General features: G+C 63.6%; 62 protein-coding genes, 1 pseudogene and 1 riboswitch (1 of these 64 cut by a window edge). Of the genes and pseudogenes, 20 read left to right on the plus strand and 43 right to left on the minus strand.

Annotation, left to right across the window (positions count from 1 at the left end; translation table 11 throughout):
* Positions 1 to 72 carry the beginning of a response regulator gene (locus Q0C42_RS13920; RefSeq protein ID WP_295076949.1) on the minus strand. It extends 630 nt beyond the left edge of the window, so 72 of the gene's 702 nt are visible here — the first part of the coding sequence; it begins with the start codon at positions 70 to 72; its stop codon lies beyond the left edge, outside the window.
* Between the two features lie 186 nt (positions 73 to 258).
* On the opposite strand from Q0C42_RS13920, the gene Q0C42_RS13925 reads away from it, so the two are divergent.
* From Q0C42_RS13925 to Q0C42_RS13935, 3 genes are all read left to right on the plus strand, one after another.
* Complete coding sequence (locus Q0C42_RS13925) at positions 259 to 1200, plus strand: ABC transporter substrate-binding protein (RefSeq protein WP_295076951.1); 942 nt, start codon at positions 259 to 261, stop codon at positions 1198 to 1200.
* An 84-nt stretch (positions 1201 to 1284) separates the two neighbouring features.
* Entirely contained in the window at positions 1285 to 2307 is a 1023-nt protein-coding gene (locus Q0C42_RS13930; protein ID WP_295076954.1) for a glycine betaine/L-proline ABC transporter ATP-binding protein, read from the plus strand.
* Positions 2307 to 4265 carry a proline/glycine betaine ABC transporter permease gene (locus Q0C42_RS13935; protein ID WP_295076957.1) on the plus strand — a complete coding sequence of 653 codons (1959 nt, stop codon included), beginning with the start codon at positions 2307 to 2309 and terminating at the stop codon, positions 4263 to 4265. The genes Q0C42_RS13930 and Q0C42_RS13935 overlap by 1 nt, the downstream gene beginning before the upstream one ends.
* A gap of 135 nt (positions 4266 to 4400) precedes the next feature.
* Here the strand turns inward: Q0C42_RS13935 and Q0C42_RS13940 are convergent, their stop codons facing one another.
* Positions 4401 to 5519, minus strand: a complete 1119-nt coding sequence (locus Q0C42_RS13940) for a 2-oxoglutarate and iron-dependent oxygenase domain-containing protein (protein WP_295076959.1) — start codon at positions 5517 to 5519, stop codon at positions 4401 to 4403.
* Positions 5520 to 5790: 271 nt separating this feature from the next.
* Between Q0C42_RS13940 and Q0C42_RS13945 the strand changes: the two genes are divergently transcribed.
* The 14 genes from Q0C42_RS13945 (at position 5791) to atzF (ending at position 21691) form a co-directional block, all read left to right on the plus strand.
* Entirely contained in the window at positions 5791 to 6876 is a 1086-nt protein-coding gene (locus Q0C42_RS13945) for an extracellular solute-binding protein (protein ID WP_295076962.1), read from the plus strand.
* An 8-nt stretch (positions 6877 to 6884) separates the two neighbouring features.
* The gene (locus Q0C42_RS13950; protein ID WP_295076965.1) at positions 6885 to 7964 is read left to right on the plus strand and encodes an ABC transporter ATP-binding protein; all 1080 of its coding nucleotides are present in this window, start codon (positions 6885 to 6887) and stop codon (positions 7962 to 7964) included.
* Positions 7961 to 8962, plus strand: a complete 1002-nt coding sequence (locus Q0C42_RS13955; protein ID WP_295076968.1) for an ABC transporter permease — start codon at positions 7961 to 7963, stop codon at positions 8960 to 8962. The genes Q0C42_RS13950 and Q0C42_RS13955 overlap by 4 nt, the downstream gene beginning before the upstream one ends.
* The gene (locus Q0C42_RS13960; protein WP_295076971.1) at positions 8929 to 9762 is read left to right on the plus strand and encodes an ABC transporter permease; all 834 of its coding nucleotides are present in this window, start codon (positions 8929 to 8931) and stop codon (positions 9760 to 9762) included. Before Q0C42_RS13955 ends, Q0C42_RS13960 begins: the two co-directional genes overlap by 34 nt.
* Positions 9763 to 9778: 16 nt before the next feature.
* A complete protein-coding gene (locus tag Q0C42_RS13965; protein WP_295076973.1) occupies positions 9779 to 10393 on the plus strand; it encodes a cysteine hydrolase in 615 nt (204 codons plus the stop codon).
* Between the two features lie 164 nt (positions 10394 to 10557).
* Positions 10558 to 11127 carry a hypothetical protein gene (locus Q0C42_RS13970; protein WP_295076976.1) on the plus strand — a complete coding sequence of 190 codons (570 nt, stop codon included), beginning with the start codon at positions 10558 to 10560 and terminating at the stop codon, positions 11125 to 11127.
* Between the two features lie 9 nt (positions 11128 to 11136).
* On the plus strand, positions 11137 to 11949 hold the full coding sequence (locus tag Q0C42_RS13975) for an MBL fold metallo-hydrolase (protein WP_295076978.1): 813 nt from the start codon (positions 11137 to 11139) through the stop codon (positions 11947 to 11949).
* Between the two features lie 152 nt (positions 11950 to 12101).
* A riboswitch (guanidine-I (ykkC/yxkD leader) is annotated at positions 12102 to 12210 on the plus strand.
* Positions 12211 to 12278: 68 nt separating this feature from the next.
* Positions 12279 to 13346, plus strand: coding sequence for a putative urea ABC transporter substrate-binding protein (locus Q0C42_RS13980; protein WP_295076980.1), 1068 nt, complete (start codon positions 12279 to 12281; stop codon positions 13344 to 13346).
* A gap of 9 nt (positions 13347 to 13355) precedes the next feature.
* Positions 13356 to 14174, plus strand: a complete 819-nt coding sequence (locus tag Q0C42_RS13985) for an ABC transporter permease (RefSeq protein ID WP_295076983.1) — start codon at positions 13356 to 13358, stop codon at positions 14172 to 14174.
* A complete protein-coding gene (locus tag Q0C42_RS13990) occupies positions 14171 to 15007 on the plus strand; it encodes an ABC transporter ATP-binding protein (protein WP_295076986.1) in 837 nt (278 codons plus the stop codon). The genes Q0C42_RS13985 and Q0C42_RS13990 overlap by 4 nt, the downstream gene beginning before the upstream one ends.
* Positions 15007 to 15801 (plus strand): urea amidolyase associated protein UAAP1, encoded by a 795-nt coding sequence (locus tag Q0C42_RS13995; RefSeq protein ID WP_295076988.1) that lies wholly within the window; start codon positions 15007 to 15009, stop codon positions 15799 to 15801. Before Q0C42_RS13990 ends, Q0C42_RS13995 begins: the two co-directional genes overlap by 1 nt.
* 4 nt (positions 15802 to 15805) lie before the next feature.
* On the plus strand, positions 15806 to 16399 hold the full coding sequence (locus tag Q0C42_RS14000; protein ID WP_295076991.1) for an urea amidolyase associated protein UAAP2: 594 nt from the start codon (positions 15806 to 15808) through the stop codon (positions 16397 to 16399).
* A 4-nt stretch (positions 16400 to 16403) separates the two neighbouring features.
* Positions 16404 to 19907 (plus strand): 5-oxoprolinase/urea amidolyase family protein, encoded by a 3504-nt coding sequence (locus tag Q0C42_RS14005; protein WP_295076994.1) that lies wholly within the window; start codon positions 16404 to 16406, stop codon positions 19905 to 19907.
* The gene (gene atzF, locus Q0C42_RS14010) at positions 19904 to 21691 is read left to right on the plus strand and encodes an allophanate hydrolase (RefSeq protein WP_295076998.1); all 1788 of its coding nucleotides are present in this window, start codon (positions 19904 to 19906) and stop codon (positions 21689 to 21691) included. Before Q0C42_RS14005 ends, atzF begins: the two co-directional genes overlap by 4 nt.
* 39 nt (positions 21692 to 21730) lie before the next feature.
* Here the strand turns inward: atzF and Q0C42_RS14015 are convergent, their stop codons facing one another.
* The 22 genes from Q0C42_RS14015 to Q0C42_RS14120 form a co-directional block, all read right to left on the minus strand.
* The gene (locus Q0C42_RS14015) at positions 21731 to 23008 is read right to left on the minus strand and encodes a hypothetical protein (protein WP_295077000.1); all 1278 of its coding nucleotides are present in this window, start codon (positions 23006 to 23008) and stop codon (positions 21731 to 21733) included.
* 350 nt (positions 23009 to 23358) lie between these two features.
* Positions 23359 to 24126, minus strand: a complete 768-nt coding sequence (locus Q0C42_RS14020) for an amino acid ABC transporter ATP-binding protein (RefSeq protein ID WP_295077003.1) — start codon at positions 24124 to 24126, stop codon at positions 23359 to 23361.
* 10 nt (positions 24127 to 24136) lie between these two features.
* Positions 24137 to 25576, minus strand: a complete 1440-nt coding sequence (locus Q0C42_RS14025; RefSeq protein ID WP_295077005.1) for an amino acid ABC transporter permease — start codon at positions 25574 to 25576, stop codon at positions 24137 to 24139.
* A 1-nt stretch (position 25577) separates the two neighbouring features.
* Positions 25578 to 26855: an ABC transporter permease subunit gene (locus Q0C42_RS14030; RefSeq protein WP_295077007.1), complete on the minus strand. Its 1278-nt coding sequence runs from the start codon at positions 26853 to 26855 to the stop codon at positions 25578 to 25580.
* Positions 26856 to 26993: 138 nt separating this feature from the next.
* On the minus strand, positions 26994 to 28010 hold the full coding sequence (locus tag Q0C42_RS14035) for an amino acid ABC transporter substrate-binding protein (protein WP_295077010.1): 1017 nt from the start codon (positions 28008 to 28010) through the stop codon (positions 26994 to 26996).
* A gap of 234 nt (positions 28011 to 28244) precedes the next feature.
* A complete protein-coding gene (locus tag Q0C42_RS14040; RefSeq protein WP_295077013.1) occupies positions 28245 to 28952 on the minus strand; it encodes an ATP12 family chaperone protein in 708 nt (235 codons plus the stop codon).
* The gene (locus Q0C42_RS14045) at positions 28949 to 29995 is read right to left on the minus strand and encodes an RluA family pseudouridine synthase (protein ID WP_295077016.1); all 1047 of its coding nucleotides are present in this window, start codon (positions 29993 to 29995) and stop codon (positions 28949 to 28951) included. The genes Q0C42_RS14040 and Q0C42_RS14045 overlap by 4 nt, the downstream gene beginning before the upstream one ends.
* The gene (crcB, locus tag Q0C42_RS14050) at positions 29992 to 30339 is read right to left on the minus strand and encodes a fluoride efflux transporter CrcB (RefSeq protein ID WP_295077018.1); all 348 of its coding nucleotides are present in this window, start codon (positions 30337 to 30339) and stop codon (positions 29992 to 29994) included. The genes Q0C42_RS14045 and crcB overlap by 4 nt, the downstream gene beginning before the upstream one ends.
* 262 nt (positions 30340 to 30601) lie before the next feature.
* Positions 30602 to 31909 (minus strand): replication-associated recombination protein A, encoded by a 1308-nt coding sequence (locus Q0C42_RS14055; RefSeq protein ID WP_295077020.1) that lies wholly within the window; start codon positions 31907 to 31909, stop codon positions 30602 to 30604.
* A gap of 30 nt (positions 31910 to 31939) precedes the next feature.
* Positions 31940 to 33313: a trypsin-like peptidase domain-containing protein gene (locus Q0C42_RS14060; protein WP_295077023.1), complete on the minus strand. Its 1374-nt coding sequence runs from the start codon at positions 33311 to 33313 to the stop codon at positions 31940 to 31942.
* Positions 33314 to 33405: 92 nt separating this feature from the next.
* Entirely contained in the window at positions 33406 to 33996 is a 591-nt protein-coding gene (locus tag Q0C42_RS14065) for an acyl-homoserine-lactone synthase (RefSeq protein ID WP_295077025.1), read from the minus strand.
* A 49-nt stretch (positions 33997 to 34045) separates the two neighbouring features.
* Positions 34046 to 34657: an autoinducer binding domain-containing protein gene (locus Q0C42_RS14070; RefSeq protein WP_295077028.1), complete on the minus strand. Its 612-nt coding sequence runs from the start codon at positions 34655 to 34657 to the stop codon at positions 34046 to 34048.
* A 107-nt stretch (positions 34658 to 34764) separates the two neighbouring features.
* Entirely contained in the window at positions 34765 to 35352 is a 588-nt protein-coding gene (locus Q0C42_RS14075; RefSeq protein WP_295077031.1) for an acyl-homoserine-lactone synthase, read from the minus strand.
* Between the two features lie 52 nt (positions 35353 to 35404).
* Positions 35405 to 36016, minus strand: coding sequence for an autoinducer binding domain-containing protein (locus tag Q0C42_RS14080; protein ID WP_295077034.1), 612 nt, complete (start codon positions 36014 to 36016; stop codon positions 35405 to 35407).
* A gap of 170 nt (positions 36017 to 36186) precedes the next feature.
* Positions 36187 to 36597: a 50S ribosomal protein L17 gene (rplQ, locus tag Q0C42_RS14085; RefSeq protein ID WP_295077036.1), complete on the minus strand. Its 411-nt coding sequence runs from the start codon at positions 36595 to 36597 to the stop codon at positions 36187 to 36189.
* Between the two features lie 137 nt (positions 36598 to 36734).
* Positions 36735 to 37751, minus strand: a complete 1017-nt coding sequence (locus tag Q0C42_RS14090; RefSeq protein WP_295077039.1) for a DNA-directed RNA polymerase subunit alpha — start codon at positions 37749 to 37751, stop codon at positions 36735 to 36737.
* Between the two features lie 121 nt (positions 37752 to 37872).
* The gene (rpsK, locus tag Q0C42_RS14095; RefSeq protein WP_295077042.1) at positions 37873 to 38268 is read right to left on the minus strand and encodes a 30S ribosomal protein S11; all 396 of its coding nucleotides are present in this window, start codon (positions 38266 to 38268) and stop codon (positions 37873 to 37875) included.
* Between the two features lie 13 nt (positions 38269 to 38281).
* A complete protein-coding gene (gene rpsM, locus Q0C42_RS14100; RefSeq protein ID WP_295077046.1) occupies positions 38282 to 38650 on the minus strand; it encodes a 30S ribosomal protein S13 in 369 nt (122 codons plus the stop codon).
* Between the two features lie 180 nt (positions 38651 to 38830).
* Complete coding sequence (locus Q0C42_RS14105; RefSeq protein ID WP_295077049.1) at positions 38831 to 39481, minus strand: adenylate kinase; 651 nt, start codon at positions 39479 to 39481, stop codon at positions 38831 to 38833.
* A gap of 5 nt (positions 39482 to 39486) precedes the next feature.
* A complete protein-coding gene (gene secY / locus Q0C42_RS14110; protein WP_295077051.1) occupies positions 39487 to 40848 on the minus strand; it encodes a preprotein translocase subunit SecY in 1362 nt (453 codons plus the stop codon).
* Positions 40849 to 40977: 129 nt separating this feature from the next.
* Positions 40978 to 41457 carry a 50S ribosomal protein L15 gene (gene rplO / locus Q0C42_RS14115; protein ID WP_295077054.1) on the minus strand — a complete coding sequence of 160 codons (480 nt, stop codon included), beginning with the start codon at positions 41455 to 41457 and terminating at the stop codon, positions 40978 to 40980.
* Between the two features lie 231 nt (positions 41458 to 41688).
* Positions 41689 to 42129, minus strand: coding sequence for a GFA family protein (locus tag Q0C42_RS14120; protein ID WP_295077056.1), 441 nt, complete (start codon positions 42127 to 42129; stop codon positions 41689 to 41691).
* A gap of 237 nt (positions 42130 to 42366) precedes the next feature.
* On the opposite strand from Q0C42_RS14120, the pseudogene Q0C42_RS14125 reads away from it, so the two are divergent.
* Together Q0C42_RS14125 and Q0C42_RS14130 are read left to right on the plus strand one after the other, a co-directional pair.
* A pseudogene (locus Q0C42_RS14125) lies at positions 42367 to 42722 on the plus strand (MAPEG family protein).
* 142 nt (positions 42723 to 42864) lie between these two features.
* Positions 42865 to 43188, plus strand: a complete 324-nt coding sequence (locus tag Q0C42_RS14130; protein WP_295077059.1) for a hypothetical protein — start codon at positions 42865 to 42867, stop codon at positions 43186 to 43188.
* Between the two features lie 98 nt (positions 43189 to 43286).
* On the opposite strand, the gene rpmD is transcribed toward Q0C42_RS14130, so the two are convergent.
* The 17 genes from rpmD to rplB form a co-directional block, all read right to left on the minus strand.
* The gene (gene rpmD / locus Q0C42_RS14135) at positions 43287 to 43484 is read right to left on the minus strand and encodes a 50S ribosomal protein L30 (protein WP_295077061.1); all 198 of its coding nucleotides are present in this window, start codon (positions 43482 to 43484) and stop codon (positions 43287 to 43289) included.
* A gap of 2 nt (positions 43485 to 43486) precedes the next feature.
* A complete protein-coding gene (gene rpsE / locus Q0C42_RS14140; protein WP_295077064.1) occupies positions 43487 to 44080 on the minus strand; it encodes a 30S ribosomal protein S5 in 594 nt (197 codons plus the stop codon).
* Between the two features lie 110 nt (positions 44081 to 44190).
* Positions 44191 to 44550 carry a 50S ribosomal protein L18 gene (gene rplR, locus Q0C42_RS14145; RefSeq protein WP_295077067.1) on the minus strand — a complete coding sequence of 120 codons (360 nt, stop codon included), beginning with the start codon at positions 44548 to 44550 and terminating at the stop codon, positions 44191 to 44193.
* A gap of 10 nt (positions 44551 to 44560) precedes the next feature.
* Positions 44561 to 45094 (minus strand): 50S ribosomal protein L6, encoded by a 534-nt coding sequence (gene rplF / locus Q0C42_RS14150; RefSeq protein ID WP_295077069.1) that lies wholly within the window; start codon positions 45092 to 45094, stop codon positions 44561 to 44563.
* A 10-nt stretch (positions 45095 to 45104) separates the two neighbouring features.
* Positions 45105 to 45503, minus strand: a complete 399-nt coding sequence (gene rpsH, locus Q0C42_RS14155) for a 30S ribosomal protein S8 (RefSeq protein WP_295077072.1) — start codon at positions 45501 to 45503, stop codon at positions 45105 to 45107.
* Between the two features lie 13 nt (positions 45504 to 45516).
* Positions 45517 to 45822 carry a 30S ribosomal protein S14 gene (gene rpsN, locus Q0C42_RS14160; RefSeq protein ID WP_295077076.1) on the minus strand — a complete coding sequence of 102 codons (306 nt, stop codon included), beginning with the start codon at positions 45820 to 45822 and terminating at the stop codon, positions 45517 to 45519.
* 16 nt (positions 45823 to 45838) lie between these two features.
* A complete protein-coding gene (gene rplE / locus Q0C42_RS14165; protein ID WP_295077079.1) occupies positions 45839 to 46399 on the minus strand; it encodes a 50S ribosomal protein L5 in 561 nt (186 codons plus the stop codon).
* On the minus strand, positions 46399 to 46704 hold the full coding sequence (rplX, locus tag Q0C42_RS14170; RefSeq protein WP_295077082.1) for a 50S ribosomal protein L24: 306 nt from the start codon (positions 46702 to 46704) through the stop codon (positions 46399 to 46401). The genes rplE and rplX overlap by 1 nt, the downstream gene beginning before the upstream one ends.
* Entirely contained in the window at positions 46704 to 47072 is a 369-nt protein-coding gene (rplN, locus tag Q0C42_RS14175; RefSeq protein ID WP_091302592.1) for a 50S ribosomal protein L14, read from the minus strand. The genes rplX and rplN overlap by 1 nt, the downstream gene beginning before the upstream one ends.
* Before the next feature lie 57 nt (positions 47073 to 47129).
* Positions 47130 to 47369, minus strand: coding sequence for a 30S ribosomal protein S17 (rpsQ, locus tag Q0C42_RS14180; protein ID WP_125324990.1), 240 nt, complete (start codon positions 47367 to 47369; stop codon positions 47130 to 47132).
* A gap of 11 nt (positions 47370 to 47380) precedes the next feature.
* The gene (rpmC, locus tag Q0C42_RS14185) at positions 47381 to 47581 is read right to left on the minus strand and encodes a 50S ribosomal protein L29 (protein ID WP_295077085.1); all 201 of its coding nucleotides are present in this window, start codon (positions 47579 to 47581) and stop codon (positions 47381 to 47383) included.
* Between the two features lie 679 nt (positions 47582 to 48260).
* Entirely contained in the window at positions 48261 to 48884 is a 624-nt protein-coding gene (locus tag Q0C42_RS14190; RefSeq protein ID WP_295077088.1) for a TIGR02466 family protein, read from the minus strand.
* 77 nt (positions 48885 to 48961) lie between these two features.
* Positions 48962 to 49375, minus strand: a complete 414-nt coding sequence (rplP, locus tag Q0C42_RS14195; protein WP_295077092.1) for a 50S ribosomal protein L16 — start codon at positions 49373 to 49375, stop codon at positions 48962 to 48964.
* Positions 49376 to 49388: 13 nt separating this feature from the next.
* A complete protein-coding gene (gene rpsC, locus Q0C42_RS14200; RefSeq protein ID WP_295077095.1) occupies positions 49389 to 50105 on the minus strand; it encodes a 30S ribosomal protein S3 in 717 nt (238 codons plus the stop codon).
* Complete coding sequence (rplV, locus tag Q0C42_RS14205) at positions 50105 to 50485, minus strand: 50S ribosomal protein L22 (RefSeq protein WP_295077098.1); 381 nt, start codon at positions 50483 to 50485, stop codon at positions 50105 to 50107. The genes rpsC and rplV overlap by 1 nt, the downstream gene beginning before the upstream one ends.
* Positions 50486 to 50488: 3 nt before the next feature.
* The gene (gene rpsS / locus Q0C42_RS14210; protein ID WP_295077101.1) at positions 50489 to 50767 is read right to left on the minus strand and encodes a 30S ribosomal protein S19; all 279 of its coding nucleotides are present in this window, start codon (positions 50765 to 50767) and stop codon (positions 50489 to 50491) included.
* Between the two features lie 3 nt (positions 50768 to 50770).
* Complete coding sequence (gene rplB / locus Q0C42_RS14215) at positions 50771 to 51610, minus strand: 50S ribosomal protein L2 (protein ID WP_295077104.1); 840 nt, start codon at positions 51608 to 51610, stop codon at positions 50771 to 50773.
* Between the two features lie 311 nt (positions 51611 to 51921).
* Between rplB and Q0C42_RS14220 the strand changes: the two genes are divergently transcribed.
* A complete protein-coding gene (locus tag Q0C42_RS14220; protein WP_295077105.1) occupies positions 51922 to 52290 on the plus strand; it encodes a hypothetical protein in 369 nt (122 codons plus the stop codon).
* A gap of 69 nt (positions 52291 to 52359) precedes the next feature.
* Here the strand turns inward: Q0C42_RS14220 and Q0C42_RS14225 are convergent, their stop codons facing one another.
* Both Q0C42_RS14225 and rplD read right to left on the minus strand, forming a co-directional pair.
* Positions 52360 to 52680: a 50S ribosomal protein L23 gene (locus Q0C42_RS14225; RefSeq protein ID WP_103259191.1), complete on the minus strand. Its 321-nt coding sequence runs from the start codon at positions 52678 to 52680 to the stop codon at positions 52360 to 52362.
* Positions 52677 to 53192: 50S ribosomal protein L4 (rplD, locus tag Q0C42_RS14230; RefSeq protein ID WP_295077108.1), on the minus strand; the 516-nt coding region annotated here is incomplete at its 5' end. The genes rplD and Q0C42_RS14225, both read right to left, overlap by 4 nt.

The raw sequence follows: 53192 nt of genomic DNA on the forward strand, positions 1-53192 counted from the left end.
CAGATAGGCCCCCAGCGCCGTGCGGGTCACCGGGTCGTCCTCGATCACGACGATATGGGCGGCAGAGGTCATGGGTAAGAAGTCCCGGGTGCGGCACCCGTCCTGTTAACATTTTGTAACAACATTCTCCAGCCCGTTCATCACTAGGGTCTGACGTGTTCACATACGGTGCATAACCTTGCCTCTCAGGAAAGCGTTCGACTTTCCGGGGAAACGTCGCCGCCGCAACGGGTGCGACCTGAACAGGGATCGAAACATATGCAGAAACTGACCTCACTGCTTCTTGGCGCGGCGGTTATCGCGCTTTCCGCCCCGGTCTGGGCGGAAGATTCGTCCGACCCGATCGTCATCCCGACTCACAACTGGTCCAGCCAGATCGTGATGTCGAATGTCGTCGGCCAGATGTTCGAAGGCATGGGCAATTCGGTCGAGTACGTCTCGACTGACAGCCAGGCGGTCTATGAGGCCGTGCGTCTGGGCGATGCGACGCTGGAGCTGGAAGTCTGGGAAGGCGCCTTCGGCAAGTCGTTCCGGGCCGCGGTGGAGAAGGGCGGCATTCATGACGTCACCACCCATGCCGCGATCACCCGCGAGGATTGGTGGTATCCGATGTGGACCAAGGAAGCCTGCCCCGGCCTGCCGGACTACAAGGCTCTGAACGAGTGCGCGGCCATGTTCGTGACCCCGGAAACCGGCGACAAGGGCCGATTCCTCGGCGGGCCGGTGGACTGGTTGAAGCACGACCAGGAAAAGGTCGATGCGCTGGGGATGAACTTCGTCGTGGTGAACGCAGGATCGGCCGCGGCGCTTTGGGCCGAGATTGCTGCAGCCGAGAAGGACAAGACGCCCATCGTCCTGTTCAACTGGACGCCGAACTTCGCGGAAGCCGTCTGGCCGGGCGAATTCGTCGAATTCCCGACCTGGGAAGAAGGCTGCGATGTCGATCCTGCCAAGGGTCCGCTACCCGACAAGGTCTTCGACTGCGGGAACCCGGCCAACGGCTATCTGAAAATCGCGGCCTGGGACGGGATGAAGGACAAGTGGCCCACCGCCTATACGACGCTGCAGAAGGTGAACTTCACCAACGCCCAGATCGCCGAGATGGCCAAGCTGGTGGACGTTGACGGGATGGAACCCGAAGACGCCGCCACCGCCTGGCTGGAAGCGAACGAGGCGGTCTGGAAGCCCTGGACCGAATGATCTCCGGCGTCACCTTCGGGTGACCCACCTTGCCACCCGGGATCATTCCCCCCGGGTGGCGCTTTTTTCACCGGAGGCGACCCGATGACCACAAACGACGTGGTGATTTCCTGCAAGCACGTGTGGAAGGTCTTCGGCGACCGTCCGGAACGGCTGAACCTGACGCCCGCGACGACGCTGGACGACTTGCGCGCAACCAACCACATCGCCGCCGTCCGTGACGTGTCGCTGGAGATCCTCCGGGGTGAGATGCTGGTGGTGATGGGGCTTTCGGGGTCGGGCAAGTCAACGCTGGTCCGCTGCCTCGCCCGCCTCCTGGACGTAACCTCGGGAGCCGTGGAGGTCGAAGGTCGCGACATCGGCAAGCTGTCGGAGCCCGAACTGATCGAGCTGCGGCGTAAGAAGATGGGCATGGTGTTCCAGAGCTTCGGCCTTCTGCCGCACCGCACCGCGCTGGAGAACGTGGCCTTCCCGCTGGAGATGCGGGGGCAGGACCGCGCCTCGCGCATTGCCAGGGCACGCGACATGCTGGCACTGGTGGGACTGAAAGGTCGCGAAGGCTATTTCCCGCGCGAATTGTCGGGCGGCCAGCAGCAACGCGTCGGCATCGCGCGCAGCTTGGCGGTCGAGCCGGACATCTGGTTCCTGGACGAACCCTTCAGCGCGCTCGACCCGCTGATCCGGCGCGAGATGCAGGACGAATTCCTTCGGCTGAAGGGGATGCTGGCCAAGACCGTCGTCTTCATCACCCACGACTTCGACGAGGCTTTGCGCCTAGCCGACCGCATCGCGATCATGAAGGACGGCGCAGTCGAACAGATCGACACGCCCGAACGCATCGTCATGGCCCCGGCAACCCCCTACGTCGCCAAGTTCACCGAAGCCATCGACCGCACCCGCGTTGTCCATGCCCTGGCCCTGGCCCAGCCGGTCGAGGGGCGCGTCATCGAGGGCGAGCCGCTCCCCGCAAACGAGACCCTGCACGCGCTGGCCCGGCGCATCGTCGGCGACAGCCGGCCGCTGATCCCGCTGGTGCACAAGGGCCAGATCGCGGGTCTCCTGGACCGCAAGGCCGCGCTGGATCTCTTGCTGGGGCCAGTGGCATGATGACTGCGGCGCTTGGAAAACCGCCGTTTCAGCTGGACCAGAGGCGGGTGGCCCAGGCAATCCTGCTGGCAGCGCTGGTGCTGGTTGCCTTCCGTGGGGCCCTGCCCGCCGGTCTGGTCCGCCTGCCCGAAGCGATGGTCGTGCCCTTTGCGGACTGGATCAACGCCGCTTTCGCCTTTGCTCAGGACGACCTCGGGTTGATGAGCCTGACACGCGCCTTCTCGGATGCGGTCGAGCTTTGCCTGGATGTCACGGCGAACCTTCTGTACGGCAAGTCGCGCTGGCCGAACGTCGGCCCAATCCCCTGGGTGGTCATAGCCGCGACGGCCGGGATGGCGGGTTATGCGTTGGGCGGCCTACGTCTGGCCCTGCTGGCCGCCGGCACCTTCGTCTGGATCGCCGTCATGGGCCAGTGGAAATGGGCGATGGAGACCCTGTCTGTCATCGTCGTGTCCGTGCCCTTCTCGGTCATCTTCGGCCTCTTGATGGGCGTCCTTGCATGGCGCTACCGCCTTGCCGAGCGCATCCTGAACCCGATCCTGAACATTGCGCAGTCGCTGCCGCATTTCGCCTACATGATCCCCGTCGTGGTTTTCATCGGCGTCGGTCCAAAGGCAGGGGCCATCGTCACCATCATCTTCTCGGTCCCGCCCATGATCCGCATGTCGCTTCTCGGCCTGCGCGCGGTGTCGCCCGAGATCATCGAAAGCGGCAAGATGAGCGGGACGACCCGCTGGCAGCTGATGACCCGCGTCCGCCTGCCCGCCGCCCGGACCGAGATCCTGATCGGCGTCAACCAGGTCATCATGCAAAGCCTGGCGATGGTGGTGCTGGCCAGCTTCATCGGCATGCCGGGGCTGGGGCAGAAGCTGCTGCAACTTCTCCAGGCGCTCAAGATCGGGCTATCGGTCGAGATTGGCATCACCATCGTCCTTCTTGCCATCGTCCTGGACCGGATGTCGAAAGCCTGGGCGATGAAACAGCCCGAGCATGTCGAGGGCGAAACCTGGGTACAGCGCCACCGTCTGCTGACGATTTGGCTGGGCCTGGTTGCGCTGGGCTTCCTGGCGGCCTGGGCACATCCTTACTTCGCCGAAGTGGAGCGGAAGCAGGCGCTCAGCATGGCCGGCCCGATTGACGTGGTGGTCGGCGGCTTCATCGACCTCGTCGATCCGGTGACCGACTGGCTGCGATGGTTCCTGATCACCTGGGTGCTTATTCCACTCCGCGACGCCTTCCTGTGGCTGCCGACATCGGCCGTCGTCCTGGCTCTGGCCGGGATCGGCTGGCGGATCGGCGGCTGGCGCTCGGCGCTGGTCTGTCTGGCGTTCGTCCTGCCCATCGCGCTGTCGGGCTGGTGGGATCGGGCAATGATCACCGCCTACACCGTCTTCGTCTCGGTCACCCTGGCCCTGCTGATCGGGGTACCGCTGGGCCTGATGGGAGCCGCGAACGAGACCCGCGCGCGGCGGTTCCTGCTCGTGTGCGATACGGCGCAGACCTTCCCAAGCTTCATCTACCTGATCCCGGTGATCATGCTGTTCGGCGTGAACGACGTTGCCGTCGTCGCAGCCGTGACGGTCTTTGCGACGGTGCCCATCGTCCGCTACACCATCGAGGGTCTGCGCAACATTCCGCCCGAGATCGTGGAATCTGCACAGATGTCGGGGGCAAGCCCCGGTCAGCTTCTGCGCCACGTAAAGTTGCCTCTGGCCGTCCCGACGTTGGTCGTCGGTGCCAACCAGTCGATCATGTTCGCGCTGTTCATGGTGATCATCGCGGCGTTCATCGGCACGCAGGACCTGGGACAGGAGATGCAGCGGGCGCTATCCTCGACCGATGTCGGCAAGGGCCTGGTCCTGGGCTTTGCGGTGGCGTTCATGGGACTCCTTGCGGATCATCTGCTTCTCAGATGGGCGCGCAGCAGAAATGCCTCGCTCGGCTCGAGCCAGTCCTGAAGGAGAACGCCGCTTCTGCGCGCTACCACAACGACTGCATCACGACCGGAATAGATTGTTCTGAGCGCCCGTTGTGCGACCGCGCCGACACAGGCGTGGACCGCTAGACGTCACCCCCGGACAAGCGGGAAAAGGTCATTGCGGGCCAACAGCTTGCGACACGTCACCATCCGCCGCAGACACCCCGTGCACCCGGGCCTCACGCTTGAACGGGTTTTCGTCGGGTACCGCATAATCGGGCACCAATGCTCCCTTGTCCCGCGCGTCGGCCATATAGCGAAACGCATTGACCGTCATCCGCATCAGATGCTCGCCCGCCTTCATCGGCGGATACATCGCTTCCGTTTCCGGGGTCCGGAACTTCTCCAGCGGCTCGACGATGGCGTGGTAGTCCAGCCCGAAGAACAGAGGAAAAGAGAACCGTTCCCGACCGATATTCACCACGCGGTGCTGGGTCGACCTGAACTGCCCGCCCGACCAGGTTTCGAAGATGTCGCCGATGTTGACGATGAAGCAGCCGGGGATGGGTGGTGCCTCGATCCAGTCATCCTCGGCATTCATCACCTGCAGGCCCGGACCGCCCTGCAGCAGGATCGTGAAGCATTCGAAATCGGAATGGGCGGCGATGCCGACGATATCCTTGGTGGCAGGCAGGTCGTTCGGCACATAGCGCAGCAGGCGCAGTTGCGAGGTCGGATAGCTGATCTGGCGGGTCAGCTCTTCCGGGTCCACCCCAAGCTCCAGCGCCAGGGCGTCCAGAAGCCTCAGGCCAATGCCGAAGACCGCATCGTAGTAGCTTGCGACCGTGTCCTTCCAGCCGGGCAGATCAGGCCAGATGTTCGGCCCCGTCATCCGCCATTGGGCAAGGTGATCCGGGTGGTCTGCCGGAGCCTCGTAGGACATGTCCCAGGATTCGTTCATGTTGATCGACTTGGGGAAGTTCGCGCCATTTTCCTCGAACGGAACATAGCCACGATGGTGGGTGGTGAACCCCGACCACCAGCGCATCTTGTAGGATCGCGGCATGCCGTGGAACTGGCGCGAGGCCGCCGTCACTTTGTCGACCAGTGTCTGCGGGACCCCGTGGCCGGTGATGTAGAAGAAACCGGACGTACGGGCCGCCCGGCCCAGTTCGGTTGCTATGCGGGCCTTGTCCGCCGGATCGCCCGTGAACAGGCCGCCGATGTTGATGACGGGTAGGGTCGCATCGTCGACGGTAAGGGCTTTCTGGTCGTCGGATACATCACTGCGCATGTCGGCCTCCGGACAATCTGATGGGATGACTGTCCGGCCCCGGGCGTCGCTTGCACGCAAATAGTCTACAATTGCGATCTATCCCCCCGCCCTTGCCTGCTTTTCCAGCATCTGCGTGCAGCGATGGCTCAAACAGTCGCGAGTTCTTTCTGCACGGGCATTTTGGCTGGCCAACTTGGACTCAAGGCAGGCGCCGGTCTGATTCGGTGTCTTTTTCCCGCAAAAGCCGCTGCCCCGGCAGCGCGCTTTCGCGTCAACCTGGAGGGATGAAATGATCCGACTGAACCGCCGCAATCTCTTGAAGCAAGGCAGCGCCGCAGTGGGGCTGGCCGCAGCCTCGTCCGTGATCGGCACGCCGCTCATCGCGCAGACCCGCACCTTGCGGGTGGGGTCGTACGGCGGCTATTTCGAGAACAGCTTCAAGGAGCATGTCTTCCCCGCCTTCACCGCCGCCACGGGCATCACGGTGGAAAGCGTGACGCAGCCGAACTCCACCGATTGGCTGGTGACGATGCAGCAGGCGACGGCGGCAGGGTCGGTTCCGACGGACATATCGCTTTACGCGCGTGACACGATGATCAAGGCCAGCCGACTGGGCGGATTGATCAAGACGCTTGATCTGTCCAAGATCCCGGCGTCAGCGAACCTTGACCCCTACTTCGTCTTTGATGCCGGTGAAGGCCCGCTTGGTGTCGGAGCGATGTCCTGGTTCACGGCAATGGTGATCAACCCGACCGAGGTCACAGAGCCCCCGGCAAGCTGGGCCGAGTTCTGGGACACCTCGAAGTACGAAGCAAGCCTCGGGCTGTCGAAGAACTACAACGCCCAGTTCATGGACATCACCGCCGCCACCTTCTTCGACGGCGAGGCGACCTTTGCCACCGAGGAGGGCATTCTGGCGATCATCGCCAAGGTGGCCGAGTTGAAGCCGAACGTGGCGCTGTGGTGGTCGGCCGAAAGCCAGATGGAACAGGCGATGAAGAACGGTGACGTGATCGGCGGGCAGTACTACCTCGACGTGTCGAACCTGATGGCGTCGGAAGGCTTCCCGATCAAGCCGATCTTCCCGAAGGAGGGCAATCCGCAGGACTACGGCTCTTGGTGCCTGGCGGCGCTGTCCGACAAGGATGCCGAAGCGGCGGAGTTCATGAATTTCTCGTCGGACCCCGCCACTCAGGCCCTGATGTCGCGCAAGATCGGGACCGCGCCGCTGGTGGCCAAGGACAAGACCGACCTGACCGACGACGAGTTCGGCTTCGTCTCCGGAACGCCCGCGATCAAGCCCGCCTACGAGGCCTATCTCGACAAGGAAACCTTCATGAAGGAAGCCTGGGACAAGATGGTGGCTGGGGTGTAAGTCCCGCCATGTGTGCCCTTGCCCTGAAGGACATCCGCAAGGCCTATGGCGACGCGCGCGCGGTCGATGATGTGTCGATCGACTTTCCGCAAGGAGAGTTGACGGCTCTGCTGGGGCCGTCCGGCTGCGGCAAGACCACGCTTCTGCGCATGATCGCGGGGCTGGAGGTTCCGACAGCGGGCACGATCACTCTGGGGGGCCGCGACATCACGCGGCTTCCCGCCCACAGTCGCAAGTTCGGCATGGTGTTCCAAAGTTTTGCGCTGTTTCCGCATCTGTCGGTGCGCGAAAACGTGGGCTACGCGCTGACCATCGCAGGCACGCCGCGCGCCGAGGTCATGGCGCGGGCCGACAAGCTTCTGGACCTTGTGCAACTGCAGGGCTTCGCGGATCGGCGGATCGGCCAATTGTCGGGCGGGCAACGTCAGCGCGTGGCGATCGCGCGGGCCTTGGCGCAGGAGCCGGAGGTGTTCCTGCTTGACGAGCCGATGTCGGCGCTGGACGCCAAACTGCGCGAGGAGATGCAGGTGGAATTGCGCCTCCTGCAGCAGCGGCTGGGGATCACGACCATCGTCGTCACGCATGACCAGCGCGAGGCGATGACGATGGCCGACCGCATTGTCGTGATGTCGAAAGGCAAGGTCGAGCAGTCCGGCAGCCCGCAGCAGATCTATCAGTGGCCAGCCACCGGATTTGTCGCGGGCTTCATCGGACGCGCCAACTTCATGGAGGGTCTGGCCGAGAACGGAAAGATCCGGGTCGGCGATGTGCTCCTGACCCTGCCAAAACCCGCCAACTTCCTGAACGGCGCCCCTGTCCAGCTTGCCTGCCGCCCGGAAGCGATCAGGTTGGGCACGTCGGAGGCCGCCAATACCGTGAAGGGGACCATCACCTTTGTGCGTGATCTGGGTCCGGTGCGGGACTTTCACCTCGATACCCCGCTTGGCAAGCTGGTGGCCGAACAGGGCGCGGACCAGGGCCGCAATCTGAAGCTGGGTGACACGGTTCCCTTGTCTTTGCCACCCGAGGCACTCCGGATCTACCCGCGCGGCATTGCCGAGAGTCCGATGGGGATGGCGGCCGAATGACTGCGACCGACGACACAGCCGCATGGCCCCGCGAGACAGCGGCCGCGGCACCCGGAACCAAGGGGCCGCGGGCCGGGCGCTCCGCTCTGGCTGTGCAGGTGGTGCTTTGGGCGACCGTGCTGGTCTTCTGCCTCGTGCCGCTGTTTCTGGTGTTGGTCATCTCTTTTGGCCACAAGATCGAAGGTGCGGGCTGGGAATGGGCGCTGACGCTTGAGAACTATCAACGCTTCTTCGTAGGGGCGAACTGGCCTGCCGAGAGCACCTCGCTGTATCTGGGCCAGCTCTACTGGTCGATGCGCTATGCGGTGGTGGCGGCGCTGCTGGCGGTGGTGACCGCCTTGCCCTTCACTTACCTCATGACCCGCCAATCACGCCGGGCGCAGGCAGTCTGGCTGGTGTTCCTGCTGGCCACCCTGTCCCTCTCGGAAGTCTTCATCGTCATGGGCTGGGATATCATCCTGTCCAACAATTCAGGCCTTCCGATGCTGTTCGCCGCCACCGGCCTGACCGACTGGCTGAAGGACACCGGCTGGTTCGACGTCCTGCGCGACTGGGGGCTGGCCAACCCGCGCAACGTCAAGTTCAAGCCCTCCGAAGTGGCGACGGTACTGACGCTGTCCTATCTCGTCTGGCCCTACGCGGTGATCCTGCTCTACCCGGCCCTGTCCCGGCTTGACCCGTCACTGGCCGAGGCAGCGCGCACGATGGGGGCCCGGCCCTGGACCGTCGCGCGCACCGTCATCCTCCCATCGGTGCGCTTGCCGCTGATCGGGACCACGCTGTTGCTCTTCGTGTTCCTGCTGGGTGCCTACGTCGCAATCACTGTCTTCGCCGACCCCTCGCAGCACACCACGGCTGTATCCGTCTATGAACATGTGCGCGGCAGCACCCTGAACGCCCCCTTCGGTGCAGCGCAATCGGTGATCCTTCTGGTCACGGCAACCGCGTTCCTGGTGCTGGGCCAATGGCTGACCCGCAAGTCGCCGAGGGCCGCGTGATGCTGCGGGCCCTGGGCGCGATCTTCATGTCCCTGGCCGCGCTCGTGGTCGCCCTGCCGATCCTGATCGTCTGTTCCGCCGCGCTGAACGGCGGCCGCACGATGTTCTTTCCGCCGCAGGACCCAACGCTGGCCCGTTTTGGCGAATTCTTCGTCTCCGAGCCGGTCTGGACGCGTGCCCTGACGAATTCGGTGATCGTGGCGGTGGGGGCGGCCACGCTTTCGGTGCTGCTGGCTTGGCCGATTGCCTATCGCCTGTGGAAGACAGGATCCCGCGCATCCACCATGCTTGCGACCCTGGGCTCGATCCCCTTTGCGGTGCCGCCGATCGTGTTTGGCGTGGGGCTTGGCTTCTTCTGGGCCTTTCTGGGTGGCCTTGGCACGATCTGGGCCGGGATCATCAGTCACGCTGTCCTGTTCCTGGCCCTTCCCCTTGTGACAATCTCCATCGGCCTGCAGGCCATCGACCGCGCGCATCTGGATGCCGCCGCGACCATGGGGGCCACCGAGTCCGTGACTTTCCGCACCATCGTGATGCCGCAGACGCTGCCCTACACCGTCTCGGGCTTCTTCTTTGCGCTTGTCCTGTCGTTCAACGAATTCATCGTGATGTTCTTCGTCTCGGCCTCGTCCTTCGCGACCGTCACGCTGCAGATCTTCAATTCGCTGAGGAACGGCTACACCCCCACAATGGCCGTGGCCGCCGTGGCCTTCATCGCCGTCTCCATCGCCGTCTTTTCCGCCGTCGCCCGCTGGGGTGACCTGCCACGCCTGATGGGCGCAGACCAATCCCGCAACTGACCTGAAAGGATCCCCCATGCCGCGCCAGCCAACCCTTGTCGGAAACCCCGTTCTGATCGTCGTCGACATCCAGAAGGGCGCATTCATGGATCACGTGGCGGGCATCCCCGTCATGCCCGCCCACCGCGAAAACATGGAGCGTGCACGCTCGGTCGTCGATGCCGCGCATGGCGCGGGAATCCCGGTGGTCTTCATCCAGGAGATCCACCGCCGCGACATGGTGGATTATGGCCGCGAGCTGGACGGGACCGAGGATGTCCATTGCCACGAGGATGATCCCGGCACCCCGGTCGCTTTCGAGGAGATGGGCCGCAGGCCCACGGACTACTTCATCCACAAGCGCCGCTATTCGGCCTTCTATGGTACGGAACTGGAAATCCTGCTCAAGGGTCTCAAGGCCCAGACCCTGATCCTGATCGGCGGGCTGACCGACGTCTGCGTCCACTACACCTTCGCCGACGGCCATCAGGGCGACTATTACTGCCGCGTCATCAAGGATTGCGTGGGCGGCTCGACGACCGCGGCGCATGAAGCCTCGCTGAACGCGATGGAGTATCTGCAGGAAGGCGCGGTCCTGTCGGCAGACCAGATCATAACCGCGCTCGGTGCCCGACGCGCGGCGGCGGCGTGATCCCGGAAGCAGCCCTGCAAGGCCATTGGCGGCGCAACTGGCTGCGGGCTCCGGGGGTCCAAGACAGCACCACCCGTGTGCATTGGGTACAAAGTGGCAAGTGGTGCGCGGATATCCGGGTGCCCCTGCTGCGGCCCGGGCTTGCCGCGGGCTCGCTCTCCGCGATGGACCCGGCCGACCTGGCGGTGCTTCTGTCCGCCGAGGGCTTTGCCGGCCACACAACGCTGACCGGCGACATGTGCACCTGGACCCGCAGCTGGAACTGGCGCGGCTTTCCCTGTCCGGTGGATGCAGGACGCCTCCGGTTCGATCCCGCGGGCCATCTGATCGAAGACGGCGTGCATTCCGATTACCGCGAAGAATGGCAGGCTGCTCCGGGTGGCACGTGGACAGCCATGTCCGCCGCATCCGCAGACGCAAAGGGGCTGCTGATCGCAAATGACACGCATTTCCTCCTGGGTCTGGGTCAAAGCGATGCGCACGCATGGCCCGATCTGATCGCAGCGCTCAAGGACGGGACGGCGACGGCCGGGGATGCCCGGGCGTCATTTGCCTCGGTCTATGTCATGGGCCACTGGCAGGGGGCGGACGGCGTTGCCGAACTCTCCACCCAGCCCTTCTGCGAAGGAAAGCCCGTCCTGCAGCGCGACCAGGCCACTGCGCGCCTCACCCTTCCCGATTTTGATGGCCGGGCGCAGGAATACCTCCTGCGCCTGTCCCCACTCCCTGCCTGAGGACCGCACATGACCCTGCCCATAGCCGAGCATTGGTACCGCGCCACCCGCATCGACGACGATACGACGCTGATCATCGAGCCGCACATTCATGTGCTGGAGCAGGCCAATCTCTGGCTCGTGCAGGGCCGGGACCGTGACATGATCCTGGACACCGGCATGGGTGTGGTGCCACTGAAGCCCTTCCTCGACACCCTGCGCCGCGATCCGGAAAAGCCGATCATCTGCGTCTCTTCCCACACGCATATCGACCACATCGGCGGGGTGCACGAGTTTGAGACGCGCCTTGTCCATCCGCTGGAAGCCGAACAGATGGCGCGACCCTCGGGCCTGCATTCCCTGTTCAAGCGCGACATGCCGGACCGGCTGATCCAGACCTTTCTCGATGCGGGCTACCCACCAATCGGCGAGATGCTGATCGAAGCCCTGCCCTTCGTCGGCTACGACCCGGAAAGCTACCGGTTGCGCGGTGCTCCGGCGACCGGGCTCTTGACCGAAGGCGACACGGTCGATCTCGGGAACCATGTCTACGAAGTCTGGCATCTGCCCGGCCATTCCCCCGGCGGCATTGGCCTTTTCGAACGGTCGACGGGTATCCTGTTCGCCGCAGATGCGATCTACGACGGGCCGCTGATCTACAGCGGACCGGGGATGAGCGTCGCCTCCTACCGCGAGACCTTTGCCAAGCTTCGCACCCTGCCCGTCACCCTGGTTCACGGCGGCCATGATCCCAGCTTCGGGCCGGAACGGATGCTGCAGATCATCGATACCTACGAAGCACGTTGGGATGCCGAAGCCTTGTCGCAGGCAAATACACCCTGAGTCGTCCGCGATCCGGTGCTGCGCCGAAGAAATGCGCCCAAAGGGCGGGCATGTGACGACGGGATCGCCCGAAAAATGGGCCTCTGGATGTTCTCCCCTCGCCCATGCGCCGCCGCCCATTGCCGCCTGCAAGCCATCCGGCATTCTGACCGTGAGTTGACGGCTAGGGTTCCGGCGCAGCTGTGCGTGTCTGGTCCGAGAGCTGTCACCGCAGGGAGAGACATCCCCTGCGGCGCACGGCGGGACAAAAACCCGGGAGACCTCGTCAGGCCAAGGGATTGGCGGCGAAGGTTCGTCCATTTCCCTTATGCAACAGGAAGGGAAGAACCATGATTTCGCGTCGCTCACTGCTATTGGCCGGGGTTTCTGTGCTGGCGCTGCCACTGGCAGGCCCCGCATCGGCTCAAAGCCGCACCGAGTTCAAAGTCGCATGGTCGATCTATGTCGGCTGGATGCCCTGGGGCTACGCGGCGGACAGCGGCATCGTCAAGAAATGGGCGGACAAGTACGGGCTGACGATCCAGGTGACGCAGTTCAACGACTATGTGGAATCCCTCAATCAGTACACGGCCGGGGCCTATGACGCGGTGACGGTCACCAATATGGACGCGCTGTCGATCCCCTCGGCGGGCGGCGTGGATACGACCGCGGTGATCGTGGGTGACTTCTCGGCTGGCAATGACGCGGTGTTCCTGAAGGGCGCAGGCGGCTTGGCGGACCTCAAAGGCAAGCGCGTCAACCTCGTGGAGTTTTCGGTCTCGCACTACCTTCTGGCGCGCGGACTGGACTCGGTCGGTCTGTCCGAAGCGGACGTGACCGTCGTCAACACTGCAGATCCCGATATGGTGGGCGCGTTCCAGACGGCCGACGTCGAGGCGATGGTGACCTGGAATCCGATGGTGGCCGAGATCGAAAAGCTGCCCGATGCGACAAAGATTTTCGACAGCGCGCAGATCCCGGGCGAGATCATCGACCTGATGGTGGCCAGCACCGCGTCCCTCGCCGAGAACCCCGACTTCGGCAAGGCGCTGGCTGGTATCTGGTACGAGACCGCCGCGCTGATGGTTTCTGACACGCCGGAAGGGGCTGCCGCACGGGCGGCGATGGGGGCGGCCTCCGGCACCGATCAGGCCGGGTTCGAAGCGCAGATGGCGGCGACCAAGCTCTTTGACAAACCCGCCGATGCCGTGGCGTTCACCACCTCGCCCGACCTTAAGGCGACGATGGAGCTTGTCCGCACCTTCCTGTTCGACAAAGGGCTGCTCGGGGCCGGTGCGCCTTCGGCAGATGTCATCGGGATCGAACTTCCGGCGGGCGACGTGCTGGGTGACGCGGCCAACGTGAAGCTTCGCTTCACTGCGGACTACATGCAGATGGCTGCTGACGGCCCGCTGTAGTTGCCCCGGATGCGCCTGATCAACCTCACGCCCGGCAAGGGAGGGCGTCTTTTGCTGGGCGCTCTGCCGTTCGTGGTGCTGGCGCTGGCCTATCTGGTCGGCTCGGCCCTGCGGCTGGCCGACAACCCCGGCGACAAGCTGTTGCCGTCGCTCGGGGCGATGGGGCGGATGATCGAGGTGATGGCCTTTACCCCCGACAAGCGCACGGGGGCCTACCTTTTGTGGACCGACACGGCGGCCAGCCTCTTCCGCCTGTGGTCGGGCTTGGCAATTGCCACGGTCATCGCGCTGGTCATCGGCCTGCTGAACGGCGTGCTGCCCGTGATGCGGGCCTTGCTGGCACCTTTCGTGGCCTTCCTGTCGATGGTCCCTCCGCTGGCCCTTCTCCCGGTGCTGTTCATCGTGCTGGGCCTCGGCGAAGTGTCGAAGATTGCCCTGATCGTGATCGGAGTGGCCCCGATCCTGACGCGTGATCTTGCGCTGACGGCCGCTGCACTGCCCCGCGAGCAGATCGTGAAAGCCGAAACCCTGTCCGCCTCCAGCTGGCTGATCGCATGGCGCGTGGTGCTGCCACAGGTCATGCCGCGGCTGATCGACAGTCTGCGTCTGCAGCTTGGCCCCGCCTTCCTGTTTCTGATCGCCGCCGAGGCGATCTCGGCCGAAGGCGGCCTTGGCTACCGCATCTTCCTTGTCCGCCGCTATCTCTCGATGGACATCATCTTCCCCTATGTCGTCTGGATCACGGTCCTCGCCGTGGCAATGGACCTCGCCCTGCGCCTCTTGCGCCGCCGCCTATACCCCTGGGCCGAGCCGGAGGGTCGGGCATGACCGCTCTCACCATCCAGAACCTCTGGAAAGAGTATGGTCCGCAGGTCGTCCTGGAAAGCGTCAGCCTGACCATTGCGCCACGCGCCTTTGTGGCTCTGGTCGGTCCGTCCGGCTGCGGGAAGACGACCTTCCTGCGGATGCTCCTGGGACAGGAACAACCGACACGCGGGACGATCGTGATGGACGGCGCACCCCTCCCCCGCGAGCCGGGACCCGATCGCGGCGTGGTCTATCAGCGCTATTCGGTCTTTCCCCACCTGACGGCTCTGCAGAACGTCATGATCGGTCCGGAAATGCGCGCGGCACGACTGGCAGGCCGGCTCTGGGGCAAGGCGCGAAAGGGGCTGGCAGACGACGCCGCCACCTTGTTGCACGAGGTCGGTCTGGCAGGTGCCGAGGACAAGTTCCCCGCCCAGCTGTCGGGGGGCATGCAGCAGCGGCTGGCCCTGGCCCAGACCCTGATGATGCGACCGAAACTGCTGCTTCTGGACGAACCCTTCGGCGCGCTAGACCCCGGGATAAGGGCCGAGATCCACGCCCTGATGCGTCGGCTCTGGCATGAACATCCCATGACGGTGGTCATGGTGACCCATGACATGCGCGAGGCCTTTGCTCTGGCCACACGGGTCATCGCCTTCGACCGCCCGCGCCAACGCCCCGAAGAGCGCGAGCGGTATGGGGCCACCATCACCAACGATATCGCCCTGTGGCCCCCGCGCGTGGCGGGCCGACAGACGATCTATGACGCCGACATTCCCGCCGGCGACGAAGACCTCAGCCGTTTTGCCATCCAACCTGGTCCGCCCCGGCCCGATCAAGGAGCCCTTCGCTGATGCCCCATACCCCCAGGCCGCCCGAGGCCATCGCCGCCGACCGCGCAAGATACGAAGACCACCAGCGAAAGGGGCTGACCTTTGCCCCCAAGGCCCCTCCGGTCCCCAGTTCGCTGCCCGCGCCGCCACCCTTTGGTGTGGTGCGCGAACAGGTCATTCCGGGGGGATGGTATGCGACGTTCACGCTGGCCCAAGGCCAGATCCTGCGGCTGCAGGCGGGCGGTCTTGGCGGTTCCGTTTCGTTGGCGGCATGGGCGGCGGGAGATACCTCCGAGCGCCTGAACCTGCCCGACACTATCAAGGTCCAGTGGACGACCGATCTGCGAAAGGGACGTGTCCTGTTTTCCGACATGGGCCGGGTGATGCTGTCGATCACCGAAGACAGCTCGGGTGCGCATGACGTGCTGACCGGTGGATCGGGCAGCACCGGCGCGGGCACCCCGACCATGCGCAATACCCGGGACAACATGATCCTTGCCGCCGCCAAGCTCGGGCTGAACCGGCGCGACCTGCCGATGCTGATGACCTTCTTCGCCCCGGTCCGGGTGGATGCCGAAGGGCGGTTCTTCTGGAACGCCACGCTGTTGTCCGGAAGCGACTGGGTCGAGCTGCGGGCCGAGATGCCGCTGATGCTGGCCCTGTCCAACACCCGGCACCCGATGGACCCGACCGGGTCCGAAGTGCCCGGCGTGACCGCCACGCTGCAGGCCGCCCGACCGGTGCCGGACGATGATCTGTGCCGCACGGCCACCGCCGAGGCGACGCGCGGTTTTGTCAACAATGCAAGGGGTTAAGGCAATGCAGATCCACGAGATTCCCGCCGAAAAGCCCTGGTCCGGCATTGTCCGCAAGGGCCAGACCATCCGCATCATCGATGCCTATGGCCAGCAGGCCATCGACACGATCTTCTACAACGCCGGTGATTTCGGCGAACGCTATTCGGCGCAGGACACGATGCGCGAACAGGGGGCAGCCTACGTCACCACCGGCACCCGGGTCATGTCGAACGAGGGCCGCCCGATGCTGACGGTGACCGCAGACACCTCGGGTCGGCACGACACCTGCGCGGGTTGCTGTTCCTGCGAAAGCAACACCGTCCGCTTTGGCGAAGGCACCCGGCATCTGCATGCCTGCCGCGAGAACTTCATCCTGGAACTTTCGCGCCACGGCATGACCAAGCGCGACATCGTGCCGAACATCAACTTCTTCATGAACGTGCCGATCAGCCCGAACGGGGCCATGACCATCGACGACGGCATTTCGGCGCCCGGCGACCATGTGGAACTGGTGGCGGAAATGGATGTGCTTTGCGTGATCTCGAACTGCCCGCAAATCAACAACCCCTGCAACGGGTTCGATCCGACGCCGATCCGCGTCGAGATCCGGGACTAGCGCCATGTTCAAGACCGTGCTCGTGGCGAACCGGGGTGAGATCGCGGTGCGCATCATCCGAACCCTGCGTGCGATGGGAATATCCCCCGTCGCCGTCTATTCCGACGCCGACCGCTTCGCCCCCCACGTCCGGCTGGCAGATCAGGCCGTCCGTCTGGGACCGGCACCTGCGGCCGAAAGCTATCTGAACGTGGCCGCCGTCATCGCCGCAGCCCGCGCCACCGGGGCCGAGGCAGTGCATCCGGGCTATGGCTTCCTGTCGGAGAATGCCGCTTTTGCCGAGGCTTTGGCCGCAGAAGGCATCGCCTTCATCGGGCCGGAACCTGCCCATCTGCGCGCCTTCGGGCTGAAGCATACCGCCCGCGAATTGGCCCAGGCGGCTGGCGTTCCCCTCTTGCCCGGCACCGGACTTTTGGCCGATCCGAAGGCGGCAGCCACAGCCGCATCGGCGCTGGGTTATCCGGTGATGCTGAAATCCACGGCCGGCGGTGGCGGCATCGGGATGAGCCGCTGTGATGACGAAGCAGCACTGCTCGCCGCTTTTGCCGGGGTGGAGCGCACGGCAAAGGCCAGCTTCGGCGATGCACGGGTCTACCTCGAACGGTTCGTCGCCCGCGCCCGCCATGTCGAGGTGCAGGTTTTCGGCAACGGTCGCGGTCGGGCCGTGGCCTTGGGTGAACGCGACTGCTCGCTGCAACGTCGCAACCAGAAAGTCATCGAGGAAACACCCGCGCCCAACCTTCCCGAAGCCGTGCGCCAGCGCCTCTTCCGCGCCGCCGAGTCGCTGTGTGCCAGCGTCGGCTATGCCTCGGCCGGGACGGTGGAATTCATCTATGACCCCGACCGGCAGGACATCGCCTTTCTCGAGGTGAACACCCGGTTGCAGGTCGAACATCCGGTTACCGAAGCGGTGCTCGGCATCGATCTGGTCGAATGGATGGTCCGGCTGGCGGCGGGCAAAGATCCGATCCCCGAAACCCTCCCTGCGCCGCAAGGACATGCCATCGAAGCCCGGCTTTATGCCGAAGCACCGCATGCCGGCTTTCGCCCCTCGGCCGGGCGGCTGACGGACGTCGCCTTCCCGGAAAACGTCAGGGTGGATGGCTGGATCGCGACGGGCACGGTCGTCGAACCCCACTACGACCCGATGCTGGCCAAGATCATTGTGCATGCGGCCGACCGCCCCAGCGCAATCGCCGCGCTGCAAGATGCGCTGTCATCGTCGCGCGTGGCCGGGATTGCGACCAATCTGGACTATCTGGCCGCCATCGCCGGATCGCCGATGTTCGCCGCAGGGGATGTGACAACCGCAGCCCTGAACACCTTCGCCTTTGCGCCAAAGGGGATCGAGGTGCTGTCGCCCGGCGCGCAGTCCAGCTTGCAGGAACTGCCCGGGCGGCTTGGCCTTTGGCACGTCGGCGTGCCGCCCTCCGGCCCGATGGACGCCCGCAGTCATCGCAATGCAAACCGGATGGTCGGCAACCCGCCTGACACCTCCGCGCTAGAAATGACGATGACGGGGCCGACCTTGCGGTTCCTGTCTCGGGCCCGCGTCGCACTTGCGGGCGCCCGAATGCAGATGGTCCTCGACGGTGCGCCCGTGACAGACCCGGTGTTCGAGGTTCCTGCGGGCGGCGTGCTGACAGTCGGAGCCATCCAAGGGCCGGGCATGCGCGCCTATCTGGCTGTGGCCGGGGGCTTTGACCTGCCTGAAATTCTCGGATCCCGCGCGACCTTTGGCTTGGGCGGATTTGGCGGCCACGCCACAGGCGTCTTGCGCACGGGCGATCTGCTACCTTTGGCCGATGCGCCGGTCGGTGCGCCCTCGGCACCCGAAGAGGCCGCCTTGACCAATGCCTGGACGCTGAAGGTTGTCTACGGCCCCCACGGCGCGCCCGACTTCTTTGCTCCCGAAGACATCGAGACGCTGTTCTCCACCACTTACGAGGTCCACTACAATTCGGACCGGACCGGGGTCCGGCTCATCGGCCCAGCGCCAACATGGGCGCGTGCTGACGGGGGCGAAGCCGGCCTGCACCCTTCGAACCTGCATGACAACGCCTATGCCGTGGGGGCGATCGACTTTACCGGAGACATGCCGATCCTGCTCGGCCCTGACGGCCCAAGCCTTGGCGGTTTCGTCTGCCCCGCGGTGGTTGCAGATGAAGACCTCTGGAAACTCGGACAGCTCCGTCCCGGCGACACCTTGCGCTTTTCGCCCGCCGAGCGGCCCGCCGACCCGATTGCGGGACCCGCCTATGGCCGTTCCGGCTCGCCCATCCTGTGGCAGGGCGGAGACGGGGTCAGCGTGGCCTACCGACGGCAGGGCGACGCGAACCTGCTGGTCGAATACGGACCGATGATGCTGGACGTGGTCCTTCGCCTAAGGGTGCATCTCCTGATGCAGGCCGTCGCCGCATCGGGCCTGCCGGTCATCGACCTTACCCCCGGGATAAGGTCACTGCAGATCCACTACGATCCAGCCCGGTTGTCGCGTCACGACCTGATTGCCAAGTTGCAGCGCATCGAAGCCAGTCTGCCGCCCGCAGGCTCGGTCAAGGTTCCCAGCCGCGTCGTGCATCTGCCCCTGTCCTGGAACGACCCGCAGGCAGAGCTTGCGATGCGCAAGTATCAGGACCTAGTGCGCCCCGATGCCCCCTGGTGCCCCTCGAACATCGAGTTCATCCGGCGCATCAACGGCCTTGCGGATGAGGCTGCGGTCCAACGTACGATCCTTGATGCCCGTTACCTGGTGCTGGGCCTGGGCGACGTCTACCTTGGCGCGCCGGTTGCCACGCCCGTCGATCCGCGCCACCGACTCGTGACCACCAAATACAACCCTGCCCGGACCTGGACGCCCGAGAATGCCGTCGGCATCGGCGGGGCCTACATGTGCATCTACGGAATGGAAGGACCGGGCGGCTATCAGCTTTTCGGCCGCACCATACAGGTCTGGAACACCTGGGCGCGCACTCCGGCTTTCAAGGACCGCCCCTGGCTTCTGGATTTCTTCGATCAGATCCGGTTTGATCTGGTGACACCCGACGAACTGGCCGAAGCGCGGCTGGCCTTCCCGCATGGCGGCTATCCCGTCCGGATCGAGGAGACGGTTCTGGACTGGTCGGCAGAACTTGCCCAACAGGCGCGCGATGGCGCCGACATCGCTGCGGCCAAGGCCCGCCAACAAGCGGCTTTCGAGGCGGAACGCCAGCGATGGAAGGACGCGGGCCTCGACAGCTTCACCCCCTTGGAACAGCCCGGCGCCGAACAGACCGCACTTCCGCAGGGTTGCACGGGGATAGAAAGCCCGGTGCCCGGCTCCTTGTGGAAATTCCTGGTCGAACCCGGGTCCCGCATCACCGCGGGTGATACCGTGGCGATCATCGAATCCATGAAGATGGAGATTGCCGTGATGGCTCCGATCTCGGGTCGCCTGCGGTCGGTGAACACAAGCCCGGGGCGGACCGTCCGCGCGGGCGAAATCCTTGCCGTGATGGAGACGACATGATGCTGCCCCCGATGCTGACGATCGCCGCCCTGCGCGCGGCCTATGGGGCCGGTCTGACCCCTCTGGATGTGGTTGAAGAGGTGATCCGTCGTCGTGACGCCCTCGTCGACCGGGCGGTGTTCATTACCGAAACACCCGCCGAAAAACTTCGCGCAGCAGCCAGGGCGGTGATGGCGGGCCCACCCGATCTGCCGCTCTGGGGCATTCCCTTTGCCGTCAAGGACAACATAGACGTCAAGGGCCTGCCCACCACGGCGGCCTGCCCAGCCTTCGCCTATGACCCCGCAGCCAACGCCACGTTGATTGCGCGGCTGCTCGCGGCAGGGGCCATCGTGATCGGCAAGACCAACCTCGACCAGTTCGCCACCGGGCTGAACGGTACCCGCAGCCCCCACGGTGCGCCGCGGTCCGTGTTCAACGCCGATTACGTCTCGGGCGGGTCATCCTCGGGGTCGGCCGTCGCCGTGGCCAGCGGGCTATGCAGCTTTGCCCTTGGCACCGATACCGCGGGTTCCGGCCGCGTGCCTGCAATGTTCAACAACCTCGTCGGCATCAAGCCCACGCCCGGCCTTGTGCCCAACACCGGCGTTGTCCCGGCCTGCCGGTCGGTCGATGTGGTGACCGTCTTTGCCGGATCGGTGGCCGAGGGCGTGGCTGTGCGCCGGGTGATGGAGGGGTATGACGCAGCCGACCCCTTCTCGCGCCAGGCAACCCCCGCCGCCTTGCCATCACGCCTGCGCATCGGGGTCCTTGCGGGCGCCGAGCGCGAGTTTTTCGGCAATGCCGAGGTCGAGGCGCTGTACGACGCGGCCATCGAACGCGCTCTCTCGCTGGGGGCGACCGTTGTTCCCTTCGACTATGCCCCCTTCCGCGAGGCGGCGGCGCTGCTTTATGACGGTCCTTGGGTGGCCGAGCGGCTGGCAGCGGTGGAAGCCTTCTACGCATCGAACGCCGCAGATTTCGACCCGACGGTCCGCAAGATCATCGCAGGGGCGCAAGGCCGCACTGCGGTCGAGGCGTTCAACGGCCTCTACCGTCTCAACGCGATCAAGCAACAGGTGGCCCCGGTCTGGAACACGTTTGATCTGCTGATGTTGCCGACGTCTCCCACGACCTGCACCGTCGCCGACATGCTGGCCGACCCAATTGTGCGGAACAGCCAGTTCGGGCGCTATACCAATTTCGTCAACCTGATGGGTCTGGCGGCCATTGCCGTGCCAGGCGGCTTCGGCCCCTCGGGCCTGCCTGCGGGAGTAACGCTGATCGGACCGGGGTTCAGTGACGATGCGCTGGCTCCCTTTGCCGGGGGGATGCATGCCGCAGCGGCGTGCGGGATGGGCAAGGACCGCGCGGCCGAGGTGCCGCCCGCGGCCCTGCCCAAACTCCCCGAGGGTTGGCTCCCCATCGCCGTCGTCGGCGCGCATCTGACTGGAATGCCGCTGAACCACGAACTGACCGGACCAGGAGGCGTCAAGCTGGCTGAAACGACGACCGCCCCCGGCTATCGCCTCTATGCCTTGCCAGGCACGGTTCCGCCAAAACCCGGATTGATCCACGACCCCGCCTTCCAGGGCTCGGGCATCACCGTCGAAGTCTGGGCGCTGCCCGCCGCTGCGTTTGGGGCTTTCGTGGCCCGGATCCCGGCCCCCTTGGGCATCGGAAAGCTGACCCTTGCCGATGGCACCGCCGTCAGCGGCTTTCTGTGCGAAGCGCACGCCGTCCAGGGGGCAGAGGAGATCACGTCCTTCGGCGGCTGGCGGGCCTATCGTGCCGCGAAACCCTAGCTGAGCTGCGCGCTACCCTGACGGCCGATAACTCCAGCCCTACCAACGCGCTTCCCAGAAGGCCAAAGGATCGTCCCGCATGATCTGTGTGATCCCCGGCGGGATGACCTTGATCGTCTGCGGCCCGACCCGGGATGTCAGTTCCATCTTGGCTCTTACGATCTTTTCCGGATCGGTCAGCAATTCAATTGCCGCAAGCGCCAGTGCCTCCGAGGCCATCAATGGCCCCGCGTCAGACGCCGGATGCCCCGACAGCGCGGTCCAGGCCCAGTGGTGAATCGGCACACCCGCAGGATATGCCCAGTTCACCCGACCCAAGGGCACGATCCAGCTCGCATCCCCGTCGTCCTGACCGTAGTAGTCGATGCCGTCCTTGAAACAGTCGATGTCGCGGTGCAGATCGAACGGCTTGCCGGGCGATGCGGCCTCGGACAGGGCCTGCATGAAATCGATGTCCGCGTCCGTCCAGCGCGGTGGGCCGACCAGACGCAAGCTGTCGTCCAGGACATCGGCCAGCACGTCATTGGCCAGATACCCGCGACTTGCCGCCACGAACTTCTCTTCGACCTCGACTCCGGTTCTGGCGGCGACTGCACGAAAGACAGCCTCCATTCCCCGATAGGCAGCCATGACCGGATCAAGCTCGCGGTGGCGGAGCGAGCACCAAAGGCGCACCTCGTCCGGCATCACCCCCGGCATGATGCCCGCGGATCGGAACACGTGCTTTTCGACGATTCCGGGAAAGTGGTCAGCTTCGGCGATGAAAGCAGCCATCGCCGTCTCCGCCGTCTTCAGTGCATCGCGTGCACCGCCCATGCCGGCGTGGGCGCTGTCCCCGCGGAAGACGAATTCGCCCGTCACCACGGCATGGCAGGGGCGCGACAACGACCCGTTCTGGTAATCGCCGTGCGAGGTCAGCAACGCATCGAACGCATCGAAGACGCCAGCCTCCTGCAAGGCGATCTTGCCCCAAAGGATTTCCTCGGCGGGGCAGCCGATGACGCAAATCTCGCCCGCAAGCGACAGGTCCTCGGCCGCAATCGCCGCCGCGATGGCAGCACCGCAGTTGGCCGGGCCGATGTGGTTATGCCCGCAGCCATGACCGGGGCGGCGGCCGGTACCGCTGCGATGGGCCACGGCGGCGTTGTCCAGACCCGGTAGCGCATCATACTCGGCCAGGATGCCGACGCGCGGGCCGCCCTGCCCGGCCCCCCGGCGTGCGAGAAAGGCTGTCGGCACTCCGCCCACTCCGGTTTCGACCTCGAATCCGTGGGTCTCCAGAAAGCCGGTCAGGTTCGCAACGCTTTGGTATTCCATGCCCGGCAGCTCGGGACAGGCCCATTGGTCGCGGAACAACTGTGTCATCTGCGGAACAAGCTTTGCCCATTCCGCCCTTACGGTATTTGCTGTTGAATGATCCATCTCGGCCCCGATGCTTGACCAGAAGCCTAGCCGTTACACCCGTCCACGAAAGCATCCGGCCTCGCGACCGGCCTTTTCCGTGAGGAAATGCTTAGTTTCCAGGCAGCCCAGCTGCCTTTTCAGTGCAATTGCACAATCTGGCGCACACCCGACACCATCGGCAATACACCAAGATCGCCACCCCCTCCGCAACGGCCGGGGCAATGGCCATTGCGTCCTGAGGTCTTGCGCCGACCAATGCCGGTTCAGTGACCCAGAATCTGGCTCAGGAACAGCTTGGTCCGGTCGCTCTTCGGGTTGTTGAAGAACTCCTTCGGTTCGTTCTGTTCGACAATCTGGCCCTGGTCCATGAAGATCACCCGGTTCGCCACGGCCTGGGCGAAGCCCATCTCGTGCGTGACGCAGATCATCGTCATGCCCTCCTGGGCAAGCTGGATCATGGTATCCAGCACCTCCTTGATCATCTCGGGATCAAGCGCGGATGTCGGCTCGTCGAACAGCATGATCCGCGGCTTCATGCACAGACTGCGCGCGATGGCGACGCGCTGCTGCTGGCCGCCGGACAGCTGACCAGGGTACTTGTTCGCCTGCTCGGGGATCTTGACCTTCTCAAGGAAGTACATCGCCGTTTCCTCGGCCTCGCGCTTCGGCACCTTGCGGACCCAGATCGGGGCCAGCGTCAGGTTCTCCAGGATCGTGAGGTGCGGGAAAAGATTGAAGTGCTGGAACACCATCCCGACTTCCGACCGCACCTTGTCGATGTTCTTCAGGTCGTTGGTCAGCTCTGTCCCGTCGACGATGATCTGCCCCTGCTGGTGTTCCTCCAGCCGGTTGATGCAGCGGATCAGCGTCGACTTGCCCGACCCCGACGGGCCGCAGATCACGATCCTCTCGCCGCGCTGCACGGTCATGTTGATGTCACGAAGCACGTGGAACTGTCCGTACCACTTGTTCATGCCGCTGATCTGGATCGCCACTTCGTCCGAGATCTGCATCTGTGCTGCTTCTGCCATGTAATGTCCCTTAGCGATGATCGGTCTTCAGCTTGCGCTCCAGGTACATCGAGTACCGGGACATGCCGAAGCAGATGAGGAAGAAGATCGCGCCGACGAAGATGTAGGGCTCCCAGTAGATGCCCTTCCAGTCGATGTCGGCCCGGACGATCTGGGTGACGCCCTTCAGCGGGTCCATCAGACCCACGAACGCAACCAGCGTGGTGTCCTTGAACAGCCCGATGAACGTCGAGACGATCGCGGGGATCGACACCTTCAGCGCCTGCGGCAGGATGATCAGCCGCTGCGCCCGCCAGTAGTCCAGGCCCAGCGCATCGGCGGCTTCGTACTGCCCGCGCGGCAGGGCAGCGAGGCCACCCCGGATCACCTCGGCCAGGTAGGCGGCGGCGAAGAAGGTGACCAGGATGATGACGCGCAGGATGATGTCGAAGTTTGTCCCCGGCGGCAGGAAATACTGCAGAAGCAGCGAGGCGGTGAACAGAAGCGTGATCAGCGGCACGCCGCGGATGAACTCGATGAACCCTACCGAAAGCCACTTCACGATCGGCATGTCGGACTGTCGCCCCAGCGCCAGGAGGATGCCGATGGGCAGCGAGAAGCTGATGCCGGTCACACCGATCACGATGGCCAGAAGGAAGCCGCCAAACTGGTCGGACGCAATGGCCGGAATGCTGAACGGCAGCGCCGACTGCAGCAGGTTGACTGTGGGCACGTCGATATAGAGCCACCACAGCACCGCGGCGACCACGCCGGCCCCCGCCGCCGGTGCCAGCCCGATCAGGGGCGAGGCCAAACGGAACACCCCGTAAAGGATCGCAAACCCGGCCATCGCGACGATGGGCGACCAGACGGACCCGCCCCAAAGCAGCCAGAAGGTCAGCGCCGGATACAGCAGCGTGAACCAGATAAGCTTGCCCGGCTGCATTTGGACCAGCGCAAGCATCCCCAGCACCAGAAGCACGGCCACGACGAAGACGCTGGACGGCGCGGCAGAGAGGTAAAGCGTCAGCAGCAGAAAGGCCAACACACCGCCCAGAAGGATGGTCAGGCTCCGCTTCTGGCCGGAATACAGGACCGGGGCCAGCGCCGCGAACAGAAGGCCGAACGCCAGAATCGGCCGCCAGTATTCCGCGGGCGGGTAGAAGCCGAACAGGAACTGGTGCCAGCGCTCGCGGATCATGGCCCAGCAGGCGCCCGTTGCATCCGGCCCGGCGGTTGCGGCCACGATCTCGCGGCACTGCGACAGGCTTTCCGCGTTCCAGACCGAGTTCAGCCACCACGGCAAGGCGGACTGCAACAGCAGGTATATCACCGCGACGCCGAACAGGGTCAGCACGACGTTGAAGGGTGTCGAGAACAGGTTCTCGCGCAGCCACTTGATCGCCCCGCGCTCGGTCACCGGAGGCGGCAGCGGAGGAAGCATTTCAGTACGGTTGAAGCCTTGGGCCATGTCAGCGCGCCTTCAGCTGGACGGAATTGTTGTACATGTTCATCACCGCCGAGATCATCAGACTGATGGACAGATAGATGAGCATCATCAGCAGCATGCATTCCAGCTCGCGGCCCGTCTGGTTCAGCGTGATGCCCCCCAGTGTCCCGCGCAGATCCAGATAGCTGACCGCGATGCCAAGCGAGGTGTTCTTGGTCAGGTTCAGATACTGGCTGATCAGGGGCGGGATGATGACCCGCAGCGCCTGCGGCAGGATGATCAGGTTCATCGTCCGGTTCGGACGCAGTCCCAGCGCGAAGGCCGCTTCGGACTGGCCCCGGCTGATGGCCTGGATCCCGGCGCGGACGATCTCGGCGATGAAGGCGGCCGTATACAGCGTCAGCGCGATCAGTAGCGCCGTGAAACTATGCGCCACCAGAATCCCGCCCTGGAAGTTGAAGCCCTTCAACGACGGGATTTCCAGATGGAAGCCCATCGCGACAATCACGGCGATCACCGGCGCGAACAGGATCAGGATCGACTTCCACCAGGTCACGGGTCGCACCCCCGTGGCCTCCTGGGTCGCGCGGGCGCTGTGCACAATACGCCGGTTCACGAAGATCGAACCGGCAATGACCGCCAGGATGACCCAGAAATCCAGGTTCAGCGACACGAACCCAAGGTCCACCGTCCCCAGACCGCGTTCGAACAGCGCAGAGGGGATGTTTGTCCCACGGTTGGTCACCGCAATCGTGTCGAACAACATCATCGAGGCTGCCGGCTCCTCACCCGCGGCCACCATCTCGTCCGTGACCCGGAAGTCACGCGGCTGGGGTGTGACCTCGGACAGGATGACGTAGGACAAGAGGATCCACAGCAGCAGCGGCACGTTGCGGAACATCTCGACGTAGACGGTCATCAGCCGGCTCACCAGCCAGTTCCGCGACAGCCGCAGGACGCCGATGAGCACGCCAAGGATGGTCGCGAAGATGCAGCCCAGGACGGCCACGACAAGCGTGTTGAGAAGGCCGATCAGCAGGGCGCGAAAATGGTTGTCGTCGTTGTTGTAGGGGATCAGCTGCTGGCCGATGTCATAACCCGCGCGCTGCCAGAGGAACCCGAAGTTGAACTCCTTCCCGCGCGCCGCAAGGTTCTGCACGGTGTTGTTCAGCAGCCAGGCAACGGCCAGCGCGAAAAGCACCAGAACCACGATCTGGATCGTGTAGGACCGGTACCGCGTGTCGTAGACGAGCATCGAGAGCCGAAAGCCATCTTTCGGCGCGTCAGTTGCCATTGTCATGGCTACCCCCTGTTTCCGATCGGCGGCCCTGGTTTTCCAGGTGCTGCGGGGTCATCAAGCGCGCCCCTGGCCTGTCGGATCTATGTCGTTGAAGCAAGAAGTCGGGGGCGCCGTGTGGCGCCCCCGGAGTGACCTAGATCAACGGAACGGCGGTGCGTACTGCAGGCCGCCCTGGGTCCACAGCGCGTTCAGGCCGCGGGCCAGGTTGATGGTCGTGCCTTCGCCGATGTTGCGCGAGAAGATCTCGCCGTAGTTGCCGACGGCAGCGATCGAGCGCTTGAAGGCGTCGTTGTCGAGCCCGAACTTGGCGCCCATGTCGCCCGAGGCACCCAGAAGACGCTTGACCTCTTCGTCGGTGGTCGAAGCCAGCACTTCCTCGACGTTCGCCGAGGTGACGCCCTTTTCTTCAGCGATCAGAAGCGCGTAGTAGGTCCAGCGCACCACGTCGCCCCAGTTGCTGTCGCCGTGACGCACGACCGGGCCGAGAGGCTCCTTCGAGATGATCTCGGGAAGGATGATGTGGTTTTCAGCGTCCGGCAGGGTCGCGCGGCTGGCGGCCAGGCCCGAAGCGTCGGTGGTGTAGGCGTCGCAGGCGCCGGCGACATACTGGCGCTGGGCTTCCGAGTCATCAGCCACGGTGACGGGCTGATAGGTGATGTTGTTCTGCTTGAAGAAGTCAGCCAGGTTCAGCTCGGTCGTGGTGCCGGTCTGGATGCAGACGGTCGCGCCGTCCAGTTCCTTGGCGGACGAGACGCCGAGGTCTTTCTTCACCATGAAGCCCTGGCCGTCGTAGTAGTTCACGGCCACGAAATCCAGCGCCAGTTCGCTGTCGCGCGACGAGGTCCAGGTCGAGTTGCGGACCAGGAGATCGACTTCGCCCGACTGCAGCGCGGTGAAGCGGGTTTCGCCAGTCGTGGGGACGAACTTCACCTTGTTCGGATCGCCCAGAACGGCCGCAGCCACGGCACGGCACAGGTCGACGTCGAAGCCGGCCCAGCTACCGCTGGCGTCCGGGGCTCCAAAGCCGGTGAGGCCGGTGTTCGACCCACACAGCAGCTCGCCCCGCGCCTTGATGTCGTCGAGGGTCGCCGCCCCAGCCAGACCCGCCACAAGCGTGGTGGCCGCGAGTGCGCCGAAGAATACGGATTTTTTCATTCTTACCTCTTCCTGAGTAAGTGGCCTTCCAGGGCCAGTTCTTTTTATGCGCGAACGGGTCGCGCTGTCGTCGATTGCAGGGGGTCTAGCCCCCCACTGCCATATAGTTTCGACTAAAGCGCTTTTGTAGGTCAAGCGGGCACTGTCGGATTCAGGAAAAATGCTTGTTTCCTACCGGTTGCGACAGGCGTTCCGCCTTCGCTATCCGGGTTGCACAGTTTTCGGGCAGAAGTGTTACCCACACAATGCGAAGAATCGGTCCGCCTGCAGCAGCGCCGCGCGCTTCAATGCTGCACTTTCCGCAGCCTCTTCATCCTCGCCCCAAAGCGAAATCTGCCAGTCCTCGTCGACCCGCGAAAGCGCCCAGGCCGCCTCCGCGGTAAGCCGACCCCGCGCCACGGCGAGGGCCAGCACCAGCGAGCCGGTGATCGCCACAAGGTCATGGAAAGCCGAAAGCTGGAATGCGCTCAACGCGTGGACATGGGCCCGCAGCGTTTCCAGGCTGGTCTCGGGTTGGGCGACATGCATCACGCCCGTCGTCCTTGTCAGATCGGCCCCCAGTTCGGCCCGCGCCCAATCGAGGATCGGGTCCCAGTGCCGGGCCTGAAGGGCCACAAGGTCGGCAGGCCCCTCGGCCCGGTAGCACAAAAGATCGCTGCCGCCATATTCCGCCAGCATGTCCGCCACGGCGGCGAACTGCGGCATCACCTTGTCGATGGCCGAGTTGGCCGTGCGGGTGAACGGCATCGTCTCGGGATTGACGGTCTTCTCCTGCGCCTGCCATTCCGCCGCCACCGCCTCGGCCAGCGCAAGCGTCGGGACGACCAGCGGTGCCTTCAGCGGCGTGCGGACCGGACGGGCATCAAGGTGGACCGTGAACCCACCCTCGACCGGCACGGCCGAAGCGGTGGTCCAGAAGCGTCGGGCAGTCCAGCTGCTCACCTTATCACCTCGAAGGGGTCCGCCGGAACGTCATCTTCCTTCCAGTCCAGAAGCTTCCATGTCCGGGCCATATGCTCGGGCAAGGGCGCGGTGAAGGTGATCTGCTTCTTGGTGATCGGGTGCTCGATGGTCAGGCTGCGCGCATGAAGGTGCAGCTTCCGTGACAGATCGCCGCCCGCGCCGGCACCCCAGCCATCGCCCAGATTGTCCGCTTCACCGCCACCATACTTGCCGTCGCCCAGAATCGGATGCCCGATCTCGGCCATATGCGCGCGCAGCTGGTGGGTGCGCCCCGTCACCGGCTCCAGCGCCATCCACGACAGGCGCGCGCCCAGGAACCACAGCGTGAAGTAATCGGTCTGCGCGCGCTTGGCGTCGGGATGGTCGGCCAGCTTGGCGGGATGGACGCACAGCATCTTCTCGCTGTCGCCGCCCCTGCCCCGCCCGCCCGGAGCTTTCTCCAGCGCGAACTTGATCGACCCCTGCCGGGGATGCGGCACGCCTGCCACGACGGCCCAGTAGATCTTGCGCGCCGCCCGGTGGCGCAACGTCTCCGACAAGGCCCGCGCGACCCGGTCGGTGCGCGCCAGCATCAGAAGACCCGACGTGTCCTTGTCCAGCCGGTGCACCAGCTTGGGCTTTTCCTTGTAGCCGAACTTCAGCGCCTCGGCCAAACCGTCGACGTGCCGGTCCCCCTGCCCCGACCCGCCCTGCGAGGGCAGGCCGGCCGGCTTGTTCAGGACGATCATATGCTCGTCCTTCCACAGGACCGCCGCCTGGATCATCTTGGCATCCGCCGCCGAGACGCCCTCGATGCGCGCTTCGGTCCTTGCCACCTGATCGGGCAAGGGCGGCACACGCACCATCTGCCCCGGCTTCACGTGATCCGAGGCCTTGACACGCCCGCTGTCGACCCGAACCTGGCCGGTGCGGCACAGCTTTTCGACGGCCACCTGGTTCAGTTGTGGAAAGCGGCGGCGCAGCCACTTGTCCAGGCGCTGTTCGCCCTCATCTTCAGTCACGGTCAGGTTCTGGACACTCATGTCAGGCTCCGGGCAATGGCCACGCCAAGCGCGACAGCGATCAGGGACAGGGCGACAGTGCCCAGGACGTAGGCAGCGGCCTGCAGGTGTTCGCCCGCCTCGACCAGCTTCAGGGTGTCCAGCGAGAAGGCCGAAAAGGTGGTGAACCCACCCAGGAGGCCGGTCATCAGCAGGACCTGCCAGCTTTCGCGGGCAAGCAGGACGAACAGGACGCCAATGGCAAAGCACCCCACGACGTTGACCACAACCGTACCCAAGGGCGCGCCGATGGCCAACACCATCAGATAGCGCAGAACGGAACCCGCAGCGCCGCCAAGCGCGATCAGAGGAATGGTCAGGGACATGGCCGTCCTTTGCGGCGGGATGGGCGGTTTGTCAATGCGGCCGCTGCGGCGCTTTCCCCACACGATTCGTGGGGCGTGGTTAACGGCAATCGGGGCATACGCGCGTATGCATGGGCTACATACCGGATTCATACGCCTTGTAGACGGTCGAAATGTTCGAAAAGCCCCCGGTTAATCGAGCGATTCAAGGGGGTTGGTCGCTCCGGCCACGGGGTGTTGCGCGCCGCATTCCCGGACGCCTGCAACCCTCGCTAACCGAAGATCAGCCGTCCTGCCGCTTTGCGCGAAGCTTGGCGAAGTATTCGACCCGTTTCTTCAACTCGCGCTCGAACCCGCGTTCGGGCGGCAAATACCAGACCGGCCGCTTCATGCCTTCGGGGAAGTAGTTCTGCCCTGAAAACCCATCCTCGGCATCATGGTCATAGGCATAGCCCGACCCATAGCCGATATCTTTCATCATCTTGGTTGGCGCATTCAGGATATGCTTCGGCGGCATCAGGCTCCCCGTCTCCCGCGCCGCCGCACGGGCCGCCTTGTAGGCCGTGTAGACCGCGTTCGACTTCGGCGCGAGCGCCAGGTAGACCACCGCCTGCGCCAACGCCAACTCCCCCTCGGGCGAGCCCAGTCGCTCGTAAGTCTGCCATCCGTCAAGACAAACCGCCTCGGCCTGCGGGTCGGCCAGCCCGATGTCCTCGACCGCCATCCGGGTGATCCGGCGGGCCAGGAAGCGCGGGTCCTCCCCGCCCTCCAGCATCCGGGCGAACCAGTAAAGGGCCGCGTCAGGGTCGCTTCCGCGTACCGATTTGTGCAGGGCGGAGATCAGGTTGTAATGCTCTTCCCCCGACTTGTCGTACTTCGCCGCGCGCCGCATCAGCCGCTGGGAAAGCTGGTCGCGGGTCAGGGACGCATCGACCTTCCACGCGGCCACCTGTTCGATCAGGTTCAACAGCGCCCGACCGTCGCCGTCCGCCATCTCCAGCATCGCCTCGCGCGCCTCGCCCTTCAGGGGCAGTGCCCGGCCCAGGTCCTGTTCCGCCCGCTGCGCCAAGCGTTCCAGGTCGGTCAGAGAAAGCCTCTCCAGGACTATGACTTGGCTTCGGCTCAGCAGCGCCGCGTTCAGTTCGAACGATGGATTTTCCGTCGTCGCCCCGACAAGAAGGATCGTCCCGTCTTCCATGTGCGGCAGGAAACCATCCTGCTGCGCCTTGTTGAAACGGTGGATCTCGTCGACGAAAAGCAGCGTCCCCTTGCCGTTCTGCCGCCGCAGCTTTGCCGCTTCGAACACTTTTCGCAGGTCCGGCACACCGGTGAAGATTGCAGATATCTGGATGAAATGCAGGTCCGTCTCATCGGCCAGCAACCGGGCGATGGTCGTTTTGCCAACGCCCGGTGGGCCCCAGAGGATAAGCGAGGACAAGGACCCCGCCGCCAGCATCGCGCCAAGGGGGCCGTCGCGCGACAGAACCTTCTCCTGGCCGATCACCTCGGCCAGGGACTTCGGTCGCAAGCGGTCGGCCAACGGGCGCGGGCCGCTGGCAGGCTGTGAGGGCATGTCGAAAAGATCGGCCATGGCGCCACCTTAGCGACGGTGTGCGGCGGACTAAAGCCGGAAGCGCAGCCGCAGTGGCTTGCCGCCACGGACGAGATCGATCAGCCAGTGACGCGAAACCTTGCGGACCGCGGCAAGGGCATCGGCTGGCGTCGCTATCCCCCGACCGTTGATCGCGACGAGAACATCGCCAGCCTTCAGACCGATGTCGAACGCGATGTCCGATGTTTCGAGCACCACCACACCCTGAGCCTCCAGCGGCAGATGCAACTCCGCGATCACGCCGGGGTTTATCCGCGACAGAACGGCCCCCCGCAGGACAACATCCCCGACAACCCGTGTCACCCCGCGGTCAGGCACTTCGGGTGCCGGACCCAGCTTGACCTCGGCCGCGGTCCTTGTCCCGTCCGCGACAAAGGTCACCTCTTGCGGCCCGTTGCCCAGCACCGACAGGCGGTACAGAAACTCCTGCGGCGAGTTGATCGGCGCGCCACCCAGGGAGAGGACAACATCGCCCTTCGACACCCCGGCGGCCCCGAAGGGGCTTTGCGGATGCATCTCGGTGATCATCACACCCAGCGGCCGGTCCATACCCATGGCCTCGGCCAGGGGACCATCGACCTCCTGACCTGACACCCCCGCCCAGGGCCGCGTGAACCGCGTCTCGCCGGTCCTGGCCTGGGCAATCACCGCCGCCACCAGATTGGAGGGCACCGCAAAGCCGATACCGTTGGACCCGCCGTCCTTGGTCAGGATTGCGGTGTTGATCCCGACCAGACGCCCCTGCATATCGACCAGCGCCCCGCCCGAGTTTCCGGGGTTGATCGGCGCATCCGTCTGGACGAAGTACCCGGTCCCGTCCCCCACCTGCAGAGCCGACCGCGCCAGGCCCGAAACGATGCCCGAGCTGACCGTCTGGCCGACGCCGAACGGATTGCCGATCGCCAGCACCAGGTCGCCCACCTGCAAGGCGTCGCTATTGCCCATCTGCAGGGCCGGCAATGGTTCGTCCGCGTCGACCTTGAGAATGGCAAGATCGCTTTGCGGATCGGCGAGGAGCACCCGCGCCGCGTATTCCCGACGATCTGCCAGGACAACCCGGATGTCCGTGGCATCGGCGATCACGTGATAGTTCGACACCACGAATCCATCGGCCCCGACAATCACCCCGGACCCCAGCGCGTTCTGCACCCGCGGCGGGCCGTTCAAGTCCTGGAAGAACTGGTCGAAGAAGGGGTCGCCCGCAAAGGGGTTCGACCTTTCCTGCACAAGTTGCCGGGCATAGATGTTAACAACCGCCGGCGCCGTCTTGCGCACCACCGGACCGAAGGAAAGCGCAACCTCCGCACTGGACTGCGGGACGGTCGCCTCTGCCGCAAGCGGTCGAGGCAGAAGCAGGAAAAGCAGCAGGACAAGACGCAGCATGATCAGGACCCGGGCGACTGAGTTCCTCCTCAATCTGGGCGCTGACCGCAGGACAGGCAACAGGACAGACCCGTTGCCTGTCCGCGGCGGTATCAATGCTTCGTGCCGGAAAAGTCCATTTCGACCACCTGGTTCTCGATTCCGTCGATCAAGAGGATCGGTCCCATGGCCCGCATCTTGACGCCCACCCGGTCGGCCCAGCGGGGCCAGGTCGCCGCAAGCAGCGTCAGGCAATGGGTGGCATCAAGGCTGCGCACCGTGTCGCCCAGTTGCGCGATCAGCTGTGCATGGACCCGCCGCCGGATCGCCGCCGGAGTGTCATGTGCCACGAAAAGGCGCGAGCTTTCCCAAAGATGCCCGGCCATCGGCGCGGGATCGTAAAGGAGGTTCGCTGGGATCGTTTCAAGAAGTCCCCGCTGCGCATCGCGGATCATGTAGCTGTAGATGCCACAGCCGTGCGTCGTCGGCGTCAAGCGGTTGCCCGCCAGCACCTTGCCCTCGTCGTCATGCACCACGACCCAGCGGCTGGCGGGGGTGTCGTACTGGTCGTACTCCATCCCCATCGCCTCGGGCAGGTTCCACTTGTTGTGGACGATGAACAGCTCGCGCCGAGCGCGCAGCATGTTCGCGAAAAGCTCGCCGTGGTTGTGCATGTTGGCAAAAGAAAGCGTCGTGGTCTGCATGGGGTCCTCCTGCAGGTTGGGTTAAGTCGTAACCTTGCAGGAGACGTCGTCAGATCAGACGGTTGTCCTTGGCGCGCTGGATGGCTTCGGCCGTCGTCCGCGCCATCAACCGATTGCGGGCGGTGGTGATCCGGGCCTTCAGCGCGCTTTCGGAGATACCAAGCTTTTCTGCCGCTTGAGCAAACCTGTCGCCCCCTGCAATGCATCTCAAGGCCTCGATCTGGGCCTCGGTCAGCGCTTCGGGGGGTTCGCTCAGATCGTGCAGGCGCAAAACCGTCCGCTCGATCTTCTCGATCTCCTCGTCCCGAAACTCCCGGTCGGACCGGGCGAAACTGGCAATTGTCCGCGATTTGATCGGACCGCAGGCGACCGTGGCTCCGTAGTTAAGCCCGTGTTGCGCCGCTTCCTTGAAAAGGCCGAAGGGGTCCATCAGGCCCGGATCGCTCCACCGGATCCAGCCCGTCCGGGAGAAACCCCAGGCGGTCATCGGATCGCGGAGGACATAGCCATTCTCGGTGTAATGGTCGATCCAGCGCTGATCATAGGTTTGGAAAGTAAAGAGGGGCGAGGTGAAGCGGATGTGGAGCCCGATAAAATACCCCACATTGGCCAACCTTGCCAGATTCTGAAGCTCGACGTCGATACGCGCACGGACACTCATTTCACTCATCATACCACTTTAGATCGCACAACCCTAGGCTGACGACCCCATCAATCCAAAATCATTTTGCCGTTTCCAGGCGGCGCAGTGACGGCGACAGCACCAAATCAATGGAGCTTTGTCGCCATGCTGATCGAAACACAGACCGAACGGCTGTCGCCCGTGTCCATGACCGGACCGGACGGAACGCAATCCAGGCCGACCCGGCGGGCCAGTCGCGGCGAGTTTTCCGGGATGATGCCCAGCAGGGTGGTTGCACCCAGGTCCCGCGCGGAAACCACCATCTCGTGGATAAGTTGCATCTGCACCCGCAGGCGCTCTGCCGCCGGGACATCGTTGGAAACGAAAACGCGGCTGGATTCCCAGATGTTCGGGTCAATCGGAGCCTCGAAGTTCAGCAGATCGCGGGGGATGGTTTCCAGAAGACCACGCTGCGCGTCGCGAATCATGTAGGTGTAGATCCCACACCGGTGCGTGGTGGGCGTCAGCCGGACCCCGGCCATGACCTCGCCACCCTGGTGGACGCAGACCCAGCGGCTTGCGGGCGTGTCATACTGGTCGAACTCCATGCCGTTGGCTTCCGGCAGGTCCCACTTGGCGTTCTGGATGAAGGTCCGGTGCCGGGCCCGGAACATGTTCGCGAAAAGCTCGCCGTGGTTGTGGAGGTTGTCGTACGACAACGTCGTGGCTTCCATTGTTCATTCTCCTTCTTCTGGTCTTTCAAAACCTTGGAAGGGACAGTCTGAATCAAAGCAGCCGATATTCCCGGGCCTTGCGGATCGCTTCCGACGCGGTTCGCGCTTCCAGCCGGATGCGTGCCGACTGGACGCGCGCCTTGAAGGCGCTTTCCGTGATGCCAAGTTTTTCCGCCGCCGCAGCATGCCTGTCCCCGTTGGCAAGACATTGCAACGCTTCGATCTGCGCTTTCGTCAGTTCGGAGGGTGGCTTTGCCTCTATGTGCAGCTGGATAGTCACTTCCTTGAGGTGCCCCATTTCCTCATCCGTGAATTCCCGGTCGGATCTGCTGATCCCGACGATCGAACGCGAGGTGATGGGCCCGTAAGAAGAAACAGCGCCATACTTCAGGCCGTGGCCGGCGGCCTTCTTCATGACGCCAAACGGATCAGGCAGCGGGATCGCGCTCCACCGCGTGGTGCCTTCGACCCCGACGCCCCAGAAGACGAGTGGATCGCGCAGGTAATAGGAATGGCTGTTGTAATGCTCTACCCAGGCAGCGGGATACGAGCTTTTGTAGATCAACGGCGTGGCGAAACGGATGTGCAGCCCGGCCGTGTAACCCATCGGGGCCATCCGATCGAGTTGCTCAAGCAACACCGTTATTGCCTTCCGTTCGGACATTCCCGATCACTTCCCCACTCACACCTTGATTCTACCGACAATTGATCTTGGACCGAACATTTACCTTTTCAAGGTAGCTAATCCATGGCGGAAAGAAGTTAACAATTCAACCTTTTCAATGAAAAAGGCCCGCCGTGTGGCGGGCCTGCGTGATTCTGTCCTGGATGTGGTCAGGCCTCTGCAGCTTCCATCCGGTTGCGGTCCGAGGCGCCCTTGGCCGAGGTGTCGCGGTCCACGAACTCGATGATTGCCATCGGAGCCATGTCACCGAACCGGAAGCCGGCCTTCATGATCCGGACGTAGCCGCCCTGGCGGTCCTTGTAGCGCGGCCCCAGGATCGCGAACAGACGCTCGGTGTGCATGTCCTGCTTCAGGGCCGAATGGGCCTGACGGCGGGCATGCAGGTCGCCGCGCTTGGCCAGCGTGATCAGCTTTTCGATGATCGGGCGCAGTTCCTTGGCCTTGGGCAGGGTCGTCTTGATCTGCTCGTGCTCGATCAGCGAGCCGCACATGTTGGCGAACATCGCCTTACGGTGTTCATGGGTCCGGTTCAGCTTCCGGTAGCCGCTAGAGTGACGCATTGAAATCTCCTATCCGCGTGTTTTGCTTTGTCCGGCAGGGCCTACGTTTGGTCCCGCTCACCTTGGGCTTGCGCCAGTCATTCCCCGCCTAGCGCGGGCATTTGGGCGGGTGGGCAAGACTGCCCACCCTACGATTGTCAGAACTGGTCTTCGAAACGCTTGGCCAGATCTTCGATGTTTTCCGGCGGCCAGCTTTCGACGTCCATCCCAAGATGCAGGCCCATGCCCGAAAGCACTTCCTTGATCTCGTTCAGCGACTTGCGGCCGAAGTTCGGGGTGCGCAGCATCTCGGCTTCGGTCTTCTGGATCAGGTCGCCGATGTAGACGATGTTGTCGTTCTTCAGGCAGTTCGCGGACCGGACCGAAAGTTCCAGCTCGTCCACCTTCTTCAGCAGGAGCGGGTTGAACTCGAGGCCCGAGTCAATCTCGCCAACCTTGGCGGATTCGGGTTCTTCGAAGTTCACGAAGATCGACAGCTGGTCCTGCAGGATGCGCGCGGCATAGGCCACGGCGTCATCCGGCGTCAGGCTGCCATCGGTCTCGATCTTCATCGTCAGCTTGTCATAGTCCAGCACCTGGCCCTCACGGGTCGGGGTGACTTCGTAGCTGACCTTCTTCACCGGCGAATAGATCGCGTCGATCGGGATCAGTCCGATCGGGGCATCCTCTGGGCGGTTCTTGTCGGCCGAGACATAGCCCTTGCCGGTATTCACGGTCAGTTCCATGAACACGTCAGCGCCATCGTCCAGGTGGCAGATGACGTGGTCCTTGTTCAGAACCTCGATCCCGTTCGATTCCGAAATGTCGCCGGCGGTGACAACGCCCGGCCCTTTGGCCGAGATCGACAGCCGCTTCGGCCCTTCGACTTCCATCTTCAGGCTGACGCCCTTGAGGTTCAGGACGATATCCGTCACGTCCTCGCGCACGCCGGCGACCGAGGAGAACTCGTGCAGGACGTTGTCGATCTGGACGGAGGTGATAGCGCCCCCCTGCAGCGAAGACATCAGCACGCGACGCAGCGCGTTGCCCAGCGTCAGGCCGAAGCCGCGCTCCAGAGGCTCTGCGATCACCGTCGCGACGCGGGCGGCATCAGCCCCCGGCTTCACGACCAGTTGCGTCGGCTTGATGAGTTCCTGCCAGTTCTTATGGATCATTCTGAAGCCCCTATTCTTGTCCGCTGCCGATGTCCGAAAGCCGGCGGACGCCCGAGGATCGTAAACGACGAAAACCGGGCCGCGAGGGACATGCCCCCACGGCCCGGCCGTAAGCAAAATCTTAGACGCGGCGACGCTTGGGCGGACGGCAACCGTTGTGCGCCAGCGGGGTCACGTCCCGGATCGAGGTGATCTGGAAGCCCACGGCAGCCAGCGCGCGCAGAGCCGATTCACGGCCCGAACCCGGACCCTGCACTTCGACTTCCAGCGTGCGGACGCCATGTTCCTGGGCCTTGCGGCCAGCATCTTCGGCAGCCATCTGGGCGGCGTAGGGCGTCGACTTGCGCGAACCCTTGAAGCCCATGGTCCCCGAGGAGGACCAGGCAATCGCGTTGCCCTGGACGTCCGAGATCAGGATCTTGGTGTTGTTGAACGAAGAGTTCACGTGCGCAACGCCAGCGGCGATGTTCTTGCGCTCTTTCTTCTTCGTGCGGGAGGCTTTGGTATCACGTGCCATGTTTCAAGCCCCCTTATTTCTTCTTGCCGGCAATGGCCTTTGCGGGGCCTTTGCGGGTGCGGGCATTGGTGTGCGTGCGCTGGCCGCGGACCGGCAGGCCCTTGCGGTGACGCAGGCCGCGGTAGCAACCGAGATCCATGAGACGCTTGATGTTCATCGTGACTTCGCGGCGCAGGTCGCCTTCGACAGTCAGGTTCGCGTCGATGTATTCACGGATCGCCAGAACTTCAGCGTCGGTCAGCTGGTTCACGCGACGTGCGTCGTCGATCTTCAGCGCCTCGCAGATGGCCTTGGCCGTGGTCGGACCGATACCGGTGATATAGGTCAGCGCGATCGGAACCCGTTTCGCGGTGGGAATGTTGACGCCAGCAATACGTGCCAAACGTTTCGTCCTTCTTTGGTTGCGGTTCCGTAGTGCCAGAACCTTTTTTCACAACACCGCACGGGCAATTAACCCGGCGATACGAACTTCCAATAAGGAAGGCCCGCATGGCGATTCCACCGCGGGACGCCGTGCATTAGGGGCTTTTCCCGGGGCCGTCAAGGCCGCGAGAGAGGTTTTTCAGGCTTTGTCAAGAACCTTGGCGATTGCGTCGGCAACGGCGTCCACCTCGGCCAACCCGTCCACTGCGGAAAGCTGCCCCTTGGCATAGTAGTAGCCGATCAGGGGCGAGGTCTTCTTGTAGTATTCCATCAGCCGGGTCTTCAGCGTTTCCGCGTTGTCATCGGCCCGCCGCTTAAGGTTCGTGCTGCCGCAAACATCGCAGGTACCAGCGACTTTCGTCGGATGCGTGACGTCGTGGTAGACCGCTCCACAGTTGCCACAGGTGTACCGCCCGGTGATCCGCGAAACCAATGCCGCATCGTCGACCTGCATCTCGATGACGCTGTCCAACGTCGCTCCGGTACGGGTCATCAGCTCGCCAAGAGCATCCGCCTGCTTCAGCGTACGCGGAAAGCCGTCGAAGATGAAGCCGCCCTTGGCACCATCGTGCATTTTCGCTTCGATGAGGCCGATCACGATTTCGTCCGTCACCAGCTCTCCCCGGGCCATGATGCCTTCGACGCGGCGGCCCAGCTCGGTGCCCTTGGCGATGGCCTCTTTCAGCATGTCGCCGGTCGAGAGCTGAACCATGCCGCGCGCCTCTTCAAGGCGTTTGGCCTGCGTCCCCTTGCCCGCTCCAGGCGGTCCCAGAAGAATGATGTTGGGCATCTTGGTCAGCGCCGCGCAGGAGCCTTGGGCGCGCCAGTCTTCTTCTTGCCGCGCAGCTGGGACTTCTCGATCAGGGCTTCGTACTGATGGGCCAGAAGATGCGACTGAACCTGCTGGATCGTATCCATCGTCACCGAAACCACGATCAGCACAGAGGTGCCTCCGAAGTAGAAGGGGATGCCCAGTTCAGCGATCAGCACTTCGGGCAGAAGGCAAACCGCCGCAAGATAGGCCGAACCAAGCACCAGGATGCGGTTGACCACGTACTCAAGATACTCCTCGGTCTTCTTGCCGGGCCGGATGCCCGGGATCGAGGCGTTCTGGTTCTTCAGGTTCTCGGCGACCTCGTCGACCTTGAACGATACGTTCAGCGTGTAGAAATACGCGAAGAAGACAATCATCGCGGCCAGGAACAGCAGGTGCAGCGGCTGGCCGTAGCCCAGGTTCGCGGCAAGCCAAGACAGGACCGGGTTGGTCGATCCGCCCGAGAAGGTGCTGACGGTCGTCGGGAGAAGCAGGATCGACGAGGCGAAGATCGCCGGGATCACGCCCGCCGGGTTCACCTTGATCGGCAGGTGCGACGAGCCACCCTCGTAAACCTTCATCCCGACTTGGCGGCGCGGGTAGAGGATCGAGATTTTGCGCAGCGCGCGCTCCATGAAGACGACGAAGGTGATCACGCCGATCACCATCACGATGATCCCCAGGATCACCGGCGTCGACAGCGCACCAGAGCGGCCTTGGGCAAAGAACTGGGCAATGGCCGCGGGGATTTCCGCGACGATGCCGACGAAGATGATCAGCGAGATGCCGTTGCCGATGCCGCGGGCGGTGATCTGCTCGCCCAGCCACATCAGGAACATCGTGCCACCGACAAGGGTGATCACGCAGGCGGCAATGAAGAAGAGACCGGGGTTATGAGCAAGCCCACCGCCCTGGATCGACATGGCGATGCCGTAGCCCTGCAGGATCGCCAGCGCGACAGTGCCGTAGCGGGTGTACTGGTTCAGCTTCTTGCGGCCCTGTTCGCCCTCTTTCTTTAGCTGCTGCCAGGGGCCGTACATGGTTCCCAGAAGCTGCACGATGATCGAAGCCGAGATGTAGGGCATGATCCCCAGCGCGAAGATCCCCATCCGGGACAAGGCGCCGCCGGTGAAGAGGTTCAGCATCCCGCCCACGCCCTGCGAGGCCTGCTGCATGAACTCCCGCAGCGCGGTACCGTCGATACCGGGGACCGGGATGTAGGTGCCAAGCCGGTACACGATCAAAAGGCCGATCGTGAAGAAGATGCGTTGGCGCAGGTCAGTCGCCTTGCCGAGCATGCCCCAGCTGAGGTTTGCCGCCATTTGCTCTGCAGCAGATGCCATGTCAGGTCTCTTTCAAGCCAAGCGCCGCCGGACCGTTTTCCGGTCGGCGGCGCGGGAAAACTGGTAGCTGATGTAAGCGACCTTGCGACCGCTCACAATGCCTATCTGGTCGCCTGCGCGACCGGGGCCTTATTCAGCCGCCGCCGCGACCGGTGTCAGGAGCGTGACCTTGCCGCCAGCCTTTTCGATGGCTTCCACCGCCGAGGCCGACGCACCGGTGACGGTGAGGTTCACCTTCGACGTCAGCGCACCCTTGGCCAGCACGCGGATGCCGTCGTGCTTGCTTTTGGTCACGCCAGCCGCGACCAGCAGGTCTTCGGTGATCTCGGCCTTCGCATCCAGCTTGCCGGCGGCGATGAACTTCTCGATCATGCCGAGGTTCACGACGGCAAATTCCAGACGGTTCGGCTTGGTGAAGCCGCGCTTCGGGAGGCGGCGATACAGCGGCATCTGGCCGCCTTCGTAGCCACCCAGAGCCACGCCCGAACGGGACTTCTGACCCTTGATACCGCGACCGGCGGTCTTGCCCTTGCCCGAGCCCGGGCCGCGAGCAACGCGCTTTTTCTTCTTCGCCGCGCCTTCGTTGTCGGCGAGTTCATGCAGTTTCATTTCGCTTCTCCTTGCCGGATGCGCCCCCGAAGCGAGAACGGGACGCCCACGGCTTTTCTTGATTCTCATGGCCGGACTTGGCCACCCGAGGGGCGATACATGAGGTGGCCCCGAAAAGCAAGGACGAGTCTCGCCCGCGGTGGCGAGCCTCGTTTGTCCAATGGTTACAACGGGTTATGTCTTTGCGTTAGGGTGGTGTTAACTTGTGGACAGCGGCCCGACGCCCGCTGATCAGGCCCCTGCGGGCCAGTGGAATTCGGGACGGAGACCGGAGTAGACCGGGCGGCCGTCCTGCGGCGCGGCATAGCCCTTCGTCTCGTCCCAGAAGGCATGGTAGGTCGCCTTGGGGAACCCGGCGTCGTCATAGCCCATCACGTTCGGCACCGCGACGCGGATGCGCTTTTGCTTGTCATCCAGCATCAGAACAGCGCCACAGTCGGTGCAAAGGCAGATCTCCAGCGGGCCATCGGGGTTCTGCGCGTTGAACGGAACGCGCTTCATCTTTTCGGGATGGTCGGCCTGGATGTCGCCGTGGTTGAAGAAGGCGACATGCGTGGTGTGCTGGCCGGTCACCGACTTGCAGACATTGCAGTGGCATTCGTGGTTGTCGATCGGCTCGGCTGTGGCGGTGACATGGACATGCGGGCAGCCGCCCGCGTAATGGGTGGTCATGGATCAGTCCTCCCTCTGGCGCCCCCTGCCCCTCCCCGGGCAGAGTCGAGTCGCCGTTCGAAATCCTAGCACTCTGGCCTGACGCTGCGTAAGATTTTGCAGCATGCGCTGTTGGAGGGGGAGGCGAGCAGCATGGGAGAATTCCACATTGGCAACCCGGTCTTCGTCACCTGGATGATCGCCACGGCGCTGACCGTGCTGAAAGTGATGGGCCAGGGCTGGATGACTGTCTACCGCATGACGAAGATCAAAGGCGGCTACGCCGCGCCCGAGGACCTGCGGCCGGGGCTGATCAACCGGGCCCCGGACCCGTTGCAACTGGAGGTCAACGACTATGTCGACCGCTCCCGGCGGATGCACCGCAACGACCTGGAAAACATCCCGGCCTTCTGGGCGGCGGGGCTGGTCTTCGTGGCGGTCGCACCCCCCTGTGGCTGGCGCAGGCGCTGATGTACGGCTTCGTTGCAGCACGGGCGGCCCATGCGGTCGCCTACGGCACGGCGCAGTCGCATGATGTCAGGGCGACGTTCTATACGATCGGGTCGGTGATCGTGATGGCAATGGCGGTCTACGCGTTGATTGCGCTTCTGTAGCGCACCCGTCTGCGCAAGAAGCCGCCGCCTTGGCGCTTGCCCCTCTCGGGGCGCTTCTATTCCAGGAACAGAGCGACGCCCCAGCCGGTTCTTCCTGCATGCTCACCGGGCTGAGCCGGTGGGACAAGATGGAGAACGACAAATGGCGAACAACCAGAACCAGTCGGGCGGTCAATCGGGCGGCAAATCCGGTGGGCAGTCCGGTGGGCAATCGGGCGGCAAATCCGGTGGACAGTCGGGTGGGCAGTCGGCGCGCAGCGATGTGGGCCAAGGTGACGTCAAGAACCCGGATACCGATGGCCGTCTGAAGGAAAACGGCGGCGGTCAGCAGGGTCAGGGCGAAGTTACCGATCCCGAGAATGACGGCCGTCTGAAGGAAAACGGTGGCGGTCAGCAGAACCGCGGCCAAGGTGGTAGCGAAGGTGGAAGCCAGGGTGGCCAAGGCGGAAGCCAGGGACGCCGCTAAGCGATCCAGATAAATGGAAACGCCCCGCCGGGATCGGCGGGGCGTTTTTCGTTTCAGCGGACGGTGGGCAGATTGCCCACCCTACGCCCGAGCGAGGCTTAGCCGCGCTCTTCGATGATGACGACCAGGTGGCTGATCGAGTTCACCATGCCGCGCACGGAAGGGGTATCTTCCAGCTCGCGGGTGCGGTTCATCTTGTTCAGGCCCAGGCCCTTCAGGGTCGCGGTCTGCACGGCCGGACGGCGGGCTGCCGAACGGATCTGCTTCACGACGATGGTCTTCTTGTTGTCAGCCATGATCATGCCTCCACGGTTTCAGAGGCAGCCGCTTCGGTTTCCGGCTTGCGCAGGATTTCGGCGACCTTCTTGCCACGACGTGCAGCGACCGAACGGGGCGAAGCTTCGTGCTTCAGACCGTCGATGGTGGCGCGGATCATGTTGTAGGGGTTGGTCGAGCCGATCGACTTGGCCACGATGTCCTGGATGCCAAGCATCTCGAACACGGCGCGCATCGGGCCGCCGGCGATGATGCCGGTACCGGCCACGGCGGTCCGCATCACGACTTTCCCGGCGCCGTGGCGGCCTTCCATGTCGTGGTGCAGCGTGCGGCTGTCTTTCAGAGCGACGCGGATCAACGAGCGCTTGGCCTGTTCGGTGGCCTTGCGGATCGCCTCCGGCACTTCTTTCGCCTTGCCCTTGCCGAAGCCGACGCGACCACGCTGGTCACCGACGACGACCAAGGCCGCAAAGCCGAAGCGCTTGCCACCCTTGACGGTTTTCGAGACGCGGTTGATCGCGACCAGACGGTCGGCGAATTCCGGGTTTTCTTCCGGGCGGTTGTCGCGACGGTCATTGCCGCCCCGGTTTCCGCCGCGATTGTCACGTTCTGCCATATGGCAATTCCTTCGTGGTGGCGCGCATCGGCGCCGTTAGAACCGATCCTGGTGTCGCCTGCGGAAGGGACCCGGATCATCGGGGCGGTGTTGCCACCGCCCGCCTGATTTTAGAACTTCAGACCGCCTTCGCGGGCTGCATCGGCAAGCGCCTTGATCTTGCCGTGGAACAGGAAGCCGCCACGATCGAAGTAGCACACTTCAATCCCGGCCTTCTTGGCCCGTTCCGCAATCGCGGCGCCCACTTTCGCGGAAGCCTCGACGTTGTTCTTGCCCACCACGCCGAGATCTTTCTCGAGCGAGGAAGCCGCCGCAATCGTCACACCCTTCGCATCGTCGATCAGCTGGACGCTGATGTTCTTCGACGAACGGTGCACGCTGAGGCGCAGACGACCATGCGAGGTCGCCTTGATCTTGTTCCGGACGCGCAGGCGGCGCTTGAGGAACAGCTCTCTCTTGTTCAAAGCCATTTTGCCACCCTTACTTCTTCTTGCCTTCCTTGCGGAAGATATACTCATCCTTGTAGCGGATGCCCTTGCCCTTGTAGGGCTCGGGGGCGCGCCATTCGCGGATGTTCGCTGCCACCTGGCCGACCTGCTGCTGGTCGATGCCTTCCACGGTGATCTCGGTCTGCTTCGGGACGGTGATGGTCACCCCCTTCGGCACATCGAAGTTCACTTCGTGGGAATAGCCCAGCGACAGTTTCAGCACGTTGCCGGCCATTGCAGCCCGGTAGCCGACGCCCTGGATTTCCAGGTCCGACTTGAAGCCGGTCGAGACGCCGGTCACCAGGTTGGCGACCATCGAACGGGTCATCCCCCACTGCTGGCGCGCACGCTTGGACAGACCACGCGGCGTGACCTTGATGGCATCGCCCTCGATCGTGAGGGTGATGTCGTCGCTTGCGGTGAAGCTGCGGGTCCCTTTCGGGCCCTTCACTTCGATGGTCTGGCCGCTGACCGAAGCCGAGGTGCCCTGGACGAGCGTTACGGGTTTTTTGCCGATACGAGACATTGCACCCTCCTCAGAACACGGTGCAAAGCACTTCGCCGCCAACATTGGCAGCGCGTGCATTTGCATCAGACAGGACGCCCTTGGGCGTGGAGACGATCGCGACGCCAAGGCCGTTGCGGACCGATGGAAGCTCGCTCACACCCATGTACACGCGACGGCCGGGCTTCGAGACACGCTTCACTTCGCGGATCACGGGCTCGCCTTCGTAGTACTTCAGGCTGATGGTGAATTCGCCCTGGCCGTTCGCGGTGTCTGCCTTTTCATAGCCACGGATGTAGCCTTCGGACAGAAGCACGTCGAGGACGCGGGCGCGCAGGGTCGAGGCGGGCGTTGCCACCGTCGACTTGCCGCGCATCTGGGCGTTGCGGATACGCGTGAGCATATCGCCGAGAGGATCGTTCATAGACATCGTCTTTCCTCCCTTACCAGCTGGACTTGACCATGCCCGGGATCTGGCCGAACGAGGCCAGGTCACGCAGCATGATGCGGCTGAGTTTGAGCTTGCGATAATACGCATGCGGACGGCCGGTCAGCTGGCAGCGGTTGTGCAGCCGGACGGCGGACGAGTTGCGGGGCAGCTCGGCCAGTTTCAAAGTCGCCTTGAAGCGCTCGTCCACCGGTTTCGCCTGGTCGTTGATCACCGCCTTCAGCGCGGCGCGCTTGGAAGCATGCTGCTTCACAAGCTTGGCGCGCTTCACTTCGCGGTTCACCATGGATTTCTTTGCCATATCTTTGATCCTCGCGTTACGACGTGAAGGGCATGTTGAAATGCTTCAACAGCGCCTTGGCTTCGGTGTCGTTTTTCGCGTTGGTGCAGATGATGATGTCCATCCCCAGAACCTCGTCGACCTTGTCGAAGTTGATCTCGGGGAACACGATGTGCTCTTTCAAGCCCATGGCGTAGTTGCCATTGCCGTCGAAGCTCGAGCCCTTCACGCCCCGGAAGTCGCGGACGCGCGGCAGCGCGACGTTGATCAGACGGTCCATGAATTCGTACATCTTGTCGCCGCGCAAGGTAACCTTGCAGCCCAGCGGCATCTCTTCACGGACGCGGAAGCCGGCGATCGACTTCTTGGCCTTGGTGATGACAGCCTTCTGGCCGGCGATCTGGGACAGTTCCTCGGCGGCCTGCTTGACCTTCTTGGTGTCCTTGACCGCCTCGCCGACGCCCATGTTGAGGACGATCTTGTCCAGACGCGGGATCATCATGTCGTTCTTGTAGGCGAACTCTTCTTTCATCGCGGCGCGGATCTTGCCTTTGTATTCGGCTTTCAGGCGCGGCGTGTAGGTGGCTTGGTCGAGCATCAGATCGCCTCCCCGGTGGTCTTGGCGTAGCGGACCTTCTTGTCGCCTTCCATGCGGAAGCCGACGCGGGTTGCCTTGCCGTTCTTGTCGACGATCGAGAGGTTTGACAGGTCGATCGGCATCGCTTTCGGGACGCGACCGCCCTGGCTGTTGGCCGACTGCTTGGTGTGGCGGATGGCCACGTTCACGCCGTCGACGATGGCCTTGTTCTCAGTCGGGTTGACGGACGAAATCTCGCCCTTCTTGCCCTTGTCCTTGCCGGTGAGCACGACGACCGTGTCACCCTTCTTGAGTTTCGCAGCCATCAGAGCACCTCCGGAGCCAGCGAGATGATCTTCATGAAGTTCTTGGCACGCAGCTCGCGCACGACCGGCCCGAAGATACGGGTGCCGACCGGTTCGCCCTGGTTGTTCAGGATGACGGCGGCGTTGCGGTCGAAACGGATGGTGGTGCCGTCTTCACGGCGAACTTCCTTGGCGGTGCGAACGACGACGGCTTTACGCACGTCACCCTTCTTCACGCGGCCTTTGGGAATCGCTTCCTTGACCGACACCACGATGATGTCGCCGACGGAAGCATAACGGCGGTGCGAGCCGCCAAGAACCTTGATGCACTGAACTCGGCGAGCGCCAGAGTTGTCAGCTACATCCAGATTCGTCTGCATCTGGATCATTTGAAAGTCTCCCGACCTTCAGGGGATACCCCTGGGGTTTCGATAAAACGGAAGTGGTTACGCGGTTGCGTCGACCACCACCGTCCAGCGTTTGGTTTTCGAAATCGGCGCGCATTCTTCAATGCGCACGGTGTCGCCGACCTTGAACTTGTTCTCCGCATCGTGAGCGCGGTACTTCTTCGACTTACGCACGGTCTTCTGCAGCAACGGGTGCTTGAAGCGGCGTTCGACGGAAACGGTGATCGTCTGCTCGTTCTTGTCCGAGGTGACGGTGCCCGTCAGGATACGTTTCGGCATTGTTTTTCCCCTTACTTCGCAGCGTCAGCGGCTTTTTGCACAAGAACCGTCTTGATGCGGGCGACGTCACGGCGGACGGCACGCATGCGGGCGGTGTTCTCAAGCTGGTTGGTCGCCTGCTGGAAGCGCAGGTTGAACGCTTCTTTCTTCAGCTGAACCAGGCTGTCGCGCAGCTGGTCCGGCGTTTTCGTCTTCAGTTCTTCGGCTTTCATGCCGCTTCCTTTTCCACAATCGCCAGACGGCCCCTGCTTGAGGGTCACCGAGGACCTGACGGATCAATGACAGACCAGCGAATCCGGGAGCCCGGAATCGCTGGATGGGGCCGTATAGGTGGGTTGGGGGTGCGAGGCAAGGGGGAAGTTGGGTGTGGATCATGGACGATCATGGTGCCCACGTCTTGCATTCCGATAGCGTCAAGTCAAAGCTAGGTCGATCTTGGTTCCCTCAGATGGTGAGACATGGATTTCGTTCTAGCGTCCAATTGCCATGGGATGGACTGCAGTCGCCTCCTTGAGGACTGGCGGTGGTTGATTCCCTACGAAGCCGAACCGCTCCAAGTGGGCATCTTCGGTGATTGGATCTTTGGGATGGCAAATGGCGCGATCTGGCACTTGAGTCTGCTCGATGGAGTCTTCCAGGAAATCTCGCCAGACGTCAGGGCCTACAATGTGGCAAAGGCTTCGCCTCAGAACACAGCTGACTGGTTCTGTTCCGAGTGGGCTGAGATCGCTTGGGCTCGGGGGCTTCGACCATTAGAGAACGAGTGTTTGGGCTGGAAGGTAGCTCCAATCCTTGGCGGGCCATTTTCATTTGAGAACATGCAGGTGTTCTCTCCTTTTGTGTATCAGAGCCTCATGGGCCAACTGTTCAAGCAGTTACGCTAGGAAAGAATCACGCCCACCCATAGTTGAAGCTGACCGAGATACGCTCTTCCTCGGACATGTTCATCGGGACCTCGTGGCGCAGCCAGCTTTCCCACAGGAGAACCTCGCCCACCGAGGGTTTCACATAGACGAACCGCTGCAGCTCTTGCGGCGCGGTTTTCAGGGGGACAGGGGCCAGCATCATCATCGGCAGGCGGGGGTCCTCCAGCTTCAGCGCGCTGGTCCCCTCCGGCATCGCGACATAGGTCGTGCCCGAGATCACCGAATGCGGGTGGATGTGGCTGGCGTGGGTGCCGCCTTCGGGCAGGATGTTGATCCAGAGCGAGTTGCACTTGAGCTTCTTGTCGCCCAGGTCGAACCCCAGCTCCTTGCAGAAGGCGGCGACGTGCTTGTCCAGCGCCTTTTCCAGATCGCCGAAGATCGGCATCCGCCAGGGCAGGTCATCGAGCGAGGCATAGGATGTGTAGCCCGGATAGCCGTTCGCCTCGCACCACTCCTGCCCGGCCTCGTCGTCCTCGGCCACCATGTCGCAGGTCTGGTGGAGTTCGGCGTAGTCGACCTTCTTCTTCGCGAGGTCATTCAGACCGGCACGATAAAGGCGGGTGACGAAGAGGGTGGTAATGTCGGGCATGGTCGGCTCCAGATTTGAAAAGGCCCCCGCCGTTTCCAGCGGGGGCCGATATCGCAGGTCGGGCTTGCGCCCGCCCCTTACCAGTCTTCCTTCGCGACGACGCGCGTGGTGACCGGGAGTTTCATTGCGCCCAGACGCAGGGCCTCACGCGCGATTTCGTCGGACACGCCGTCGATCTCGAACATGATCCGGCCGGGTTTGACCTTGGCCGCCCAGTAGTCGGTGGAGCCTTTGCCCTTACCCATACGAACTTCGACGGGCTTGGCCGAGACCGGGACGTCCGGGAAAATCCGGATCCAGACCCGGCCCTGACGCTTCATGTGGCGGGTGATCGCGCGGCGGGCCGCTTCGATCTGCCGCGCGGTGACGCGCTCGGGCTCGGTCGCTTTCAGGGCGAAGGAACCGAAGTTGATCAGGAACCCACCCTTGGCTTCGCCATGGATGCGACCCTTGTGCATCTTGCGGAATTTGGTGCGCTTTGGTTGCAGCATCTCATTCTACTCCTTACGCGCGTTCGCGGTCGCGGCGCGGACCACGGGGGGCCGGGCCGTCTGCGGCTTCGGCGAGGCGGCGGTCATGCGCTTGCGGATCATGCTCAAGGATCTCGCCCTTGAAGATCCAGACCTTCACCCCGATGATCCCGTAAGGGGTCGTGGCTTCGGACAGCGCATAGTCGATGTCGGCACGAAGGGTGTGCAACGGCACGCGGCCTTCGCGGTACCATTCGGTCCGGGCAATTTCGGCGCCGCCAAGACGGCCGGCGACGTTCACACGGATGCCAAGCGCACCCATCCGCATCGCGTTCTGCACGCCACGCTTCATGGCGCGACGGAAGGACACGCGGCGTTCCATCTGCTGGGCGATCGACTCGGCCACCAGCTGGGCGTCAAGCTCCGGCTTGCGAACCTCGACGATGTTGAGGTGCAGTTCGGACTTGGTGAACACGGTCAGCTTCTTGCGAAGCGTCTCGATGTCCGCGCCCTTCTTGCCGATGATGACGCCCGGACGTGCGGTGTGAATGGTCACACGGCACTTCTTGTGCGGACGCTCGATGATCACGCGGCTGATGCCAGCCTGCTTGAGATCCTTGTGGATGAACTCGCGCATGCGGAGGTCTTCCAGCAAGAGGTTGCCGTAGTCTTTCGATTCAGCGAACCAGCGGCTGTCCCAGGTGCGGTTGACCTGGAGGCGCATACCGATCGGATTGACCTTCTGACCCATTATGCGGACTCCCCGGTTTGACGGACCTTGATGGTGATCTCAGAGAACGGCTTCATGATCTTGCCGAAGCGACCGCGAGCCCGCGGACGGCCCCGCTTCATCACCAGGTTCTTGCCGACCCAGGCCTCGGCGACAACAAGGCTGTCGACGTCGAGGTTGTGGTTGTTCTCCGCGTTGGCGATCGCCGACTGGAGGCACTTCTTCACGTCACCCGCGATGCGGCGCTTGGAGAAGGTGAGGTCGGCGAGCGCCTTGTCCACCTTCTTGCCCCGGATCAGACCGGCGACGAGGTTCAGCTTCTGCGGCGAGGTGCGAAGCATGCGGAGGACCGCCATCGCTTCCTTGTCCGCCACGCGACGGGGGTTCTTTTCCGATCCCATGGCTTATTTCCTCTTCGCTTTCTTGTCGGCGGCGTGACCGTAGTAGGTCCGCGTCGGCGAGTATTCACCGAACTTCTGGCCGATCATATCCTCGGATACGTTGACCGGGACGTGCTTCTTGCCGTTGTAGACCCCGAAGGTCAGACCAACGAACTGCGGCAAGATGGTGGAGCGGCGCGACCAGATCTTGATCACTTCCGCCTTGCCACCGGCCTTGGCCTTTTCGGCCTTCTTCAGGACGTAGCCGTCGACGAACGGGCCTTTCCAGATGGAACGTGCCATGGATTAACGCCCTTTCTTCTTGGCGTGACGCGAGCGCACGATCAGTGCATCCGAAGCCTTCGGCTTGCGCGTCTTGTTGCCCTTGGTGCCTTTGCCCCACGGGGTAACCGGGTGACGGCCGCCCGAGGTACGGCCTTCGCCGCCGCCGTGCGGGTGGTCGATCGGGTTCATCGCGACGCCGCGGACCGTCGGGCGGATGCCCTTGTGACGCATGCGTCCGGCTTTACCGAAGTTCTGGTTCGAGTTGTCCGGGTTCGACACGGCACCGATGGTGGCCATGCATTCCTGACGGACCATCCGCAGTTCGCCCGAGGAGAGGCGGATCTGCGCGTAAGAGCCGTCACGGCCGACGAACTGGGCATAGGTCCCAGCCGCACGGGCCAGCTGACCGCCCTTGCCGGGCTTCAGCTCGACGTTGTGGACGATCGCGCCGATCGGCATGCCGCTGAACGGCATCGCGTTCCCCGGCTTCACGTCGGTCTTGGCGCCAGCGATGACGCTGTCACCCACGGCCAGGCGCTGCGGCGCCAGGATGTAGGCCAGTTCACCGTCCTGGTACTTGACCAGCGCGATGAAGGCGGTGCGGTTCGGGTCATATTCGATCCGCTCGACGACCGCCGGGATATCATATTTGCGACGCTTGAAATCGACCACCCGGTAGAGACGCTTTGCGCCGCCGCCCTGGTGAAACATCGTGATTCGTCCGGTGTTGTTCCGGCCGCCAGAACGGTTCAAACCCTCGGTGAGGTGCTTGACCGGGCGGCCTTTCCACAGCTCCGAACGGTCGATCAGAACCAACCCACGTTGGCCAGGCGTCGTCGGCTTATACGACTTGAGTGCCATGTTCTCTGTCTTCCGTTTGCTTCGTGACCCCTGCGGGCCTCGGGTGAAGGGCTCCGAAGATCCCCAAAACAAAATCACATGGCCCCGGAACGAATCCCGGGGCCTCGCGACAGGGGGCTTCTAGGGGAAAGGGGGGGTGGTGGCAAGGGCCGGAAGCAAGCAAAGCCTGAGAAACCCAGAGTTCTTGGCAAAGCGCTTGCAGAGCACGTGTTGGCTTCGCTCCGATGTTGCGCTTCCATTGCCATAGAATTTCCCAAAATTCATGTTCGGGTCAAAGCAAGGTCGGATAATGCTGCAGAAAGGAAACAGTAATGGCACCAAAACCAGAGGACGTGGCGGCTTTGCAGGCCATGTTCGATACCGAACTCGCGCAGAAACGGGCCCAGCAGACACGCCGCAGCGATGCCGCCGGGGCCAAATCCTGGCTGGTCATCGGACTGGTTCTGGGCCTTGCCGCAGGGGCGGTGCGCGGGCTGGTCCTACACCCGGACACGCCCTTTGCGCTGGAAACGCTTTCCGGCGACGTGCTGTTTGCACTCGGCCTCGCCATCCTGGCAGCAGGACCCATCCTGGGCGTTGTGGGCGCGATCCTCTATGTCGTCAGTAGCAAATGGCTGTCACTGGCCTATGCCGGGGCGGGCATGACGGTCGGCACCTTGCTTTTCGGGCTTGTCTCGTAGCGGTCTTGCAGAAAACTCAAAAGCCCCCGCCTTCCGGCAGGGGCTCTCTCATTTCACTCAGGCCGAAGCTCAGAGGCCGGTGGTGACGTCGATCGTCTGACCGTCTTCCAGCATGACATAGGCCTTCTTCTTGTCCGAACGCTCGCCTGCGCGACCGCGGAAACGCTTGGCCTTGCCCTTGGTGATGGTGGTGTTCACCGCCTTCACCTTCACACCAAAGATCGCCTCGACGGCTTCCTTGATCTGCGGCTTGGTCGAGTCCATCGCGACCTGGAACACGACGGCACCAGCCTCCGAGGCCATGGTGGCCTTTTCGGTGATGATCGGCTTTTTGATCAGGTCGTAGTGCTCCGGCTTGATGGCCGCAGCGGTTTTCGGTGCTTTGCTCATTTCAGGCGAGCCTCCAGGGCTTCGATACCGGCCTTGGTGATGACCAGGGTATCACGCTTCAGGATGTCGTAGACGTTGGCGCCCATCGTGGGCAGAACGTCGACGCCGTCCAGGTTGCGGGCGGCCAGAGCGAAGTTGGCGTCAACGGTCGCGCCGTCGATCACCAGAACGCGCTTCCAGCCGAGCTCGGTCGCCATCTTGGCCAAGTTGGCGGTCTTGGCTTCGGCGAGGGTCGCCATGTCCAGGATCACCAGCTCACCCGCCTTGGCCTTGGCCGAAAGTGCGTGCCGCAGCCCGAGGGCGCGGAACTTCTTCGGCAGGTCATGGGCGTGGCTGCGGGGCTGCGGGCCCTTGGTCACACCACCGTGGCGGAAGATCGGAGCCTTCTTGGAGCCGTGGCGTGCGCCGCCGGTGCCCTTCTGGCGATAGATCTTCTTGGTCGAGTACGAAACCTCGGCCCGGGTCAGCGTCGAATGGGTGCCGGCCTGGGATTTCGCCCGCTGCCAGCGCAC

This window comes from Tabrizicola sp. (assembly GCF_022842145.1).
GTDB lineage: Bacteria > Pseudomonadota > Alphaproteobacteria > Rhodobacterales > Rhodobacteraceae > Tabrizicola.

Bases quoted from the DNA above. Each gene is read 5' to 3' on its own strand.
- rpsK (WP_295077042.1), bottom strand. From the start codon at position 38,268: ATGGCACGTGATACCAAAGCCTCCCGCACGAAGAAGAAAGAGCGCAAG.
- Q0C42_RS13955 (WP_295076968.1), top strand. From the start codon at position 7,961: ATGACTGCGACCGACGACACAGCCGCATGGCCCCGCGAGACAGCGGCC.
- rplQ (WP_295077036.1), bottom strand. From the start codon at position 36,597: ATGCGTCACTCTAGCGGCTACCGGAAGCTGAACCGGACCCATGAACAC.
- Q0C42_RS13985 (WP_295076983.1), top strand. From the start codon at position 13,356: ATGCGCCTGATCAACCTCACGCCCGGCAAGGGAGGGCGTCTTTTGCTG.
- rplP (WP_295077092.1), bottom strand. From the start codon at position 49,375: ATGCTGCAACCAAAGCGCACCAAATTCCGCAAGATGCACAAGGGTCGC.
- Q0C42_RS14130 (WP_295077059.1), top strand. From the start codon at position 42,865: ATGGCGAACAACCAGAACCAGTCGGGCGGTCAATCGGGCGGCAAATCC.
- Q0C42_RS13965 (WP_295076973.1), top strand. From the start codon at position 9,779: ATGCCGCGCCAGCCAACCCTTGTCGGAAACCCCGTTCTGATCGTCGTC.
- Q0C42_RS14035 (WP_295077010.1), bottom strand. From the start codon at position 28,010: ATGAAAAAATCCGTATTCTTCGGCGCACTCGCGGCCACCACGCTTGTG.
- Q0C42_RS13925 (WP_295076951.1), top strand. From the start codon at position 259: ATGCAGAAACTGACCTCACTGCTTCTTGGCGCGGCGGTTATCGCGCTT.
- Q0C42_RS13940 (WP_295076959.1), bottom strand. From the start codon at position 5,519: ATGCGCAGTGATGTATCCGACGACCAGAAAGCCCTTACCGTCGACGAT.
- Q0C42_RS13945 (WP_295076962.1), top strand. From the start codon at position 5,791: ATGATCCGACTGAACCGCCGCAATCTCTTGAAGCAAGGCAGCGCCGCA.
- Q0C42_RS14080 (WP_295077034.1), bottom strand. From the start codon at position 36,016: ATGTCCGAACGGAAGGCAATAACGGTGTTGCTTGAGCAACTCGATCGG.
- rplR (WP_295077067.1), bottom strand. From the start codon at position 44,550: ATGGCTTTGAACAAGAGAGAGCTGTTCCTCAAGCGCCGCCTGCGCGTC.
- rpsN (WP_295077076.1), bottom strand. From the start codon at position 45,822: ATGGCAAAGAAATCCATGGTGAACCGCGAAGTGAAGCGCGCCAAGCTT.
- rplF (WP_295077069.1), bottom strand. From the start codon at position 45,094: ATGTCTCGTATCGGCAAAAAACCCGTAACGCTCGTCCAGGGCACCTCG.
- Q0C42_RS14025 (WP_295077005.1), bottom strand. From the start codon at position 25,576: ATGGCCCAAGGCTTCAACCGTACTGAAATGCTTCCTCCGCTGCCGCCT.
- crcB (WP_295077018.1), bottom strand. From the start codon at position 30,339: ATGTCCCTGACCATTCCTCTGATCGCGCTTGGCGGCGCTGCGGGTTCC.
- Q0C42_RS14120 (WP_295077056.1), bottom strand. From the start codon at position 42,129: ATGACCACCCATTACGCGGGCGGCTGCCCGCATGTCCATGTCACCGCC.
- Q0C42_RS14015 (WP_295077000.1), bottom strand. From the start codon at position 23,008: ATGGAATACCAAAGCGTTGCGAACCTGACCGGCTTTCTGGAGACCCAC.
- Q0C42_RS13930 (WP_295076954.1), top strand. From the start codon at position 1,285: ATGACCACAAACGACGTGGTGATTTCCTGCAAGCACGTGTGGAAGGTC.
- Q0C42_RS14055 (WP_295077020.1), bottom strand. From the start codon at position 31,909: ATGGCCGATCTTTTCGACATGCCCTCACAGCCTGCCAGCGGCCCGCGC.
- Q0C42_RS14225 (WP_103259191.1), bottom strand. From the start codon at position 52,680: ATGAGCAAAGCACCGAAAACCGCTGCGGCCATCAAGCCGGAGCACTAC.
- Q0C42_RS14070 (WP_295077028.1), bottom strand. From the start codon at position 34,657: ATGAGTGTCCGTGCGCGTATCGACGTCGAGCTTCAGAATCTGGCAAGG.
- Q0C42_RS14060 (WP_295077023.1), bottom strand. From the start codon at position 33,313: ATGCTGCGTCTTGTCCTGCTGCTTTTCCTGCTTCTGCCTCGACCGCTT.
- Q0C42_RS14105 (WP_295077049.1), bottom strand. From the start codon at position 39,481: ATGCCCAACATCATTCTTCTGGGACCGCCTGGAGCGGGCAAGGGGACG.
- Q0C42_RS13950 (WP_295076965.1), top strand. From the start codon at position 6,885: ATGTGTGCCCTTGCCCTGAAGGACATCCGCAAGGCCTATGGCGACGCG.
- atzF (WP_295076998.1), top strand. From the start codon at position 19,904: ATGATGCTGCCCCCGATGCTGACGATCGCCGCCCTGCGCGCGGCCTAT.
- rpsH (WP_295077072.1), bottom strand. From the start codon at position 45,503: ATGTCTATGAACGATCCTCTCGGCGATATGCTCACGCGTATCCGCAAC.
- rplB (WP_295077104.1), bottom strand. From the start codon at position 51,610: ATGGCACTCAAGTCGTATAAGCCGACGACGCCTGGCCAACGTGGGTTG.
- rpsS (WP_295077101.1), bottom strand. From the start codon at position 50,767: ATGGCACGTTCCATCTGGAAAGGCCCGTTCGTCGACGGCTACGTCCTG.
- Q0C42_RS13970 (WP_295076976.1), top strand. From the start codon at position 10,558: ATGGACCCGGCCGACCTGGCGGTGCTTCTGTCCGCCGAGGGCTTTGCC.
- Q0C42_RS14030 (WP_295077007.1), bottom strand. From the start codon at position 26,855: ATGACAATGGCAACTGACGCGCCGAAAGATGGCTTTCGGCTCTCGATG.
- rplE (WP_295077079.1), bottom strand. From the start codon at position 46,399: ATGCTCGACCAAGCCACCTACACGCCGCGCCTGAAAGCCGAATACAAA.
- rplX (WP_295077082.1), bottom strand. From the start codon at position 46,704: ATGGCTGCGAAACTCAAGAAGGGTGACACGGTCGTCGTGCTCACCGGC.
- rplN (WP_091302592.1), bottom strand. From the start codon at position 47,072: ATGATCCAGATGCAGACGAATCTGGATGTAGCTGACAACTCTGGCGCT.
- Q0C42_RS13960 (WP_295076971.1), top strand. From the start codon at position 8,929: ATGGCTGACCCGCAAGTCGCCGAGGGCCGCGTGATGCTGCGGGCCCTG.
- secY (WP_295077051.1), bottom strand. From the start codon at position 40,848: ATGGCATCTGCTGCAGAGCAAATGGCGGCAAACCTCAGCTGGGGCATG.
- Q0C42_RS14065 (WP_295077025.1), bottom strand. From the start codon at position 33,996: ATGCAGACCACGACGCTTTCTTTTGCCAACATGCACAACCACGGCGAG.
- Q0C42_RS14190 (WP_295077088.1), bottom strand. From the start codon at position 48,884: ATGCCCGACATTACCACCCTCTTCGTCACCCGCCTTTATCGTGCCGGT.
- rplO (WP_295077054.1), bottom strand. From the start codon at position 41,457: ATGAAACTGCATGAACTCGCCGACAACGAAGGCGCGGCGAAGAAGAAA.
- Q0C42_RS13990 (WP_295076986.1), top strand. From the start codon at position 14,171: ATGACCGCTCTCACCATCCAGAACCTCTGGAAAGAGTATGGTCCGCAG.
- Q0C42_RS14000 (WP_295076991.1), top strand. From the start codon at position 15,806: ATGCAGATCCACGAGATTCCCGCCGAAAAGCCCTGGTCCGGCATTGTC.
- Q0C42_RS14220 (WP_295077105.1), top strand. From the start codon at position 51,922: ATGGCACCAAAACCAGAGGACGTGGCGGCTTTGCAGGCCATGTTCGAT.
- Q0C42_RS14075 (WP_295077031.1), bottom strand. From the start codon at position 35,352: ATGGAAGCCACGACGTTGTCGTACGACAACCTCCACAACCACGGCGAG.
- rpsC (WP_295077095.1), bottom strand. From the start codon at position 50,105: ATGGGTCAGAAGGTCAATCCGATCGGTATGCGCCTCCAGGTCAACCGC.
- Q0C42_RS13975 (WP_295076978.1), top strand. From the start codon at position 11,137: ATGACCCTGCCCATAGCCGAGCATTGGTACCGCGCCACCCGCATCGAC.
- Q0C42_RS13980 (WP_295076980.1), top strand. From the start codon at position 12,279: ATGATTTCGCGTCGCTCACTGCTATTGGCCGGGGTTTCTGTGCTGGCG.
- Q0C42_RS13995 (WP_295076988.1), top strand. From the start codon at position 15,007: ATGCCCCATACCCCCAGGCCGCCCGAGGCCATCGCCGCCGACCGCGCA.
- Q0C42_RS14090 (WP_295077039.1), bottom strand. From the start codon at position 37,751: ATGATCCATAAGAACTGGCAGGAACTCATCAAGCCGACGCAACTGGTC.
- Q0C42_RS14005 (WP_295076994.1), top strand. From the start codon at position 16,404: ATGTTCAAGACCGTGCTCGTGGCGAACCGGGGTGAGATCGCGGTGCGC.
- Q0C42_RS13935 (WP_295076957.1), top strand. From the start codon at position 2,307: ATGACTGCGGCGCTTGGAAAACCGCCGTTTCAGCTGGACCAGAGGCGG.
- rpsE (WP_295077064.1), bottom strand. From the start codon at position 44,080: ATGGCAGAACGTGACAATCGCGGCGGAAACCGGGGCGGCAATGACCGT.
- Q0C42_RS14020 (WP_295077003.1), bottom strand. From the start codon at position 24,126: ATGGCAGAAGCAGCACAGATGCAGATCTCGGACGAAGTGGCGATCCAG.
- rplV (WP_295077098.1), bottom strand. From the start codon at position 50,485: ATGGGATCGGAAAAGAACCCCCGTCGCGTGGCGGACAAGGAAGCGATG.
- rpmC (WP_295077085.1), bottom strand. From the start codon at position 47,581: ATGAAAGCCGAAGAACTGAAGACGAAAACGCCGGACCAGCTGCGCGAC.
- rpsQ (WP_125324990.1), bottom strand. From the start codon at position 47,369: ATGCCGAAACGTATCCTGACGGGCACCGTCACCTCGGACAAGAACGAG.
- rpmD (WP_295077061.1), bottom strand. From the start codon at position 43,484: ATGGCTGACAACAAGAAGACCATCGTCGTGAAGCAGATCCGTTCGGCA.
- Q0C42_RS14045 (WP_295077016.1), bottom strand. From the start codon at position 29,995: ATGAGTGTCCAGAACCTGACCGTGACTGAAGATGAGGGCGAACAGCGC.